The sequence below is a fragment of the Streptomyces sp. NPDC045899 genome (assembly GCF_056431485.1).
On sequence record NZ_JBWKKP010000006.1, the window covers coordinates 329,750 to 373,560 of the forward strand.

Genomic DNA, 43,811 nt, shown 5'->3' on the forward strand with positions numbered 1-43,811 from the left:
GGCGACACCGACGAATATCCCAGCCGACCCGCACCACCCTGGGGGCAAGGGCGGCGCTGGCCGCGGGGGCACTCGTGCCGACGATCGCCTCGGCGGGGTCAGCTCACGCAGCTGCTCCGCCAGCGGCGATCTGCACCTCGGACGAGCCGGAACTCGCCGACAAGCTGGCCGAAGACATCAACTCCGCACTGGACGCCACCTCCGCGACCACTGCCATCAGCCTCCATGACCGCACCACGAACACCACCTGCACATTCGATGCGGACCGGAAGTTCGACTCCGCGAGCACGGTCAAGGTGACCGTGCTCGCCACGCTGCTGTGGGACGCGCAGAAGGATGATCGCGCCCTGACGCAGGAAGAGCAGGACCGTGCCACCGCCATGATCACGAAGTCTGACAACGATGCCACCACCGCGCTGTGGAAGCAGCTCGGGACGGGCAAGATCAACGGATTCCTGCAGGCCGCCGGAATGACCAACACCACGCTCGACAGCGAGGGTCACTGGGGCCTCACCCAGATCACCGCGAACGACGAGGAAAAGCTCCTCCAGCTGGTGACCCACGCGAACCCGGTGGTCAGCGAGGACTCCCGCGCCTACATCCTGAAACTGACAGGGGAGGTCATCCCCTCGCAGCGCTGGGGAACTCCGGCCGGTGCGCCGAGCGACGCACAGGTGCATGTGAAGAACGGCTGGCTGGAGCGGGCCACAAACGGCTGGCGTGTGCACAGCCTCGGCGCTTTCACCGGTGGCGATCACGACTACACGGTCACGGTGCTCTCGCAGGACAACGCCACCATGGACGACGGCATCGCCACCATCGAAGGCATCGCCCGGGCGGTCCACAAGAATCTCAACGCGCCCGCGTCCAGCGCTCAGCCATAGCCTGGACTCTGCCGGGGATCTTGCAGCTCCGCCGGCCTGCCGCTGACGGCCCACCAGGACTGCGACCCGGGTTATGCCGACGACACCGGGTTCACTGCCACGGGCGACATCCGGGACGCAGTTCTCTATCACGAGCACCTCGTGCTCTATCGGGAGTAGAAGCCGTCGTAGCAAAGCCTGCCGCGGTCGCCCTGGCCATCGAGGGCGGATCCGCTCCACCGTCAGCGGACGGCGAAGTCCCGAGTCAGCAGTGAGCATCACCGAGAATCGAGGACACCTTCCATTCCCATGGCAGGACAACGACTTGACGGAAAGGTCGCGCTGATCACTGGCGCGACCGGCGGCCTCGGCACGGCGCCGAGGCGCACCACATCTCCCTGAGCTACCTGCACCTCCTCTTCCAGCAGAAAGAGGAGACACCCGCCGCCGTCATCTGCCGCCGACGACTGGAACGTGCACGCCGAGACCTCACTGACCCAGCCCTGAGCAACACGCCCATCTACGCCCTTGCAGTGCAGGGGGAATTCCCCTGTGGTGCAGACTTCAGCCGGGCCTTCCGCAGAGCCTACGGAGTGGGCCCACGTGAGTTCCGCCGACGGTATGAAGAAGACCTCCCCCGACTGGTCTTCGCAAGCACACGAGGCAGAGTCGTATCGCCCCAGGCGTGCCGACGAGCGACGGTTGCCGGGTACTGACAGATGTGCTCTCCGTGCAGGCGGCGGTGAGCTGGGAATTCCCGTGCTGCATCGAGGCGGAAGGATCGGACGATGAACCGTCGTGCACCTCGGTTTGCCCCACGTCCGTCGTCCTCGGGACTGCTCAGGCTGTCACCGAAGGACGGCGCTCACGCTGTGTTCCTTGAGGATCTCCAGGAGCAGGTCGAACAGTGCAACCTCGTGCTCTCCGGAGGGCACACGCTCGCGTGGCCGCGCTCTGGCCTGGGCTGAGAAATCCCAGTGCAAGATGAACGGCGTGGTGGCATCCCAGCCGCCTCTCAGGCAGTCGTTCAGAGCGTCAAGGTTCCAGCCGGAATATCCGCCGGAGCCATTGATGGCTTCACCCATCGCGCCGTAGAAGCTGTCTCGGTCAGCGATGTGCCGACGGCCCAAGGTGAACACCTCCGCCTGCAGGGGCGTCGGCTATCCCCTGGCGTTGGTAGGGGTATCGCCGAGGTGAGCCCAGAAGGGGCCACGGGATGATCTTGCTCGATGAGTGAGCAGAGTTCCGGTGTGCGGTGGGGCAGGGTGGCCCGTGTCTTGAGCGTCGGCGGGAGGCTCGGCGCCAGGGGGGACCGAGGTTGTTGTCGTGGGATGAGGCAGCGAAGCGAGCCGCTGACGACCTGAGCGGCGGGGGCCGACGAGAACCGGCCGCCGGTCTCTCGGAGGCTGTCCCGTGATGAGGCTGCCGAACGCGCCGCCGACTACCTGGAAGGTCGGGGCCCCGGTCGGCCCGGAAGGGCCGGTGGCGCGACCTTCCTGCCCGCAGGGGCGTTGAGGGGAGACACGCAACTCCTTCCGGCCCCGCCGGAACTCGTGTGGTGACGGCCTCCTTTGCTTGACGCCCGGCGACAGGGGGCCGCCGTCGTCAGCGTGCCGCCGCGGCCTCGGCTCCGGTGCATGGCTCGGGAACCGCTCCGCTGGCATGGAGGGCGGCGAAGTCGGCGTGCGCCTGCTCGACGGCTTCGGGATATGCCTCGTGCTTGGCGTGTCCGGCCAGTGCCCGGTAGATGCTGGCGACGGAGGGGTTCTGGCCCTTGCGCCTGCCGGTGGGGATGATCAGGTCCGGCTGGATCTGCTCGACCGACTCGCCGCCCGAGCGGCGGCGGAGCGCGGTGTGGAGCATGTCGTCGGTGATGACCGGCGGCCGGCCGCCGTGCTTGCCCTTGCGGGCCGCGGTGTCGAGCCCCTCCAGCGTCGACTCGCGGATGTTCTCCCGTTCGGTCTCCGCCATCGCGGCGAAGAACGCGAACAGCAGTTTGCCCGGCCCGGTGGCGTCGTAGATGCCGGGCAGGGCCCCGGCGAGCATCTCCAGCACCAGGCCGTGATGCCGTGCCCCGCGAGCGCGTCGAGCTGGGAGTCGAGTTCCTGGCCGAGGGTCGAGCAGCGGGCGTAGCCGATGCGGATGTCCGCGCTCGGCAGGTCCGGGTCGATCGGTGCCGGGGGCGGGGTGCCCGGGCGCCACGGCTGACCCGGGCCGCGGTCGGTGGGGGTGGACACCCGCAGTGCCTTCTTCAGCCGGGGCACCATGGTGAAGCGGCGGGTGTGGTAGGCGGAGGCGACGGCGCCGCCGCGCGAGCGGCACGGTGAGCCGGGCTGTGCGTCACACTTCGGACAGGTGTGCTGTTCGACGTCGTCGGCGTCCGACCGGCCGGTTGGGGAGGGCTGCTGAGGGACTGTCATGGGCCCGGGTTTTCGCACAATGCAAGTCTCAGAAAGGGGTCCGTCCCGCTTTTTGAGTGAGAACGGGTTCTGAGAGTGAGTCCGGGATCGCGGGGGTTTCGCGGGCTGTGATCGATCTTGCTCGCGCAAAGGACTGTATGAGAAACGCCGTCCGAGACGGTCATCATGCACAGCGAAGGCGGAAGTCCCCGATCGCGCGGATCGGGGACTTCGACAAGGGCCGCCGGAGGGATCCTGTTGCGGCCCCGGGGTGCCGGTGCCGTCTACGCGGCGGAGGTGAGTTCGGCGCGGCCGAACAACAGCGCGTGGCCGGTGGGGAGCTGGTGGAGGATGCGGGTGATGAGGTCAGGGCCGGCGTGGGCGGCGACGGCCGCGAAGACGGAGCCGGTGTCCCAGCGGGTGGTGGCCAGGGAGGCGCCGGAGCGGGCGGCGAGGTCCTTGACGAAGGCCCAGCCGGTCAGCGGCTGGGTGTCGGGGATCTGTGCGGTCAGGACACGTGCGGCTTCCAGGGGCAGGCAGGCGGCAAGGTCGACGCGTTCGTCGCCGGTCAGTTGGCGTCCCAGCCCCGCGAGAACCAGGCGGACGGCTTCCTCGGCTCTCTCGCGGGTGGGGTAGGCGCCTTCGTAGCGGACCTTCTCCAGCATCTGCTCATACGCCGTCGAGTACGGCTGCTGGTGCTCAGCCGGTACGCGCACGTCGGTGATCACTGCAGTGTATGCCTTTCGTAGAACGGTGCGGGTGTGTGGCACCGAGATAGGGGTCAGGTGGGCTGGGGGCGGCCGAAGAGGAGGTCGTAGCCAGCGGGGAGCTGGAGCAGGATCTGCCCCAGCAGGTCCTCGTCGGCCGTGTCGGCGACTGTGGACAACACGGCGCTGATGTCCCAGGTCGCGGTCTGCTCGGTGGCGCCATCGATCCAGGCCGCGGTCGCCCGCACGAACCGCTCCGGGGGCAGCGGTTCGGCGCTCTGCAGCGGGTTGAGGAGGATCAGGGCGAATTCCTCCGGAAGACGGGCCGCGAGCTGGGCGCGAACCTCGCCGACCAGATGCGCGCCGAGCAGGGCGAGCACCACACGGGCCGCGCGCTCGGCTTCCTCCACAGTGCCGTACTCGCCGCGCTCCTTCACGTGGTCGAGGAACGCTTCGCGTCGCAGGGTCATCTCGCCGCCACCCCTTCTTGTTCTTCGGCCTGCCCACGGGGTGCGGAGGACGGGGGTGAGGGGGAGATCAGGTGCCCGTCCTCCCCACCTGTCCGGCCGGTGTCAGCCGGAGATCTCCCTGTGGCCGGTCCCGACGCCGATGGAGATCTTGCGGGGCTTGGCACGCTCGGCGATCGGGATGCGCAGGGTCAGCACGCCCGCGTCGTAGTCGGCCTTGATGTGCTCGGTGTCGAGGGTGTCGGCGAGCACGATCTGGCGGGAGAAGACGCCCAGCGGCCGCTCGGACAGCTCCATCTGCACGTCGTCGGCCTTCGCCACCGGCCGGCGCTCCGCCTTGACCGTCAGCATGTTCCGCTCGACGTCGATGTCGATCGCGTCCGCGCTGACGCCGGGAAGGTCGAAGGCCACCACGTACTCGTCACCCTCGCGGTAGGCGTCCATCGCCATCGCCGACGGCTTCGACCAGGTGCCCGGGCCCATCAATTGCTGCGCCAGCCGGTCCAGCTCACGGAAGGGGTCAGTGCGCATCAACATCGTGAAAACACCTCCAGCAGGTTCAGGCAGTTACTGCCAATGCGCCTCACTGACACCGTTGTAACATGTCATCCAATGGATGACAAACACGATGTCGTCTACACAATGACAACCCGAGGGAGGTGCCCGTGACCGCACCCGATGAGCCGGTCTCCACTGACGCCGACGCCCACAGCCCGGCGTCGTTCCTCGCTGCCGCAGCGGCCCTGAAAGCCATAGACGACGCCCTGCGCGACGCCCAGCACGAGACCCCCGACACCCTCGGCGTCGGGCCGGCCCCGGAGCAGGCCCTCGCCTCGCTGATGCTGCTGCGGCAGGTACGTGAGCGGCTCGCCGGATGGGAGACCGGCCTGATCGAAACGGCCCGGGACGCAGGCGCCAGCTGGGCCGACCTCGCCTCTCCCCTGGGTGTCGCCAGTCGCCAGGCCGCCGAGCGCCGCTACCTGCGCGGCCGCCCCGGTCCGGCCGGGACCACCGGCGAACAGCGCGTGACGGCCACCCGTCAGGCCCGGGCCGCCGACCGCAACACCGCCACCTGGGCCCGCCGCAATGCGGCCGACCTGCGCCGCCTCGCCGGCCAGATCACCGCCCTCACCGACCTTCCCCCCGCCGCCCGCCGCCCGCTCAATGAGCTCCACGCGGCCCTCGCCCACAACGACCCCGCCGACCTCATCGTCCCCCTGGCCGCCACCCGCCCCCACCTGGGCGCCGCCCACCCCGACCTCGCCGCCCGGCTCGACACCCTCACTCCCCCCTGACCCCGCCCGGTGCCCCGCAACAGCCCAGTCAGCCTCCGCCCCCGGGCGAACCCCCGATTGCCCTCGAAGTCCGGCGGCAGATCGTCCTCCGGGTTACGCCACCGGTTCGCCCTCGGCGCCCAGATCTCCCGCCGACGCAACGCATCCCGCCAGCTGACCAGCACGCACAGCTGGTAGAGGATGACCAGCTTCCTCGTCCGCGCCTCGTGGGTTCGCGCCGGGGCATCGCTCATGCAAGTGTGTTTGCGGCAGAACTGGACGCATCGGGCATGAAGAAAATCTGTCGCGGTCACAGTAGACATTGGCTCGTCGCAGGGTTATTTTTTCCATGTACCCAGGAAGTCGAGATGGGCACGGCAGAGATGAACTGCCGGACATGCAGGTCAAGCAGGACGCCCCATGGGGCTGCGAGCAGTACCCGCGTTATCCAGCAGTACGACCGTGTAGCCGAAGTAAAGGAGCAGACGCCATCAGGATCGCCCGGGCGAGGAAGAAGTCCGCCCGGGTACCGCAGGCCCCGGATTGGAAGGTGGTCCCCGGTCACGCATCCGCGATCCCCGCAGCCCCGCCCTCCCAGGCGGAACCTGCGGACAAAGAAGGCCGGCGCAGTTCGCCGGTAGATGGTGTTGGAAGCTCGGGGCCCGGGGGGGGGGGGGGGCCCCCCCCCCCCCCCCCCCCCCCCCCCAAAAAAGAAGGGGCTCCCCCCCCCCCTCCCCCCCCCCCCACCCCCCCCCCCCCCCCCCCACCCCCCCCCCCCGACGTGTCCCCTGAAAGAAGAGGTCTATGCCCCCTGCCAGTTCCCGTCCCGTCGACAATCTCGACGATGACGACTACCCCGCCTACACCATGGGCCGGGCCGCCGAGATGCTCGGCACCACCCCCGCCTTCCTCCGCGCCCTCGGCGAACACCTCCTGATCACTCCGCTGCGTTCCGAAGGCGGCCACCGCCGCTACTCCCGCTACCAGCTGCGCATCGCCGCCCGCGCCCGCGAACTCGTCGACCAGGGCACCCCCATCGAAGCCGCCTGCCGCATCGTCATCCTCGAAGACCAGCTCGAAGAAGCCCGGCGTATCAACGAGCACCTGCGCACACAAGGCCGCGAGTCGCAGTCGAAGAACCCAGCCTGAATCAGCACGCCGATCCGGCATGACCGGCCAGCGGACAATGCTGCCGTCACCGGCCGCGCCGCCGTAAGCACCCTCGATCAATCGTCCATGGACTTCATGATGCCGCCCCGGCCGCGGCCTTTCAGGCGGCCTGACCGAAGCCGGCCGCGGCCGGATCCGCCTCGCGCAGCGGGGGGAAGTCCACGTCCAGCTTCGCATCGTACGCCTCGGGCTGGATGCCGAGCTCGTGCGTGCTGTACTCGCCGAACCGGTTGATGTGCTCGGTCACATACGGCGAGATGTGCGCCAGGTCCTCCGGCTCGATCGTCCAGCACTCCTCCAGCAACTGACGGACGATCTCGGCGATGTCCAGGGCGTTGTGAAAGATGACCGCGTTCGTCAGCAGAGCGTTGAATTTCATCGCCTTCTCCTGCTCGACCGGGTCGTCGTCGGCGATGACGCCGCGGTTGCCGAAGCCGACCCCCTGGGAGAACCGGTTGAACGACTCGACTTTGTTCGTCGCCGCGGTAACCGCCTGCGCAGCGGCGCGTCGGAGAGGTAGCGCAGCAGTTGCACGGTACGGATCACGCGGCCGACCTCGCGGAACGCGGCGTACGTGGCGTTCTTCTTGGAGCCCGACCGCAGCCGCTTCAGCAGCGTGGAGGAGGAGATCGCCCCCTCGCGCACCGAGACGGCCACCCGCATCAGGTGCCGGAACTGTGATTCGATCAGGTGCCAGTCGATCACGTTCCTGCCCGGCTCTCCGGACTGGGCGTCGATGTGCACGTACTCGCTCTGCTTGCTGGGCCGGTAGAACGTCGAGTCCTTCCAGCTACGGATGCGGGGCATCAGGTCGAAGCCCAGCAGGTGGGCCAGCGCGAATACCGGGAAGCTCTGGCCCTGGGTGTCGGCGTGCACCGTGGTGGGCTTCACCTCGGACGTGTTCTTCAGCAGGCCCTCGATGATGTAGACCGCCTCCCACACCCCGCACGGGATGAAGTGCGTGAACAGCGCGATGTAGGTGTCGGAGATGTGGTGGTAGGCGATCCGCCCGGTTGCCGTATCTGACGTACTGCCGGGACCACAGCGTCACCGACAGCCACGCCCGTCTGTCCTCGGGGGCGAGCTCATGCCATCTACCAGTGCGGTTCAGATGACCCGTGCGGATGAGACCCACACTCGTTCCGCTCCGGCCATTCACCGCCAAGGCGCGACGACTGCCGACGTGGCCAACGATCCTCAGCAGGCCACCCTGCGAGAAGCAGCTCACGAGCTGCCTCAGCGGTTCACCCATTCCACCCTCTGGTCATGAGTGGCATGGCCTGACCTCTGTGCGTGACGGATGCCGCGACCCCGGCACGCAATCCGGGGGCGCGGCATTGTCAGGAGCCGAGGCTCCGGGACGCCCGTGAGTCAGGGTGAATGAGATGCTTCTGCTGCTTCCGCCTCACCGACGATCTTGTCGAAGGCTTCCCAGGTGGTTGCCTTGTAGGTGTTCGACTGGGCTGCCAGATCGACGTCCAGGGTGAGTGTGCTTTTGCTGATGGAGCCGTGGACAGGCCTGTCCATTCCGTCCGGTTCCGCGTCGATGGAGATGCTGTTGCCGTCCTGCCGACCGTTGAAGGGGTGGGGAGTTCGCTGCATGTCCCCGCTGTCCGAGGAGGACACACTCGTCCACGTTCCGGACAGGACCCCGTTGGGGTCGGTCCGCCACTCGAGCAAATCGAAGTAGTGCTCGCCCACGCTGTTGCGGTAGAGGGCGTAGAAGAGGAAGTGCTTGCCGGCAGATGTACTCGTGCTGGCTGACGATGCAGGCTGATTCTCGTCGGAGGAGTCTGTGTCGCTGTCCGAGCATGCAGCCGTCAACAGCGTGAGTAACACGCTGAGACAAGCGGCAACAAGAACCCGGCCATAAGGGGCTGAGGGGGCCTGTCGCCGTGGGCTCTCCGCCTCACCACTCATCAGTGTTCGTCTCCCGTCGTCCTGGGTTTCCAGCAAGGAAGCTAACAGCGGGATACCCCGCAGTGGGCGGAGTCCGCGGCACAAGCTCAGACAACCAACTCAACCCTGGAAACAGGCTCTGAGGCGCCCGGACCTGCCTGTCAGGCTGAACAAATGGACCGTGACGACGAGCAACTGCTGCGTCGCCGGGTCTACGGCACCGACGACGACCACCCGGCCCGCGGCCCGGCCGGCGCTACGCCGAACTGGTCGGCGGCCCGCTGCTCGACATCACCGGCGTCACGCCGAACGAGGTCGACACCGGCGTCGCGGCGGCCACCGAGCTGGAGCAGTTCGGCGCCGGAGGCCGGGCGATGCACGACCCGCGCTTCCGGTGACCCGGACCGCTGGGAGTGGACCGGTGACACTCCCTGGCCGGCCCCGGCCCCGGCCCCGGCCCCGGCCCCGGCCCTGGCCCACTCGCCCACCAGCCCTGCCCGGGGCATGCTGGGAGGCGTGAGCAGTGCACCGATCGTCGTACACCGGCCCTCCCTCTCGGGCGGCCGGAGAGTCACCGTGCACAGCCACGGCCAGGACAAGATTCTTGGCACCGCCTACAGCGATCACGACCTGGTCGTGTTCCTTGAGGGCTCCGGTGTCGCCGACCCCGAGGCCATCTTGGACGACCCGGAGTGGGTGGAGTGGCGCGGCGGCCACCCTCACGAGTTCCACGCCGCCTGACATCCGAGAGAGGCGATGGCGCCGGGCGCGGCGGGTGCACTTGCCGCCGGTCAGCCGATCAGCTTGTGCAGCACGGGAACGCTGCCTCCAGCGCCCACCTCCCGCGCGGCTGTTGTCGAGACGTGATCGAAGGCTCTTGGCCGCTCGGAAGGCCCTGTGCTCGACTGGCACGCATGCCTGATCAGCCCACGAAACGTGAGCGCGGTGCGGTCGGCCGTCCTTACGCCGGCGTCGTCGTGCTGGTGCTCGGTGTGCTTGCCGGGCTCCTGCCCACCGCCACGCCGCCCGCTTTCGCCGCGCCCGGCCCTACCCCCGAACTCGTCGCACCGCGGATCTATCACGTGAAGCCGCCCGGCGGCAGGAAGCGACCGGACCGCGACAAGAGGCTCCACATCAGTTACGACGGAGACCGCGGCGGGAAGCAGGGGCCCCAGACGGGGCGCCTGACGATGGACGTCAGTCACGCGAAGGACATACTGCGCCTGAAGAAGTTCGGCCACCGCTGCACCAGCACCGGTGGCCTGACCGTGGTGTGCAGAGTCGGGGCGCGCTACGACAGCTGGACGGACTGGGCCGGGGCGCTTCCCTACGCTGCCTCGGGTAGCGAACCCGGTGACACAGGGGAACTGCGCATGCGGTACCAGGCCCCGGACGGCAGCGTGTCCACCACGACGACGCGGGTGGTCGTCGGTGGACCGATCCTGGAGGTCCGTCGGCCCGAAGTCATCGACGGTGTGCGCCCCGGCGCTGACACGGAAATGGATCTGACCGTCCGCAACTCCGGCGAGACCCCGGCCCGCGGGGTCGCCCTGCAGTTCACGGTCGACAGCGAGCTGCCGCTGAAGCAGAAGTTCGCCAACTGCCGCTACAGCGGCGGCGATTCACAGCAGACCGCCTACTGCACCTTCCCCGACCTGCGCCTGCGGCCTGGACAGACCGCAGTTTTCACCCCCGGCCTGCGGATGCGGGCCCCGAAGGTCCTCAACCACGCCGATCTGCACCAGTCCGCCTGGCCAATAGACCTCGGCCCCTACGAGGACGTCCACGTGCCCACCGGGGGCAGGCCCGGCCACGGCCCGGAACTTGAGCCGCAATTGCGTTCGGGCGGCAAGGGGCAGTGGAGTGACGAGGCCGACGTGTGGACCGAGGTGCGTACAGACATCCCGGCCAACTACGCGGCTATCGGCGACCGGGTGCGGGGAGCCGCAGGCGACACGCGGGAGGTGAAGGTCGGCGCCCGCAACGACGGCCCCGGGGATCTCGGCGACGGCGGCACTTTCGACCTGGTCTTCACTCTGCCGAAGGGATCCGAGGTACTCGAGGAGCCGATGGAGGAGATCGACGAGAGCTCCTACGAACCCCTATGCCGCCGCGAGCAGGACACTTATACCTGCCCGCTGTCAGTGCATCAACCTGGCGAAGCCAAAACCCTCCCGTTCACGCTCCGGCTCGGCACAGGCGCCGCCGGCACAGTGCGGCTCAAGGAACGCAGCCCCGGCGAACACCCCGAGGATCCCGACCGATCCGACAACACAGCACGCGTCACCGTGGACCCCGCAGTACACACGGCCTCCGCCTCGCACGGTCATCCTCTCGCCTGGGCCATCGGCTCCGGCGCGGCCATCCTTGTGGCGGCCGGCGGAATGCTGCTGCTACGCCGAAGGCGCCGGAACCGCTGACAGCGCCAGCTGCGCTTCGCGCATCCGACCAGGGAGCAGGCGAGGGGTCGGTCTGCAGCGACTGCCTCAGAATGGGCAAGGAGAGGTTCGGCGAGCTGATGGGCATGGAGACCTCCCTACGTGTCCAGGACGCCACCGGCGCGGCCATACCTGAGAACGATCTCTTCTCCGGACTGCGCTGATCCGTCTGCCCGTCTGCCCGTCTGCCCGTCTGCCCGTCTGCCCGTCTGCCCGTCTGCCCGTCTGCCCGCCCGCCCGTCTGCCCGTCTGCCCGCCCGCCCGCTCGCGCCCGACCGACCGGAGAAGCGCATCGACCGCACGTGACCGAGCGGTTCACACACCAGAAGGCTTGTCCTGGCGAGTTCCGCTCCGGCAGCTCGCGTCCAGGCCTCGCCAGCGGCGCCGAGGTGTGCGCACTTCCGACCCGGACACCGCGCTCGTCCCCGAACCTCCTGGAGAGTCGCACAGGTGGGATATCTGAGGCTGCTGACTCGGAAGGTACGCGAAAGCCCGGTTCACCAGCCCGGCGGTCTGCTTCCGATCAGGACGGGCCGCGGTGGAAGCGACACGAAGCTGGTGGCTCCGATGTCCGACACGCCGTGCGGCAACGGGAGAAGCAGCAGGTCACAAGAGAAGGGAGCCAGCCTTTTGCTGTGCGTTCAGCCGGTAGCGTCTGGCTTCGTGGTTGCTGAGGCAACACTCCTCGTTTGCGGCCGACACTGTCCGAGGCCGAACATCTCCAGCTCAGGACCGTCCTGGCCCTCTACCCCGAGCTCGAGGCCCTGACCCCGGCACATCCGCCGCTCGTTCGGGTCCTGGGCGCTCGTGACCTCGAACTACGAGCACCGGGTACGCGGACGTTTCGAGCGGACGGGGTTGCCGGTGCCGGGCGTCATCGTGGATGCGGCTGCTGTTGAGGAGGGCAAGCCTTCTGCTGTTCCGTATCTGCGGGCCGCTGCGCGGCTGGGTGCCGAGCCGGGAGACTGCCTGGTCATCGAGGACGCACCGTCTGGAGCGGCGTCCGGCCTGCGAGCCGGGATGGAGGTGTGGGGAGTGAACGCCGCTGTCGCGGTGGAGGGCGTGCACCGCCACTTCGAAAGCCTGCGTGAGGCGGTTCCGCACATCCTCGCCTTCGCGTCCGGACCACACCGGAGCCCGGCAGCGTGTCGCGGTCGGCCGATAGGGTGATTCCCGCAGCCTGCTCTCCCAGAGGATCTCTTCAGCATGGACTACCTGGACGGCACGGGGCGCCGCCGACTGCTCGGCTCGGCACTCGCGCTGGCCACCGCCGGGTGGCTGACATCGTGCACCGCAAACGAATCGGGCCGGGCCGGCGGATCCAAGCGCGATGGCTCCCAAAGGGCTGAGGACCCGGTGGCGTACTTGCGCACTTCGTGGTCGACCGATCCCTTCGCCCGCTGCTCCTACTCTTACCTCGCGCCCAGCACCCTGGGGACCAGGGCGCGCACTCAGCTGGCCGCGCCAGTGGCCGGCCGGTTGTACTTCGCCGGCGAAGCGACGTCCTCCACAGCACCCTCCACCGCACACGGCGCCCTGGAGAGCGGACGCCGCGCGGCCTCCGAAGTGATCAACGACGCTGAGGGTGGGGAGCACATCGTGGTCATCGGTTCAGGGTTCGCCGGACTCGGCTGTGCCCGCGCCCTTTCCGAGGAAAGTCTTCGGGTGACGGTCCTTGAAGGCCGTGACCGGGTCGGCGGCCGCGTCTGGACGCGACATATCGCAGGAGTACCGGCCGAGATGGGCGCCTCGTGGATTCACGGTTCCTCAGGCAACGTGATGACCAAGGTGCTCAAAGAGACCGGCGACCCCGGCTACGCGTTCGACTACGACAACTCCAGGGGCGAGGACAGGAACGCGATGCGGGAACTCGCCCGCTATGAGAAGAGGCTGGACAACGTCGAAGACCCGGACACGGCCACCGTCGCCTCGGTGATGCCGCGTCGGCCATCGGCCGCATTGCGCAACGCACTGAACATCAACTATCCCCTGGAATTCGCAGCCGAGCCCCACCAGCTTTCGGTGACCGCAACCCTCGAAGGGCGAGAACTCAAGGGTCCTGACCTGCTGCTCCCGAGGGGCTACGATCGGCTGCTCGCCGAGGTCCGGGGCGACATCCCAGTCCGTACGCACCAGGTCGTCACCGGCGTACGGTACGGCGGGGACGGGGTCACGGTCACCTTGAAGGACGGCGACACGGTGCGCGCCGACCGCGCTGTGATCACAGTCCCGATCGGCGTGCTCAAGACCGGGACCATCGACTTCGATCCAGAACTGCCGAACGCCAAACAAGAAGCCATCAAGGCGCTGGGAGCCGGCCTTCTGGACAAGCTGTGGCTCGCATTCTCCGAGCCCTTCTGGGACAAGGACGTCGACGTCATCGAATGGCTCGACCCGGACAACCCTGGGCTGTGGTCCTGGTGGGTCAACGGATACAAAGCCTTCGGCAAACCCGTCCTGCTCGGCTTCAATGGCGGCGACCACGCCCATGAACTCGCCGAGGCACCCGACGATGAGATCGTCGACAGCGCGATGAGAGCACTGCGCCGCATGCACCCCTGAGCGGCCCGCGCCGCCGAATCCCAGCGTGGCATCCCCGGCCCGGCGAGTGAGGCCGTAGACCTCGGTGCCGATGTGGTGGCCTGGGACGAGTCCGGAGCCAAGGTCGTCGTCCAGGGCAAGCAGTACGCCCAACCCGGTCGGATCCAAAGAGGTCCGGACGTTCAATGGCACCGCTTCAATGGCACCGCTTCGAGAAGGCCCGGCGATATCTGCAGCGCTGCGACCTCCCGCCCTCGACCCGCTCGTAGCGGTTGTTCTCCGGCCGGAGCGGCGGCCTGCGGCGCGTCAGGGGGACAGCCGCGCGGATGACATCGGGGGTGCGCCGGGTGATGTTGAGTTCCCGGTACACGGCCGACAGGTGTACCTCGGCGGTCTTCGTGGTGTCGTACAACTGCTGCGCGATCCGGCGTCAGCTGCGAGTGGCGCGGCCGGGAACCGACGGCGCGCGGTTCGGTGCGGGCGCGTTCTGCCAAGGGGGGTGCTGCCGCACCGGAAGGCGAAGTCAAGGCCCTGCGCCAGGAAAGGGCGCGCTGTGGCACGGCGTTGGGGCGGCGCAGCGCGGATCCCAGGTCGGTCAGGGCCTTGGCGTGCTCGAGGCGCGCGGGGCAGGAGCGTAGGGTTTCCACGGCCTGGTGCTTCTCTGCACTTCGTCAAGTCAGGTGAAGGGCGCCGGGCAGGGGATGCGGAACCTCAGGGCGACGTGGCTGCGTTCTGCGCTGCGGCGATCTTGTCGAGGAGACGCATGAGCAGATCGGCGAGCAGCACGACTTCCGCGGCCTCGGTGGGGTCTGCGAAGTCGACGCGGCGATGGCTCGCTCGCGGGGTTCTTGACGGTCCCGAAGGCGCCCTTGAACAGCTCCGTGAGGGCAACAGCTTCCCCGGGGTCTGCGGTTGGGTCCCAGAGCGGCCCTCCGTGATCGTTCGGATCATTCGCATTCTTGGGAGGTCGGAAGGCGTCGGTCATGAGGGTCTTCCCGATAACGCTGTTGGACAGTCCCGCCAGCTCTCGGACGCGGACCTCGACTTTCTTCATGGCCATGAAGGCGGCGGCTTCGAAGTCGCCGCGGAGGAATTGCGGGCGGGCCTTGGCTTCGAGCACGGGGACCAGCTGGATGTCGAGGCGCTGGACGGCCTGGACCCAGAGCAGTCCATGGTCGAGGGCTTGGTGGCCTTGTCGGCTGATGACGAAGGCGCCCACGGAGTCCTGGTCTGGGTTCCAGACGATTCAGGTCCAAGCTGTCCCGGCGGCAGAAGGCCGTCAACCGCGCCCACGCGAAGATCCGCGCTCGCGGCGAACGGGCCATCACTACCCTCAAAACCTGGAGAATCCTGGTCAAGCTGCGCTGCTGCCCGCGCCGAGCCACCGCAATCGTGCGGGCCATCCTCGTCCTGCACCACGTCGAGTCACCGCGTTACGAAGGATGAAACGGATCACTGGACGCCGGCTCGTCTGCGATCGATGTGCCGGCGCGGTCGCCGGTGCCCGGCAGGTCCTTGGCGAGCCGGCCTGCGAGGCGCTCACCGGGCATCGACCGGGTGAGGACGCAGAGTGTGAGCAGAGCGAGCGCCGGCAGCACGGCGACGATGATTCCCATCGGCAAGGCGTCGGTGGCGCCACCCGCGCCGGCCAGCGGAGCAAGTGCCCCGCCGATCATGAACTGGCTGAAGCCGAGCAGTGCGGCGGCCGACCCGGCGTGTTCGCCGTGGTCGGCCAGGGCCTGGGCCGCGGCGTTCGGCATGACGAGGCCCACGCTGGAGACCAGGACGAACAGGCCGATCAGGAGCGCGGGCAGGGGTGCCCGTGTCAGCACCGCGGCCAGAACCGTGGTGCCACCGGCTGTCGCGCCCAGCAGACCGGCGAGCAGCAGCACGCGGGCGCCGGCCCGGGCCACCAGCCGGCCGCTGATCTGGGCGGCCGCAATGAGTCCGGCGGCGTTGACGGCGAACACGGCGCTGTACTGCTGCGGTGACAGGCCGTGGATTTCCTGCAGGACGAACGGCGAGCCGGAGATGTAGGCGAACATCGCCGCGAAGACCAGGCCGTTGGCCAGGACGTACCCGGTGAAGACCCGGTCGCTGAGCAGCTGCCCGACGACAGCCGGCAGCGGCTGGCGTGACGCGGAGGACCGGGTCTCCGGCAGTCCTGCGGCGGAGGCCGCCAGCATCACGGCGCCGAGTACGGCCAGGGCCACGAAGATTCCAGGCCAGGCCGTGACGCGCAGTAGCTGGCCGCCGAGGACCGGCGCGAACACCGGCGCCAGGCCGGTGATCAAGGTCAGTGCGGAGAAGAGACGTGCGGTGCGGGTTCCGGAGGTGCGGTCGCGGACCATGGCGTTGGCGATGACGATGCCGAACGCCCCGCCGATGCCCTGGACCAGGCGTAGGCCGACGAAGGTCCGGACGTCGGGCGCCACCGCGCAGAGCGCGCTGGCGATCGTGTAGAGGGCGAGGCCCGCCAGCAACGGACGCCGCCGGCCGTAGGTGTCGCTCAGCGGCCCGGCGATCAGCTGCCCGATGGCCAGCCCGGCCAGGCAGGCGGTGATGGTGAGCTGGGTGGCCGCGGCGCTGGCGCGCAGGTCGCCGGCGAGGGCCGGCAGTCCGGGCAGGTAGCCGTCGATGGACAGTGGTCCCAGGGCCACGAGCGCTGCGAGCAGGACGATGAATCGGGTTTGCCGGCTGGCGGCGTCGTTGCTCATGGCTCAGTACGCCACGGTGATGCGGCGGCGGATCGCGGTGCCGCTCTCGATCGTGTCGGCCAAGGCGATCGCGTAGTCGGCGTACGAGATGCGGCTGTTGCCGTCGTCGTCGGTGAGCAGGGTGTCCCCGGCGCTGCGGTAGGCCCCGGTCCGCTCGCCCGCTCCGATGACTGCGGCGGGCGACACGTACGTCCAGTCGAGGTCGTGCACGCCGCGGTAGAGGTCGAGCGCTTCGGACTGGGCCTCGGCGTTGGCCTTCCACAGCGCGGGGAAGTCCGGGTCGTCCATGACCCGGCCGCCGGTCGGCGTGCGTAGGCTACCGGCACCGCCGATGGTGACCAGGCGGGTGACGCCGGCTCGGCGGAGTCCGTCGATCAGCGCACGGGCGGCACCGACGATCGTGGCGCGGTCGTTCTCCTGGCCGATCCGGGGGCCGACGGCCGACAGTACGGCGTCGTGGGAGGCGGCGAGGCCGGCGACCGCCGCGGGGTCGGTGACGTCACCGGTGGTCACGGTCAGGGCCTTGTGCTCGAGTCCGTCGATGTGGCCGGCTCGGGTGACCGCGGTGACGGTGTGGCCGCGACGCAGTAGTTCCTCGGTGGCGGGCCTACCGATGTTGCCGCTGGCACCGAACAGGACGATCTTCATGTGTTGCTCCTTGTTTCTGATGGTCAGAGGACGGGCTGGCCGTCGGCGATGATGGCCGCGGTGATGCCGCGCTCGTCGGCGGCGTGCTGGAAGCGCTGCTCGATGTCGGGTTGTTCGGTGTAGAACGGCGGGTTGTGGAACAGGCCGTAGTGCATGGCGCAGACGGTGCCGGCGCCGAGTGCGACGGTGGCCTCGACGCCCTGCTCAGGGGTCATGGTCGCCGGGACGTTGGCCGCGTAGCCCTTGAAGTGGGCGATGACGCCGTTGACCGGGACGAACGCGACGTCGAACGGGCCGTGGTCGCGGGCGATCTGCCACCAGCTGCCGTGCCACTGGGTGTCCTGATGCGGCGCGACTGGCCCAGGTCCTGGGCGACGGGGGTGATGCCCGCCTCGCGCAGCGCCGCCGCGCTGGGGGTGTGGCAGCCGATCGTGCCGGTGGCCGCGGTCCGGGCGATCAGGTCGTGGTCGTAGTGGTCGGGGTGCAGGTGGGTGATGAGGGCGTGGGTGCCGGGCGGGGTGTCGACCGGGTCGACCGGCCAGTGCGGCGGCCCCATCACCGGCGCCAGCGGAGCGATGTTTTCGAGCGGGTCGATCAGCAGGCGGGTGTCGCCGAGACGGATCTCGACGCCGGCCCAGGCCAGCCGACGCACGGAAAGGGTGGGGGTCATGGGCAGCGACGCTAGACCGGCGTTGTTGAGAAAGTCAACAAGAGAGTTTTGAATCTCAACGTCACGAGGTAAGGTGGTGGCATGCGCACCTACGGGCAGTACTGCGGCATCGCGAAAGCACTGGACACCATCGGCGACCGGTGGACCCTGCTGATCGTCCGTGAACTGCTCGCCCTGGGTCCGTGCCGGCACACCGACCTGCGCAACGGGCTGCCCGGGATCGCCAGCAACCTGCTGGTCGACCGGCTCCGCGAACTCGAGGAAGCCGGCCTGATCCACCGCGAGGCCGCCCCGCCGCCGGTGGCCACCACCCTGTTCTCCCTCACCGAGCGTGGCCGCGCGCTGGAGCCGGTGCTGCAGGAGCTGAGCCGGTGGGGCGTGCCGCTGTTGCGTGAGCCGGGCGGCAACGACACCTTCCGCACCCACTGGCTGGACATGCCCGCCCGGGCGCTGACCGACCACCGCCCCGACCAGCCGGCAATCGCCCTGCAACTGCACGCCGACGGCAACGAAGACCTGGTCATCGAAGTCAAGGACGGCTCGGTGCACACACACGCCGGCCGGGTCGACCACCCCACCGCGTCACTGACCGGACCGCCGCACCTGCTGGCCGCCACCCTGCTCGGCGACCTCGATCTGAGCGCCGCAGTACAACAAGGCCTGCGGCTCAGCGGCGAACACGAGGCAGTAAAGCGCATCCTGCCCCGCTGAACGACCGGCCGCTCGCGAGACTGCGACCTCAAGCTCTACCGAGTCTGCGCCGGTCTCGGGCGCGTGTTTCACGGCGTTGGTGACCAGCTCGGAGACGATCAGCAGTGCGTCGTACAGGATGTCCTCGTCCACGGACCACCCGGTCAGAACGGTGCGGGCCATGTGTGCTGTGCTGCGGCGACCGAGCTGGCCTTGTGCTCGATCTGGCAGACGTGGCTGTCTGCAGTGTCGGGAACTGATGTCAGCGGAGCACGGCCGGCCATCTGGATCACGTCCTCACGGATGGGGATGTCCGTTTCTTACGTCTCGAGCACATCGCGCCCGCCGCGCGGCGACATGAGGGTTCGCCCCTCACTCCCACCCCGCCCTCTTCGCCCCTCTTTGCAGGTGTCGGGTGTCTGGTGTTTCGGATACGGCTCGGGCCTCAGGGCTGGTGCCTGGCCAGTCCGGGCCGACCCCGGCCCATTCACGGTTCGGTCGGCTCACCAGGTGGCGGCGGATCAATCTCGGGCCGAAGCCGTGAGTTCCCGCGGTGGCGAACGTCATCGGCTGCGGAGACAGCCTCACGCCGACCGGACGGCCCGGGCAGTGGAGGGCCAGGGCCCGGGGTGGCAGCATCGCGTCTGCCGTACTGCACCGGGTCCGGGTCGGTGTTCCGCTCGGCGCAGGCTGTATCAGGGCTCCTGCGCCGAGCGGAGGCACTCGGGGTTCAGGAGGATGCCGGGGTGTGAGTCTTGCCGCGGGCTCGTACGGCGAGGAGAGCGAGTCCGCATGCCGCCCAGATCAGCAGCACGGTCAGGGGCTTGCCTGCGCCCGCCCCGTCGAAGAAGGTGACCGACCGCAACAGGGTCGCGCCCGCGCCAGGGGGAAGCAGCTGGCCCAGGTCCCCCCAAGGGGTCGGCAGCATTTCCGGGGCCGCCGCGGCGCCGGAGAACGGGTTGCCTATGAGCAGCATGGTGAGAGCCCCCAGTGCCATCCCGGCGTGACCCAGTGCATGGCCCAGGCCCGCCACGGTCGCGGAGATCGCCAGGATCATCAGGGCCACCACGGATGCTTCCCCGAGGTAGGCACCGTTGAGGGCGCCGATCCAGCCGTGGGCCAGAGCGGTGGTGGCAAGGCCGGCCACGGCGGCGAAGGCCAGCGCGGCGACGGCGCGGCTGCGGCGCTGCCGCAGTTTCAGGGTGAACAGAATGCCGCCGAGCAGACTGGTCAGGACCACCGGCAGGACGCTCGAGGCAAACGCGGCACCGTGCGGGTCCTTGGTCGGGGCGGGCCGCACGTCCTCGACCGGAACGCTGCTGCCGCTCTTCTCGCCGAGATCGGCGGCGACATCACGAAACGCCGAGCTGATGGCGGCGCTGGCCGCCGAGGCCACGAGCACCTTCATCTGCCCCTTCCCGCCGACGACCACGGCGGCGTACGCCTCACGGTCGAGCAGGGCCGCACGGGCCCTCGCCTCGTCCTTGCGGTGGGCGATGTCGAATCCGCCCGGCTTGGACTGTTCGATGTGCTTCTGCAGTGCCGCGGCGGCCGGACCGTCACCGGCCACGACGACGGGTACCTCGTTGGGGCCCATACGAGCCGCGGGCCAGGCGAACGCGATGAGCACCAGCAACTGCACCACGGCCAGAACGACAGCCAGAACGATGGGCAGCGGCGCCTTCCCGGCGCGAGGAGCGTCGCCGCCCCCAGCCGTAGAGACGCCCGTGGTGGCCTCGCCCTCGGTGGCCAGCCCACCTGGCATTGCCGGATTCATGGATCCTCCAGGAAACGATCTGGGCGGCCACGGGGCCAGCCCGTGAAGGATGCTCGGGCCTCCAGCCCGGGACCATCCTGCGTCGGCACAAGCGCATCTCCACGCGGCAGCGTGTAGTGCTGTGCGTCATGACGAGAAAAGGCTAAGAGCGCGTTTTCAGCCATCCTGAGTAATCGCTACCCCAATGCGTCAGGGCGCCGGAATCCCGAAACGGCACATGCTCTGGAGAGGGGGCACATGCGGCGGCGGGCCGAGCCGAGTGCACAGCGGCCCACCCCCGGCGCCTACTGGTGTGCTCATCGCCAGTGAGGCCGCCGACGCCGAACCCGCGCAGGCTGTGCCGTTGTCCGAACACGGCCGCAGGAGGGCTCTTGCTTCCCACCCGCGCGTTTCCCCGCCCGGGCCGGCAGCCCCCGTCTCGCCGACCCCCAAACCTTGGGGTGCTTCCCCAAGGCGGGTGATCGTCACGCGCCGGTAGACCTGAAGCAGAGCAGCCGGGCGGGTCCGCCTCTGCCCTGCACCGCAACGCTGAAGCCCACCAGTATGCCCGCGGAGAAGTCGCCCTGGCCCACACGTGGGGTGCACCCCACGTGCTCAGCCGCGCCCTGCGGGCCGCTGCCTGCATGACGCCAGGACCCGAGGGAGTCCGCCTGCTCGAAGAAGCGGTGGCCGCAGCCCAGGAGCCAGTCGGCAGACTGGAGCACGCCTGAGCGCTGACCGAGCTCGGCAGCATCCTGCGCGACACCGATCGCGTCGGCGCCCGCCCCCGACTCGCCACTGGTCTCGAACTCGCCTACCAGTGGGGCCCTCACGCCCAGCGCAACACGCGTCGCCGCCCTGGCCGCCGAAGGGCTGAGTGACCGCCAGATTGCGCAGCATCTGTTCGTCACTGCCAAAACCGTGGAAGTACATCTCCCGGCGGCCTACCGAAAACTCGGCATATCCCGCCGCACCCAGCTCTCTCAGTCCTTTCCCGAGAGCACCCCCGCATGAGGAAATCCGTCTGTCCCACCCAACGGACAGCTCACCCGGGGGCCAGCCGCCGCCCTGCACAGTCGGCTCGAACAAAGGCCGCCGGAAACCATGATGGACAACCGCAAGCTGCAGCTTTCCGTCTCGCGTCGGCAGGACGCCCCCGGGCCTTGCGGGTGCTCCTGTGACGGGCCTTCGAGGTGGTGGTGCGCCATCCCAGGCCCAGTGTCTCCATGCGGCAGCAACCGCCCCATGGTCGTCGCGGTCCACGACACTGGCGGGGCTTGGACCCCGTCAGCTGTCGGTGTCCCCGGGGAGGCGCAACGAGGGACGACGTTGTCGATGCGTTCACCCGGGGACGGGTCGTCGAGCGGGCTGGTCCTGGACATCACCTCGGGTCTGCGCGGGTGCCGCGGCCCTGCCGTCGCGCTACTTGCCTTCCCACGCGGCCACCAGCTGCGGCAGGTTGTCGCCACCCACGATGAGGGCCAGGTGATCGCGGTAGTCACGGCTGTTGACAGTCAGGCCGTCGCGGACCCGCGGTACCTGGATGTTGGCGGCCTCGAAGGTCCAGCACGATGGTGTGCAGGGCTCGGTTGGCCTGGCGGTCGCCTCCCCGATTGAACCGGTGCCTGTTCGTACGGCCCGATGACGCCGGGATCGGCGCGGCGGCACACAGGTGCGCGAAGGACGCTTCCGACCGCAGGCGGTCGGGGTTGTCTCCCGCCGTGGTCAGCAGCTGGCCCGAGGTTTCCGGGCCGACGCCCGGTAGGGCGACCATCCGTGGTGCGGCCTGCGTGACCAACGGGCAAAGGTCTGATGCTGGAGCTTCTCGCGGACTGCCGCGGGGGCTGTCACGATGAGGTTGCGGATCTGGTTGATGGTCTGGGTGCGGGCCCTGACGGCTGAGCTGCGGGCCACTCGCAGGGTGCGGATGGCCTCCACGACCCCGTTGCGGGGGTGTGCCGGATGCCCCGGCCGGACAGGACAGCGGTGGCGGCGTAGGCGTCGACAGGTCGGATTTGCCGTTATCCCGGCGGGCCTTGCGGTCAGGGCGGTCGACCTCAACAACGGTGACGCTGTTGGCGGTAGGGAAGCGTGCGACCCCGGCGCCGTGGGCGCCAGTGCCTCCCAGCCCCACGGTGAGCAGTTCGCCGTGCAAGTACAGTCAGTCCAGCAGATGCTGGTAGCCGTCCGGGGTGGTGGGGAATGCCTCAGTGGCCAGGTGCCGGCCGATCGTGTCGATCACCGCGGCTTGGTGGCATCGGTGTGAGTGTCGATGCCGCCGATGACCGCTGTCTCGTCTGCTGCCCTGCTCGTGGTAGGTGTCCTTCTATCTGAAGGGTGTGAGAAGGCACGTGCCGGTCGGGCAGACGGACAAGACGGTGATGGGACAGAAGCCGGTTACTCCTGGGGTCAGACCGCCGAGCGGAGCCACAGCAAGCATCACTGTCAGTCCTGAGCCGGCATCACCCGGGTCACCTTGCCCTTCAGGTTGGCTTCCAGATAGCCGGTGACGTGGTCGTCGGCAAGATAGACGGCCAGCCCCAGCGGGGTGCCGAACGTGTCGTCGGCGGGGCGGACCAGGACGTAACGCGTGGTCGGGCGCTTGACGTTCAGGTCCTTCTCCGCCCGCTTCAGCAGGTCAGGAAGGACGTCCCAGTCGAAGTCGTCCAGGCTGAACGGGCGGTCGCCGCCGACGATCGCGCTGCTGATGATGCCCTTCTGGACGCCCTGGCCCGGGCGGTATGTGTAGCTGTCGTACTTGGTGTCACTGCCCTTGACCATGATCTTCGCGGACACGTAGTCCGGATAGACGGTGAGGTCGCACGCCCGGTCCGTGCCGGTCGTGGCCTTGATCTCCTTCACCGCTGTCCGGATGCCGTCCGGGGTCAGCAGATCGGTCTTCGCGTCGGCCTTGGGCGTCGACACCGAACGGGATGCTGTGGGCGATGCGGGAGTTGGGTCATTCGTCTTGGCCGGGGATGAGGCGCGTGGATTGGCCGCCGCTCCGCGGTCCTTGTCGCCTCCGTCCGGCAGCAGGGTCCACACCAGGACTCCTGCCAGCACGGTCGCCACGGCGGACGAGGCGATCACGACCCGGTTCTTCGCATGGCCGCCCGGTCGCGGGGGCGTCGGCCGCGTGGAGCCCACCGAGTAGGGAGTCGGCGACTCGACTGAAGCGGGCACGGCGTCCTGCGGAGCCGACGGTCCGAAGTCGATCGGCGGCCTGAAGCCCGACGGTGGTCCGAATCCGGCCAGTGCAACCGGTGTGGAGGGTGTGGTCGTCGGCCCCGTTGGAGGCGTCAGCCGGTACGAGGTGGTTCCGCTGGCGCCGCGCGCTCCTGGAGTGCTCGGAGCAGCCGTGTCCCGGCCCTCAGCCGCTTCTGCGAGCATGCGGTCAGCAGTCTCCGTGTCCGCCCGGCCCAGTGGATCCTTGACGAGCACGGCGTTAAGGAAGCCGGTCAGCGGTCCGGACCGGAGGGGCGGCGGAACCTCCTCGCTCAGGACGGCCGCCAGCGTTGCGAGAGTGGTTCCCCGGCGCAGCGGGTGGTGCCCCTCGACAGCGACGTACAGCATCATCGCCAGCGACCACAGGTCGGAGCCCGGGCCGCCCTCGTGGCCGGAGATACGCTCGGGTGCCATGTAGTCGGGCGTGCCGATGACGGCCCCGGTCGCGGTCAGGACGGTCGACTCCCTGATGGCTGCGATGCCGAAGTCGGTGAGGACGGGACGTCCGTCGGGCCTCATCAGGACGTTGGCGGGCTTCACGTCGCGGTGCTGGATGCCGACGTCGTGTGCGGCGCGCAACGCGGCCAGCACCTCGCGGCCGAGCCGGGCGGCCTCGAGGGGCGCCAACGGCCCCTTCCCGAGTCGTTCGTGGAGCGATCCGCCGGGCACCAACTCCATGACGAGCCACGGGTAGGCGTGCTCCCCGCCGTCCACCACGTGGTGGATGGTCACCACGTTGGGGTGGTCGACTCGGGCGAGCGCCCGTGCCTCGCGCAGTACCCGGGCCCGGAGCATGGCCGCGCCCTGCGGGTCGTATTCGGCAAGATCCGGATCGGGCGGCCGTACTTCCTTGAGTGCCACGGCCCGGTGCAGGACCAGATCGCGTGCCCGCCACACCATGCCCATGCCGCCGCCACCGAGCCGCCCCTCCAGCTCGAAGCGCCCATCTATGACCCGTCTGCCGGATTGACCGTCGCTCATGGCTGGGAGACTACGAGATGCCGGTGACACTGCCCCACGCAGGTGGCTCCAACGCCTCCGACCGGGGCATTCTACACCGGCGTGCGTGGGCCGGCGTGGAGGAGCTCGATGAAGGCGCCGGTCGTTCAACCAGAGGCTGTCCTGGCGCAATGCGCGCTACGCCTCGCGATCGGCGGGGTACTGCAGTCCGTCGAGCGCCCCGTGAAGCGGTCCGGACGAAGGAAGACCGTCCGGGGCCCGGTCCCGCCGAGCAGCGATGCGGCCGGGGCGGCTGAGGGGACTTCGATCTGGTACCGGAGCGCGGGCCGTCGGCGCCTTCCAGCCGGGCACCGGCCAACTGGGGGCTGGTCGAGGAGCAGGTCTACAGCATGCTGCTGGTGATCTACGACCCACGGCGGTCCGGGGGTGCAACAGCCACATGCCCGTCAAAACCGCCCGTAGGCCCAGCATCTGCTCACCGCCGTACGGGCCTACTCCGGTCACAGCCTCGCCACCTACGCCAAGACGGTAGCGGAGCGGGCCGCCGTGCCCGGACATGGTCACATGGCTTTCCGGCGCGAGAAGGTCGCCCGGTGGGAAGGGGGCGTCGAGCCGGGCGTGCCAATAGCCGACTGGCTGCTGTTGTTCCCACCCTCGCAGCATCCCGTTCCAACATCGCCGGAGCCGGGTCCAGCGCCCGCACGTTGTTCGCACACACCAACCGGACCGCGCCCGGCAGATCTACCCTGCTCATCCCACGCTCCAGATGATTGCATCAGATGCAACATCGTGGGGTTGGATGCCCCGCCTCAGGTCAGAAAGCCGCAACCTCACCGGATCGAGCGACAACCGCGTCCACGAGCTCGCCCAAGGGGTCAGGGGTACGAGCGGAATGATGCGTTCGGCCCAACTCCGCCTACTTCGAGTCCCATGCCTCGGCCAGAGGGACCATATGGTCGATGTCCAGGGCGCGGGCCGCCGTCTGGTCCGCGTCGGCGTAGTAGCTGCGCCACGCGCCGGAGATGCTGCACCTCGGTCCCACCGTCGGCGGGACAGTCGCCTCGGCAATCAGCACCTCCGCGCGGGTGTTGCAGCCGTCTCGGTCCGCGTCTACCCAGTGCCGGAATTTGCCGCGCTCGTAGCCCGTGCGCTCCTCGGCCGCCACTGGGGGGTCGGCGATGGCCTGTGTGAGTGTCGTCGTCACGGTGTCGCCGGGCTCCGCCGCAGCGGGCACAGTCGGCAAGACGAAGGCCGCAGCAGCCGCACCGACGATGAATGCTTTGAAGTTCATGCGGCCAGTAGTAGCGGCGCCCATCTGAAGATCACTTGACGAGACCGACCTATGATCCGGCCGTGAACATTCCGGACAGACTCATAGAACTCCGGTCGTGGTTCCGTCCCGCTAAGGAGCGGGACGGAACCACCGGCAGAGTCCGGGCCTACCGCATCAGCCGATCAGCCTGCAGTTGATCAAAGCCCTCCCACCGAGCTTGCGGTCGCACGCCCAGATTCGGATGTCCTTCTTGTTGGCGAACCTCCACGAATCGAACTCGTTCACCTTACTTGCATACCGATCCTGGTTGTGCCAGGCGCCGTCCTTCCACGAGGAGTACGACAGCGCGAGAACCGCTTCCAGGTTGTTTCCACGGATGAGGTCCTTAGCGCCAGCGTTGGAGAACGAACCACCGTAGATCGGCTCACCGGTCGGCGTCCTTCCGGTTACGTGATACTCGTAGGTGCCGCTGATCTCCGCGTTGTTGGTCGTGCTCTTCCCGTAGAAGGGGTACGGGGGCGCAGCTTGTGCGGGGGTGGCGCCCACCAGGGTGGTCGTCGCCAGAGCTATGCCGGTGAGTAACAGACGTGCACGCATGTGTGTTCTCCTTCGTTGCTTCGTGGGTGACTGAACTGTTGAGCGGCTGGCTGCGGCCTCTGGCCGACCTCGCAGCATGACGCCGGGAATGGCTGCGCCTCTGTGACCGAGGGCCAGAACCGACCGGGCCCCACTTGGGATCCCGTCCGGGTCGTCGTGTTGCAATTACAGCTTCGGTCGATGGTGTGGTCGCGTCGACTCATTTCGGTCTCGTCCGAAGTGAGGCCATCGGGAAGAATCACCGGAGTGGCTCTGCGTATACACTTCACCGCCGAAGATCTGGCCCGTACCCGTCTGGCCTTGGGTCCTCGTCCGTTGCTTGAGCTGGATATCGGGATCCGGCTGTTGCAGGAGAGGTCGCATCCTGTGCAGTTTGACCCCTGGCGAGATCGCGCGGCCAGGCAGCTCCACCCACGTTTCCGCCCTCTGCTCGAGTTGACTCCGCCGACTGGTGCAGGTTTGGACTTCCTCAGCCTGGTCAGCGAAGGAAGCCCGGCCGATCTTGTGGAGCAGTTGCGTTCCACTCCGGCAAAGCGTGTACGCAAGGATCTGCAGGAATGGGCCGGGCAAGGCGTCGCGCGGCTGTCGCCGGACACATACCGGGCCAGCCAGGAACCTCAGTTCGTCCAACAGTTGGCTGCTTTGGTTGAGGAGGCTCATGAGCGCTTGATCGCACCGTATTGGCCACAGATCGACCGGCTTGCTCACGCGGACCGGGCTCTTCGTCTGAGGCATTTGAGCGAACATGGAGTAGGGCGCCTCCTGCGTGAACTCAACCCGCGCAGGATCATCTGGCAGCCCCCCGTGCTGCACGTCACCATGGCCTCCGGGCGCAGCGGCGATGTTTACCTCGACGGCCGCGGGTTGCTGCTCATCCCAACGCTGTTCGGCTCGCACTACCCAGCCCTTGAAGACAGTGCGGAACCTCAGCCGTGGATCACTTTCCCTATCCGCTCAGACCATCGGCTCTCCGTAGAGTCGGCCACCGTCACCGCAGCGGCGCTGGCGGAACCGTCCCAATCTCTGACCGCGTTGCTTGGCCGCACCCGGGCCACTGTGATGCGCGTGATCGCTGACTATCCCGGCAGTACCACTACACAGGTCGCCGAAATCGCCCGTATCTCCTTGTCCAGTGCCAGTGAACACGCCACCATCCTGCGCAACGCTGGCCTCACGGCTCTGCTCCGCGACGGCAAGAATGCCCGCCACGCCGCCACGCCAGCGGGACTCGCCTTACTCTCCGCTTCTGCCAGGTAGCATCCCGATCCGTACAGGTCAGAGGGGTAGAGCGGATGATTCGGCGGCGCGGTGGTATTCGGCGTTGCTGCGCTGGGCTTCTTCGAGCTGGTCTTCGAGGATGACGGTGCGGCAGGCGGCCTCGGTCGGGGTCCTGTGGTCGGCTTCGGGCTGAGACAGCGAAAGCCTCTCCCCGCGGGGCATGGGCCGGCGCCGTCGTGGTGCCGCAACGGACACCTCGACCGCCGAGGGCCTGGAACTGGCCTGGACCGGACCCGAAGGGCAGCCCCGCAAGGTCGTCCTCGTATGGTCTGAACGTCACGGTGGCCTCCGGGATCCACCGGGCCACAGGCCCGACCCCGCGGCCCTGCCTGGTCGCGATTCCGGTCAAGGGGTGACCTGCCACCGAGGGTCACTCAGTGGCCTTCTTATCAGTCCCTCCGCCGAGGTATTCGGGACACGCCCGTCCGGTGCTGCCCCGTCAAGTCCGGGTCGACGAAACAGCTCACACCATGCCGCAGCAGATCAGCCACGGCGCCATGGTCCCCGGCGCACGCATAGAGCACCGTCATCCGCGCCAGCGAGGCCAACCCGCCACGGATGCGACTGATCTCGCTCATCGATAGTGAGATCCAGTTACTGTTGTGCGACAGCGGTCGGCAGATCCGTGTTGTGCGCGATGCAGGCCACCAAATCAGCCCTTGTCCCTGGTATGCCACGAACCAGGATTGAAGATCAAGACGCACAACTGGAGTAATAACTTCATAAATCAGTTTGCGTAATTCCTGCGTGTCTCGTTCCGGGCTCTCAGTAGTCACAAGTTTCACTTGTGCGCGTCAGAGAGTCATCACGACTGCGGAAGAGTGATCACGAAGTCGCCCGACGACTCCTTGTGGGAGACACCGCCGCATCCTTAGGCATTCTCGGCATGTCAGCGGTACCATCACAGGATGCCGAAATCCCGAAGGCTGGCATCCATTCGGCCACGTCGGCGCCCACGGGCAAGTGGAAGGTGCGCACCACTTTCTTCGCGAAGGGCGGCTCAGATACGCCCCAACCGTTGCCCTTCGCCACGAGCGGCCAAGGCCTTTCACTTCCTGCATGTCATGTTGTTCGCAGGCTCTGCCGCGCCAGGTGGACGCGTGGACGTGACGGCCAAGTCCCGTAGCGCGGTGACGGGCTTACGCAGTCCGTAGGCGACCACCGTCGCCGTTCCGTCGGCATGGGTCCAAGTCAGCAGCGCGCGTCCCTCGGCCACGTTGCCCTTCAGTGTCGTCGGTTCGCCGATGAGCGGCAGACGGCCGACGACCTTGACAGCGAGATCGGCAACCTCGGTCCAGAAGTAGTCGTCCTGCCATGGTCCGTCGGGAGGGAGGCCGAGGGCGGAGGCCGCCGCGGTCCTGCCCTGGGCGACGGCGTTGGACCAGAAGGGCGCGCGCCGGTCGGGCCGTGTGCCGTCGCTGCGGAGGTAGGTGACGTCGCCGGCGGCGAACACGCCGGGCACGGTGGTGGCGCAGGCATCGTCGATTCCGACGCCGAGGCGGCTGGCGAGGCCCGTCCCGGCCAGCCAGTCCACACAGGGCACCTCTCCGGCGCAGCTCACCACCAGGTCTGCGGTGAGCTCGGTGCCGTCAGGAAGCGCCACGCCGTTCACGGGGTCGCCGATCAGGGCGGCGAAGCCGGTCGCCTGTACGAAGTGGATGCCGTATGGCCCCGGCGGGGTCGCTGGTCAGGTCGCCGACCACAGTCAGCTCGTTCTCGCCCAGGCCAGGCGGCGTCGGCCAGCCGTTCGGACGGTGGCGCGTTCGAGGGCTGATCGAACAGTGTCGGCGGTCAGCACGGGATCGAGGGCGGTGACGAGTCTGGTGAGTTCGGCGAGTGGATCGCCGTTTGTGTCCGGGCACTTCGCGCAACGGGGGTCGCCGTGGCGGTCCCGGCTGACGACGCGCCGCTGCTGATGGCAGCCCGCGCAGACGGCGGGCTTGTCGAAGCGGGGCGAGCATCCCCACCGGCCGCCGGTGCGGCTGCCCACGTAGGGGCGTCCGCGGCCGCACTCACCGCAGCGGGGAAGCGCGATGTCCTGGGCGCCTGCTTCGCGAAGAGCCATCAGCAACCGCGCGACGCAGAACGGTGCCGGAGGCCGTCCGGTCCGCAGCAGCGACGGATCGTCATGCAGGGCCTGAGCGAGGCGTCGACGACCGGCTCGTTCACGCATCACCGTGCAGACGATCTCGCGAACGCGGTCGGCGGCCAGGTGCCGCTCGACGTTCCCGACCAGCCGCACGGCCATGCCGACCGGGTCGGCCAGAACCTCCTCCGCGTACCCGTTCAACGGTCCACCGGTGCGATCCGGGCCCGCTTGGGCCGCAGGTCACCGACTCCCTCGGCGGCGGATGCCCCGCCTGCCGCCGCCTTCTTCGGCTTCTTCACGGCGCCGGCCGTTGCGATCGGCTCGATGAGGTCGTCCATCGTGCAGTCCAGGATGTCCGGCGACCCGGTGGGGGTATCGGCGGACCGGTAGTGGGTGACGGAGCGGTGAGGAGATCGGGGAGAATCTCATCCGGTTTCTCCTTCCGTACCGCGGTGATCGTGATGGTCGGGCTGTGTGGCGGCGAACTCATACAAGTTCTCTTGCCAGCGCCGATGCAGGTTGTCCATGTCCGGCAGAACGGAGTCGGTGACGAAGATCGCTGAGGAGCGTCCCTGGTACGTATAGAGGAGCGCCGCAGCGGGAGCGCCGAGCGACACGAGGGGATCGACAGCCTGGACGGGGACGCCGCGCCACTGTAGGGGATGGCGCAGCACGACGTTCGAGCAGAAGAATGCTCCGCGTTCGGGCCTCAGGAATTCATGGATTCGCCGGTACGCCAGTCGCGGCGGGACTTTTTGGGCAAGGCGCCGGAAAGCCTCGCGGTGGGGTGCGGACTTCAGTAGGGCCGTGGCCTTGACGGTCGCTGCCAGGTATCGCGGTGCAGGTGCTTCTCCACCCGGAAGGATCATGCGCCCGCCCAGGACGTGGTTGCCGGGGGATGCGACATCAGCAGGTGAGCGGATGTTGATGGGCGCAGTCAAGGGCAAGTCGGAGTGAGAGGCGTGCGGGGCGTGGACCGCCGTCCACGCCGCGAAGGTCCTGGCCACGGACGCGACGTAGGCGTCATTGCAGGTGCCCCCATATGCGCGGCCCGCGGTACGCAACGTGTCCGTGGGAACCGCGGCCCAGTTCAGTGTCCGCTTGTCGGAGTAGTGGTACTTCGGATGGGGCCACAAGTCGCTCTTGGCCGTGGTACGGGCCAGGAACACTGCTGCTGCCGTCTGCTGCCACAGAGAAGGGACCGGCGGAGCGACCAGAGCACGCACCACAGCGGAAGACTCATCGGGAGGGATCGGATGGGCGCCGAATAGGGTATCGAGGGTGTGCGCCACGCCGGCGCCGTCCTGAACTCCGTGATGGACGCGATACACGATGGCATAGCGGTCTGGAGTATGTCCGTGCAGAAGCCTGATCTCCCAGCGCGGACCGCCCCGAGGGAAAGGCGACTCCATGAATTCCCGCACAGCGTCGTGTGGGGTCTGGTCCGGGGACAACTGCTGACTGCGGATGTGATCGGCCAGATGTGGAGATCGCTGAACCCAGCGGGCCCCTAAACCGTCCCCCGCCAAGACGACCGACAGCGCAGGCAGCAACTCCAGACGTTCGGCGATATGAGCCCGGAGATCTTCTGCACGCGGAGGTGCTCCGGAAAGCTGCAGAATGGCACCTACTGTCAGTGCCGACTGCTCGTGACAGACCACGTCCATCGCGGATGGCTGGTGTCCCAGTACGGCCATGTGATGCCTCTCTTCACCCAAACTCAACGGGATCGGGCCAAGATTGTGGAGGCAGGTGCCCGGCCCAGACCGATGGGCCGCATGCGACCGCCCTCCCCGTCAGCCGCACGTCGAAGATCTGTGCCCTGCCGTCGGGTCGATCAATCCTCCGCCGTCTCGCCATGGCCGAAGCCGGCCGTTGAGCGGGACTCATAGGACACGCCTTAAGACCCTGCCCCTGTCTTCCGTCATTCGTATGCATGCGGCGTCGATTACGCGGGGGCTCGCCTATGCCGTCGCGACTGTTGTCACCAGACCGTCGTTTCGGTGTCCAGGACGCCGGCCACCACTGTGGTGAACGCCTCTTGCCGGTCGAAGGCGTCGCGGTGGTACCAGATGACGGTTGCTTCCCCCGCCGGAGGGATCCACAGGACGGGATCGGGGTACTCCTCAGTCAGAACCACTCCATGGCCCGGGAAGTCACTCGCGAACCCCTCGACCAGTTCCTCGAGGTAGGCCAGGGTCTCATCCTCGTTGTCGATCTCGTCCGCGATCGACTCAATGCACACATGCTTCAGGACGGATGTCATCTGCAGAGTTATCGTCAAGACCTGTGGATGGGGTGATCGTCGTCAGTCTAGTTCGGATGGGTTGATGGCGACGATTTCGACCTCGAAGGCCGTCGGTGTTCTCCAGGTAGGCGGCGTAGGTCTTTTGGCCGTCGGCGTGCGGGTGGCGGTCGGGGAACGTCAGGTTCCAGCCGTGCCGTGGGCCTCGGATACCAGTGTGTCCACGGTGGGAGAGTCCTCGACGTGGAACGCCAGATGGTTTAGCCCGGGCCGGCACCGGTCGTGCTTGTCGGCGGTGAGGGCAGTGGACTGTTCGAAGACCAGGTAGGTCGCTCCGAGCCGCCAGCTGCGGCCGTTGCTCCAGCTCTGGAACAGGGTGTAGCCGAGGTTTTCCAGGAGCCATCCGAAGGAGGCGACGGCCTGATCGAAGTCGGGCACCCAGATCTCGTGGCGCGGTGTGGCCGTTGCCGATGGGCACGTTCGCACCGCGGCGTGCGGACTGTCGCCAGCGTTCGTGGATACGGTCACCGGCCTGGTCCAGGAGCGCGGCGGCGACGACCGGCAGGAGCAGTGCGTCGCTGGCGCAGATCTGTATCAGCAGGTCACCGCCGCGTGCCCGTCGGGCGATCCGCTCGCGGGAGAATCGTGGCAGGTCGGTCGCGCCGGGCAGCGAAGCCCCGGCCGTGCGCACCAGCCGGGGGCCCACGCCGACGGTCACGGTGAGGTCGCCCGGCGGGAGGCCCAGCAGTCGCGGGTCGGTCCCGGCGGCGAGCGTGCGGATGGCCTTGCCGAGGTCGGCCAGTAACGGGCCGGGAGCCATGGTGGTACCGAGGTCGGCCACCACGGCCAGCAGGTTGCGCTGGGCCGGCTGGGGGAGCGTGATGCCTGCCTGATGCCGTCCCGTCGCCGCAACCGGTGTCGGCGTGGCCGCCGCGGCAGGGGCGTGCCGGCCTGGCCGGGCGGAGTCCGATGTGCACCCGGCGGTCACACCCGCGGCCACCATGATGGCGGTGGCATCGAGGAACGCGCGGCGAGACGGAGGGTGATCGGCTCGATGCATGGGGTGCAGGGTGTCACACTCGAATCGTGCGCGTCGGTCAATCTCACCAATTACGGCGTGGAGTTGGGCGTTCTGCCAGACTCGGATCATGCCTCGATTAGCTCTTCGCGCGTTGGCGGCGGTACTGGGCACGCTGACACTGGTGGTCGGCTGCGGCGGCGGTGGCGATGGCGGATCGGGCAAAGGCCGGCGGCCGACCGGTGCGCGGGTGACGATCCGCGTGCCTGGCGATGCCCCGACGATCTCGGATGCGGTGTCCTTGGCCCGGCCCGGTGACCTGGTGCGGGTCGCTCCCGGTGTGTACCACGAGTCGGTGAAGATCGAGACGGCTCGCATCACTCTTCGCGGCGCGTCCCGGGACAAGGTCGTCATCGACGGGCGGTTGCGGCAGCCGAACGGTGTCGTCGTCGCGGCGCCCGGGGTGGCCGTGGAGAACCTGACCGTGGAGAACAACACGCAGAACGGGGTGCTGGTCACTGGTTCGGCGGCGGCGGCCGCCGGGCTGCCGGGGCAGAGCGGCGGGTACGACACCGGCGATGAGCCCGTCACCTTCCTGAAGTCGTTCCTGGTCTCGCATGTGACCGCGACCCGCAACGGGCTGTACGGCATCTACGCGTTCTCCGCGCAGAACGGTGTCATCGAGCATTCGTACACCTCGGGTGGGGCCGACTCGGGGATCTATGTCGGGCAGTGCAAGCCGTGTCACATCGTGGTGCGGGACAACGTCGCCGAACTCAACGCGGTCGGTTTCGAAAGCACCAACGCCAGCGGCGACATGTACGTGGTCCGCAACCGTCTTGTCGGTAACCGGGTCGGTCTGACCACCAACTCCGACCACCAGGAGAAGCTGCTCCCGCAGCGGGGCGCCGTCTTCGCGGGCAATCTGATCGCCGCCAACCAGCACAGGGCCACCCCGGAGCAGGCCGACGGCGGGTGGGGCACCGGCATCGGCATCGACGGCGGCAGCGACAACCGGTTCATCCGCAACCGCGTCGTCGACAACAGCAACGCCGGGCTGGTGATCACCGCAACCGCCGACATCCCTTCGGTCGGCAACCGGATCGAGGGCAACACGTTCACCGGCAACGGCGTCGACATCGGCTGGACGTTCCCCACCGCCACGCGGGGACGGGGCAACTGCCTGCGCGGCAACGATCTGCGCACCACGGTGCCCGCCCGGCTCGCGACAACCGCGTCCTGCCCGCTGCCGGCCAAGTCGCCCTCGCCGGACGGCAGGTGGACGATGCCGACGGCACCCCGTGGCATCCCGTTCACCGAGGTCGCGGCACCTGGTCCACAGCCTCGGTTCCCCAACGCCACCACTACGGGCGCCACCGCTGTCCCGGCCGTTCCGGCCCCGCCGGACACGACAGACATCCCGCTGCCGCCGGCCTCCCTGCTCGCCGCGGACGCGCGGGTGCGGGCGTCCTGAACTGCGGCTACCGGGCCGGGGTGGTTCCGGGTACCGGCCTGACCGGAACGTACTTGTGGGTGTCGAAATCGATGACCACCGGCTGCGACCCGGAACCCACGCTGACGCGCACCCGGTACATGGTGCCGTCCGAACCGACCCAGTAGCGCACGCTGCCCGCCTTACCGGAGCGGTCACGGGAGGACGGCCCGGTCATGACGTCCACCCGATGCCCGACCACGTGGTCTCGTCCCCACCAGGCGGCGCCGTTCTGCGGCAGCAGTTGGGCGTTCTCCGGCCGGTCGCTGCCGAGACCGAGTGCGATGGCCAGCGAGCTGTCCAGCGAGCTGCCGGAGGACTGGATCGGACGGCCGTACCAGCCAGAGCGGGGCGGCGACACGGGTGGGTGCGCCGGGGCGTTCGTCATCGGGTGGACGAACACCGCGCGGGCCGTCCACTCGATCAGCCCGTCGCTGGATGTGTCGCGTCCGCTGCCACGCACCACGCCGTAACCGAGCTTGCGTTGGTAGTCGACGGACCCGGTGACGGTCAGGCCACCGGCAGTGCCCGGCACGGTGATCGTCACCGCGCGGCCGTGCGCCTCGTAGTTACGGAACCGCGTCATCGCCAGCCGGTTCACCTCATCCGGCGTCAGTGCGCGCGGACCGCCGGGGCCAGAGCCGCCGCCTACGGCCGGGAACGTGGCCACCGCGGCGGCCGCAACGCCGATGACGGCTGCCGCCCAGCGGGGCCGCAGCCATCGGCGCCTGCCAGCCGCACGGCCTGGTAGAGATTGCCGGCTTTTCACGCTCCGCACGCGGCTCGATGCTGCCACTCTTCTGATTCACCCTCTCGATCACCACACTGTGCTCGATCGCCGCGCGGTCGCGGCGGCACTCGGCAGTCCGGTGGCAGACGACGCCAAGACCGGCTCTCGTGGGCCGGCCGAGACGTGATCTGCCTGACCGCGCCATACGGATCGCGGGCAGGCAGGTCACCATTGTTCGGTTGGTTCAGTGCTTCTGGGCGCGATGCCTCCGGCTCATGAACGCGATGACCAGGCCCGTACCCACCAGCAGACCGACGAGGGCGATCACCTGTGGCAGCCCGGACATACCGGTGTTCGCCAGCGAACCCTTCCTCCCACCGGCCGGGGCTTGGTTGGCAGGTGGCGCGGGTGACGGCGGCGTAGAGCCCGGTGGCAGGGCCGGTGGTGAGGTCGGGGTCGGGGTCGGGGTCGGGGTCGCGGTGTCGGTCGGGGTCGGGGTCGGGTTCGCGGTGTCGGTCGGGGTCGGGGTCGGCGTCGGGGTTGCCTTCGGGATGTACACCCCGGCGTCGATCGTGTGATCCACCTCGCCCGGCTGGTCCGGCGCCGTGACAGGCGCGGAGCCGTTGCACAACCGCCCGGTGGTCGGCGGCGTCACATTGGAGTCATGCGCACGGTTGTCGCCGGCTCGCGGGAGCGTGAACCGCAGCTCGCTCGCCGGGGGCTGTTCGGGCACCTTGCTGGTGTCCGCGGTGCACACGTCGAACTGCACCGTGTATTTCGCACCCGGCGTGAGCTCGTACTCGGCGCCGGCACCACCGAAGTAGTACTCACCGGCGGCGTCGGTCCTGGTCGTGGCGACCTGTTTGCCCTCCGCGTCCAGCAGGTTGACCGTCGCCCCCGGGAGCAGCACGTGCCCCGGGTCCTGGATCCCGTTGTGGTCGCCGTCGAACCACACGACGTTGCCGATCTGGATCGGCGCGTTCGCCGCCGCGTACGCGATGTCACCGAGCCCACCGGCCTTGCCGAACCCGCCTTGTTCCCGGCTGACGAACTGGAATCCGTTGGCCTTCGGCTCGTTGCCCGGGCCCTGACCGGTCGTGACGTCGTGGTACCCGGTCCCTGAGGTCGCGACGTCGACGACCGGGTCGAACTCCGTGCTGGCGACCCACTGCTGCTGCGGGATATAGGCCACCGACCCCAGCGCGGTCTCCTGGTGCGCGTTGGCGTAGAAGTCGCCCGGGAAGTATTCGGCGACATCGGCGGGCTGGCCGCCGTTGTTGGCGGGGGTGGCGTGATTGGGGCAGCTCCCGGTGCCTTCCCACTGGTATTCACCGGTGGGAGTGGCGCAGACCATGCTGATGTCACCACCGGACATGCCGTTTTCCGGGGTGTCGTTCCCCGGGCGGGGGTCCAGCCCTCCCCAACTGAGCACGTCCATGAACCGGTCGCGGAAGCCCAGGATCATCGAGCCGTCGCGGGCGAAGGTGAGGGAGGCCAGCTCCGGCTGCGGATCGATGAAGACGCTGCCGCTCTTCCGGTCGTCCCACGTGTCCAGGCTGGTGTTCCACGGGTTCCAGTGGGTGGCCTTGTCGCCGGAACCGAAGACGCTGCCGCGCTTGTCGGTGAGTGCGTGGGTCAGCACCGTGGAGAACCGCTTGCCGTCGTAGGTGTAGACGACGGCTTTCAGGTCCCCGCGCTGTTGTGTGCTCTCCGCGCTGCACACGCCGCCCACGTACAGCGTGTTGTTGTGGACCTGGAGACCGAACGGCCGCCAGTCGCCGGGGCTCGCGCACCCCGGGTCCGGGATCGGCACCGTCGCCTCGGGCTCCGAGGCGGTGGCCCCTGTCGCGTCGAAGCTCACCAGGCTGCGGGTCCGCAGGTTCACCGCGTACAGCGTGGAGCCGTCCTCCGACAGGGTCAGGCCACCGATGCTCTCCTTGCCCGGTGCGTCGGTGAACCCGGGATCCTTGATCACGTTGGCGGTGTCGTGCGGCGTCACCGCGGCGTCCGGCACCTGCGCGAACAGCTCCGGCGCACCCGAGCCGTTGACCGGCACCGTATAGACCGCACCGGCGCCTTTCGGCCCGTACGGGGCGTACCGGCGGGCGAACGCGCTCTGGAACAGCCGGCTCCGGTCCTTGTCGTACGCCAACCCGAACGTCGTGCCCACCTGGTCCTGCGTGGCCAGCGTGTCCGGGCACGACACATCGGTGGGACACGTGCCCCGGGTCTTCGTCCCGAACGCCACCAACGCCCGGTTGTCCGTCCCGTTGGCGCCGTTGTGGACCGGTACGAAATACCGTGAGTCCGGCAGCGCGTAGTCGGCCGGGTCCCATACCCCCGTCACCACCGAGGCGTTCTTCCCGTCCGACACATCCACGAACGACGTGAAGCTGTGGAAGTGGTTCTCCGCCGTTGACGCAGGTGCCCCCCGCAGATAGTCGCTGTACGCTGCCGGGATGCTGACGTCGACGCGGTATTGCCCGCCGCTCAGCGCCGTCGACTGCGACACCACGACTTTCCCGGTGGCATCCGTGACGCCGGTGACGACGTGCCCAGCGGGGTCGGAGATCTCCACCTTCATGCCCCGCTGGGGCACGTCCATCGTCGTGTTGATCACGCCGGTGCCGAAGAAGTCGCGCAGCACCTCGACCGTCAGCGTGCCATCGGCGATCGAAGCGGCGGCCGGTCCAGCCGTCGCTCCCACGGCGCCGCCTGCCAGCAAGAGAACAGATAACCCTATGCGCGCCAGCGCCCCCGCAAGCCTGCGGGCCGACCGGCGTGACCCTCTGCCGACTCGGTTCATGGCATCACACTCCACACTTCTCTTGTCGTGGAAACGAAGCCCCCGCTTCGCGCCGCATGTCCCCTTCGTGGCCCCAGACGCGGACGCCAGTCGTGAATGCCACGGAAAAGAAAAAGGGTCCACTGCTGTTGCGTGGACCGCTTTGCGATGATCGTTCGAGAGTATTGCGGGCACGTTGTAAGCGCCGCGGGCCAGAAAAAGCGAACGTGCGTTCAGGGCCTCGGGCAGGACCGCCCCGGATGGCGTCTTTTCGCAACTCAATCACGGCACCCTCGCCCCCACCGCCAACCTCACCGACCGCCATCGCGAGCAGCGCGCGATATCTTATCCGCTGAAGTCTCGCGGTCACCAGCAGAACGCCTGATATCCATCGGGATTCGCAATGGTCCCCGAGCGCCCGGAGAATGGCGATCGGAAGAATGTGCGACAGCGACGTCATGGCCGGTTCCGGTCCCGCCGGGTGCGTTTACGCCTGCGGGCGTCATATTCATTATGCGAAAGAGCGTTCGGAAGGCGCTCCGAGCCAGGGCGCGGGAAGGACAGTGCGGGCGAAGGGCTTTCCGGGTCTCCGTATAAAGCGGCATGGCGTTCGTACGGTGGCGCGCTCCTGTCGTTTCGTGGGGGTGTAGTTGAGGTGGGGGAGAGGTGTGTGCTGGGGGCATCCGGGGTGGGTTGAGACTGTGTGCGCGCGGTTCCGCGTGGTGGTATGCCCGCTGGTCTGGAGGTGTCTCGTTTTCGTTGAGAGTGTCTCGGTGTTCCTCAGGTAGCACCTCCTCCTAAGGGGACGGTACGTGTTTTCCCTGGTCACAGCCTCGTGTGTGGTGGGGCCGGGCGGGGACAGACCGGGGGCTACCGCTTGGGTGTGTGCTCAGCTGGCGGTGGGCCGGTGGTGGGTTTCGGCGAGGTGATCCAGGCGGATCGCGTCGAGGCTGGTTTTGGTGACCCGTTCGGTGCCGTCGAGAATTGCGGTGATCACGGCTTGTCGGATCAGGCGGGTCAGGCTCCCGATCCGGCCCGCGGTCCTCTGGTGGAGGTAGGCGGCGTGGCGCGAGAGTATGCCCGTCCGGTGCGTACGGAGATCGAGCGCTGCTTCCACTCCCGCGATCAGTTCACGGAACGGTTCGCGTTTCCCGAGGCGCGCCGGGAATGCCCCGCATTCCACGAGGGAAGCCCGTGCGGCGAGTTGTGCCCCGCGTACCCCGGAGAACAGAGCGGTGGCGGTGACGTCGATGCCCGCGTACACGAACGTCACCCGGATGCGTTCGGTGAGGTCTTTGAGCAGTCGGCGGTTTCCGCGCCGGTGGTGGTGCGGGGGGTTGAGCCCCAGTGGATCTCCTCGATGAGTACCAGGCGTACGCCGACACGGTTGTAGGTGTGGCAGACGGCGTCGGTGATCTGGGCCTGCGTCATGCGAGCGGTGACGGGGATTCCGAGGTAGCGGGCGAACTCTGTCGCGAGGGCTTTCGCGGTCGCCCCGGGCGGCACCAGTACATACGCGACCGGCACCGGTGCATGCGTGGCGGCGGCCGGTGGCGGGTGCTGTGTGGTGTGGGCGAGGTGGCAGGTCCGCCCGACGTGGAGGAGGGCGGTGGTCTTCCCGGCAGCGGCCGGCCCGGTGACGATCAGCGAAGGACGAGCAGTGCAGAACTCCCCGTCCGCCCCCAGCGGCCGCGGCCGCGCACCCCCGCTGTCCGCCCACACCAGCTCCGCCATGACTGGATCCAGCAGCGCATCCGCCACTGCCACCACTTCCGGGAAGATCACGGCATCGCGCCCCACCATCCGCCACCGCTTCAGATCAACCCCCGCATTCCCACCGGCGACCCGGTGCAGGCGCTGCGGCCAGATCTCCTCCCGCTCCCACCCGTACGCCCCCTCCCACCACCGGGCCACCACCGCGTAAGCCAGCCCGAACACCTCATCCGCCCCGACCCCTTGCCCGCACCGCACGCCGCGCCACACCCCACCACCGCCGCTGCGCGGCACCTACCTCCGGAACGCCCCGCACATCCAGATACTCGAGCGGCTGGTCAGCATCCGCGTCCAGAGCCCACCGCCCGTGCTGCACACACACCCGCTCCCACCGCGCCGCGTACCGCACCACACGACCCGGGACACCCGCACGCCGCGCCGTGCACAGCATGCACCCGAACGCCACCGGCTCCACCACCGCACTCCCGTCCCGCCCCACCACCCGCCCCCGACCGTCCTTACCGTCGAGCTTGGGATCCCCCCGACCCCACGACGGCAACGCCCGCCCCAACGACTGGTCCCCGACCCCGCACAACACCCCCAGCGACTGCCCGGCCGCCGCGTCCAGCAGCACCTCCCCATCCGCCCGCACGGCCCCGCCCTCATGCCGAGCCCGGTGGTTCACCGCCTGCCAACGCGACAGGAACGCCTGCTCCTCCATCCCGTAGCAGGCAGCGACCCGGCACAGAAAGGAGAACGTCGTCTCCTTGGCGAGCGGAGCCAGCCGCAGCACCCCACCGCCAGAGCTCACCGAGACCTCCTGGCGGCACCCACAGCCCACTCAACCCCGAGCCCTCGTAGTGCGGCGAGCTGTTCCTGGGTGAGCTTGTCCCGCCGTGCGCGGGTGTTGGATACCCATACGCCCAGCTTCACGGCCACCGGTTCCATCTCGCCGTTGACCGCGATCTCTTCGCTATGACCCCTCGGCACCGGCCGGTCCGCACCCTCCCGCTCCACCCACTGGGCGAGGGCTGTCAGGCCGCGCCGGAACGCCTGCTGCGCCTTGGTCGGGCCCTTTGTCCTACGTGTGACTGCCGGGGCGGGAGACAGCGCCTCAATCGGCTTGATGCCCAGCTTGGATAGTCGTTCCCGCTGTTCGGTGGACAGCTGCGCCCAGGTGTGAGGTTCGCGTTGCCGTGTGAGCCATCGTCCGATGTCGTCGCCGTCCACCAGCACGCCGGGCTGGATGTCGGGCAGCACGCCGTCGGGTTCGTCGGCGGTGAGGTCGGCGAGGACCTTGTAGTGGCGTTGCCAGTCGAGCGGCCATGGGCAGTTCCAGTCCGGGTCGATCGCGGTCAGCTGCTCCGCGCGCTCCGCTGCCCGTTCCGGGTCCCTGCCCAGGCCGTTTTTCCGTCCCTTGCGGCGGAGGTTGGCCAGGTGCTGCCCGATGGGCATCATCGCCTCACCCTCGCCCCAGAGGGCGTCCTGGCGGGGTGCGAGGTGTCCGGTGGCCCGGTGGTAGGAGCGCAGCATGGCGAGTTTGTTCTCCCATGCCTCTTCGCCGGGTTCCCACACCATTCCGGCTTCGTCGAGGAGTTCCTTGCGGTGGGAGTCGAGTTCTCCGGAGCGCAGCGCTTTTCGCTGTTGGTGCACCCACCTGCCCAGGGGAAACTCCTCGGTCGCTCCTGCGGTGGTCTCAGTCTCGTAGGGGACGGCGTGCAGGCCGGTGATCTCGTTCTCCGTGCGCCAGCGCCGTAGAGCCTGGTAGCCCTCCAGCCACACCAGGGACTGGGGCCGGATGACGCGGCAGCGGGTCAGCGCCGCGATGTCGGCGGCGTCCCGGGGGGCGGCGAAGTTGACCACGATCGATGTGACACGATCCGCCTCCCGCTGCGCCTCACTATCGGGCTCCGCACCTTCACCGCCGTCTGCCTCTGCACCGCCGCGATCAGGGCGGATATGGAGACGTCGGCGGTCCTCATCGCGGGTCAGGGCCCGGGAGGCGAGCTGCTCGACCATGCGTTCCGAGTGGGAGCGCAGCGCCTGGAGGATGTCGACCAAGGGCTGGTAGCTGGCGGAGGCGACCATGTCCTTGGGGTCCTCGCCGGGTGCGAGGAAGACGGGGATGATGATCCTCGCGGTTTTCACGGTGCCGTCGGGGTTGGGACGCAGGGCGCGGCCGATGTTCTGCACGATGTCGACCTGGGAGCTGCGGGAGCCGACGATGCACACCGCCTCCACCCCGCGCAGCCCGGTGATGTCCACCCCAACACCGAGGGCTCGAACGGAGGCGAGAAACGCCCGGTGCACGCGCCGGTTATTGGCGTTGATGCCATTGGCGAACTGGTGGATGACCTCACGCCGGTGGGCGATGGGGTGGTCGCCGCTCAGCCAGTCGGCCCACACCCGGTCTGCAGGCACATGACGGCCGTCCTCCAGCTCGTACAGCTCGGCATCGATAGAAGAGACAGGCAGCTCCTCCGCATGGGCGAGAGCGGCCGCGGATGCCTCAGCGGTGAACAGCTCGGCCGCGGTCGCCGGCATCTGCTCGGCGAACGCCTCGGCTTCCTCGACCCGCTGGTGGAAGGTCATGACGGTGCGCAGGTTGTACTGCGCGGCATGCTCCAGCAGCGCGGCCTGGAGCAGCGCGAGCCGCCGGCCGCGCAGCGCGTCCTCGGACAGACCCAGGATCGGGTCGGGGTCACGGATCTCCAGCACGTCGATCTCGAACCCCGCCAAGATCGAGCGTTCCACCGCCTCCGCCAGCCCGAGGTCGAAAATCCTGGGACCGTAGGTGCTGGAGTCGGCCTCCATCGACGCGATCACCAGCTCCTGGCCGTCCCGGCCCCGCTGAGGCCGCGGAGAAGCCAGAATCCTCGGAGTGGCGGTCAAGTAGAGCCGGAAGTCGATGGGAATACGGGCGTTGTCGTGGATCGCGCCCCAGGGCCGGCCGATGTCTCCGGCGGTCATGTGCCCCTCGTCCAGAATCCCGAGGTCGAACCCGTCCATCTGCTGCCCATACAGGCCCTCCCCGCCCGCCAGAGCAGCCTCCAGCGGCCCGCGAACCGTCCGCTGACCCAACGGGCACTCAGGATCAAGGCGATCCACCAGCGAGGCGTACGTCGCGAACACGACCACGGGCCCCTTCCCAGCCCACAGGGCGAGCCGGATCGGATTGGTGGTGGCACGCACCCCAAGCTGCTCCATAACCTCATCCTTGTCCACCGAGCAGACAGCGACCATGGGCCCCCGGTGCCCAACCCGGCGCCAGGACTGAGCGCTCTGCACGATCAGCTCCAGCGTGGGCACCATGACGAGAATCCGCCCGCCCGGGAAGCACTCCAACGCAGACGCGGCGGCCGTGATCGTCTTACCGGAACCGGTCGCGGACACCCCTGTGGCGCGCACCCCCTCCGGTGGCACAGATGACCTTGCAGGAAATCCCATCCACTTACGGAAAGCCGCCTTCTGATCGACCTGGTGCTCCTTGAGTGGAATCGCAAACATTTCCTTGCCCTCCCGATGCCTGATTCCGGCGGGTCCCCAGACGGCCGTATGCGGATGCGACTGCCCCGGCCTCCAGGTCGTACGCTTCAGCCGCAGGCACGTCCTGGGCGGCCAGGAGCGCGAACAGCTTCAACCGAGCGTTGGTATGAACGGCCTGGCACTGCGTCAACCGATCTGTGCAGGGTCCGTTCCGGTAGATTTGGGTTGACTGGCCATCTGCCGCCGTTCCTCTCGAATTGAGGCTTCCGGGTGTCTCGTGTTTTCGCCAAAGGTACATGGTGCATCCAACTTGATGCACCCACTACACTGGAACCTGACACGATCGAGCGACCCCCACCCCCATTACTAGCCAGCCTGCGTGATTTGACGTCAGGACCCTTGGGGGCGAAGCCGGAAGGGGTAGATGGGTGGGGGAGCGCAGCGGACCCGCCCGTCACGGGCGCGAAGCACCCGTGACACCATCATGAATGCCTCCTATAGGCATAGTTGACCGCCTACCAGCCCCGGGGCTGGCCGCGCAGCGGCCGCCCCGCTCGGGCCCGCAACGCGGGCCGGTTTCTCTGGCCTCCTGGAGCGAAGCGGAAGGAGGCCGCCCACGCGAAGCGTGGGCAACTGCCCGGCGAAGCCGGGCAGTTCACTTCCTGCGGGCGCAGCCCGCAG

At 68.4% G+C, this 43,811-nt stretch carries 37 protein-coding genes and 11 pseudogenes (1 of these 48 cut by a window edge); 15 read left to right on the forward strand and 33 right to left on the reverse strand.

The window, feature by feature from the left end:
• The 3 genes and pseudogenes from AC07FT_RS12275 to AC07FT_RS12285 form a co-directional block, all read left to right on the forward strand.
• Nucleotides 1–884, forward strand: the 3' portion of a protein-coding gene (locus tag AC07FT_RS12275) for a serine hydrolase (RefSeq protein ID WP_479176232.1). The gene continues 4 nt to the left of window position 1, outside the view; the window shows 884 of its 888 coding nt (coding positions 5–888); its start codon lies off the left edge, out of view; the stop codon is at nt 882–884.
• 72 nt (nt 885–956) lie between these two features.
• Nucleotides 957–1,043: pseudogene (locus AC07FT_RS12280) on the forward strand (Atu4866 domain-containing protein); the annotation flags it as partial.
• Between the two features lie 227 nt (nt 1,044–1,270).
• Complete coding sequence (locus AC07FT_RS12285) at nt 1,271–1,579, forward strand: helix-turn-helix domain-containing protein (protein ID WP_479176234.1); 309 nt, start codon at nt 1,271–1,273, stop codon at nt 1,577–1,579.
• Between the two features lie 132 nt (nt 1,580–1,711).
• Here the strand turns inward: AC07FT_RS12285 and AC07FT_RS12290 are convergent, their stop codons facing one another.
• From AC07FT_RS12290 to AC07FT_RS12315, 6 genes and pseudogenes are all read right to left on the reverse strand, one after another.
• On the reverse strand, nt 1,712–1,993 hold the full coding sequence (locus AC07FT_RS12290) for a barstar family protein (protein WP_479176136.1): 282 nt from the start codon (nt 1,991–1,993) through the stop codon (nt 1,712–1,714).
• A 475-nt stretch (nt 1,994–2,468) separates the two neighbouring features.
• On the reverse strand, nt 2,469–2,909 hold the full coding sequence (locus tag AC07FT_RS12295) for a recombinase family protein (RefSeq protein WP_479176236.1): 441 nt from the start codon (nt 2,907–2,909) through the stop codon (nt 2,469–2,471).
• Nucleotides 2,910–3,151: 242 nt separating this feature from the next.
• Nucleotides 3,152–3,283 (reverse strand): annotated as a pseudogene (locus tag AC07FT_RS12300) (zinc finger domain-containing protein); the annotation flags it as partial.
• Nucleotides 3,284–3,546: 263 nt separating this feature from the next.
• Nucleotides 3,547–3,990, reverse strand: coding sequence for a DUF2267 domain-containing protein (locus AC07FT_RS12305; protein ID WP_361976484.1), 444 nt, complete (start codon nt 3,988–3,990; stop codon nt 3,547–3,549).
• A 53-nt stretch (nt 3,991–4,043) separates the two neighbouring features.
• Nucleotides 4,044–4,439 carry a DUF2267 domain-containing protein gene (locus AC07FT_RS12310; RefSeq protein ID WP_479176138.1) on the reverse strand — a complete coding sequence of 132 codons (396 nt, stop codon included), beginning with the start codon at nt 4,437–4,439 and terminating at the stop codon, nt 4,044–4,046.
• A 102-nt stretch (nt 4,440–4,541) separates the two neighbouring features.
• The gene (locus tag AC07FT_RS12315) at nt 4,542–4,973 is read right to left on the reverse strand and encodes an Hsp20/alpha crystallin family protein (RefSeq protein WP_479176140.1); all 432 of its coding nucleotides are present in this window, start codon (nt 4,971–4,973) and stop codon (nt 4,542–4,544) included.
• Between the two features lie 128 nt (nt 4,974–5,101).
• Between AC07FT_RS12315 and AC07FT_RS12320 the strand changes: the two genes are divergently transcribed.
• Together AC07FT_RS12320 and AC07FT_RS12325 are read left to right on the forward strand one after the other, a co-directional pair.
• Complete coding sequence (locus AC07FT_RS12320) at nt 5,102–5,731, forward strand: type III effector protein (protein ID WP_479176142.1); 630 nt, start codon at nt 5,102–5,104, stop codon at nt 5,729–5,731.
• Between the two features lie 783 nt (nt 5,732–6,514).
• Nucleotides 6,515–6,859: a helix-turn-helix domain-containing protein gene (locus AC07FT_RS12325; RefSeq protein WP_479176144.1), complete on the forward strand. Its 345-nt coding sequence runs from the start codon at nt 6,515–6,517 to the stop codon at nt 6,857–6,859.
• Between the two features lie 121 nt (nt 6,860–6,980).
• Here AC07FT_RS12325 and AC07FT_RS12330 read toward each other — a convergent pair.
• The 3 genes and pseudogenes from AC07FT_RS12330 to AC07FT_RS12340 all read right to left on the reverse strand — a co-directional run bounded on the left by AC07FT_RS12330 (nt 6,981) and on the right by AC07FT_RS12340 (nt 9,285).
• Nucleotides 6,981–7,885, reverse strand: a pseudogene (locus tag AC07FT_RS12330) (Tn3 family transposase).
• A gap of 366 nt (nt 7,886–8,251) precedes the next feature.
• Nucleotides 8,252–8,581, reverse strand: a complete 330-nt coding sequence (locus tag AC07FT_RS12335; protein ID WP_479176146.1) for a hypothetical protein — start codon at nt 8,579–8,581, stop codon at nt 8,252–8,254.
• 410 nt (nt 8,582–8,991) lie between these two features.
• A complete protein-coding gene (locus tag AC07FT_RS12340) occupies nt 8,992–9,285 on the reverse strand; it encodes a hypothetical protein (protein WP_479176148.1) in 294 nt (97 codons plus the stop codon).
• A gap of 10 nt (nt 9,286–9,295) precedes the next feature.
• On the opposite strand from AC07FT_RS12340, the gene AC07FT_RS12345 reads away from it, so the two are divergent.
• From AC07FT_RS12345 to AC07FT_RS12365, 5 genes and pseudogenes are all read left to right on the forward strand, one after another.
• The gene (locus AC07FT_RS12345) at nt 9,296–9,520 is read left to right on the forward strand and encodes a hypothetical protein (protein ID WP_471206471.1); all 225 of its coding nucleotides are present in this window, start codon (nt 9,296–9,298) and stop codon (nt 9,518–9,520) included.
• A 173-nt stretch (nt 9,521–9,693) separates the two neighbouring features.
• Nucleotides 9,694–11,199, forward strand: coding sequence for a hypothetical protein (locus AC07FT_RS12350; protein WP_479176150.1), 1,506 nt, complete (start codon nt 9,694–9,696; stop codon nt 11,197–11,199).
• Nucleotides 11,200–11,264: 65 nt separating this feature from the next.
• Nucleotides 11,265–11,381 (forward strand): annotated as a pseudogene (locus AC07FT_RS12355) (PIG-L family deacetylase); the annotation flags it as partial.
• A 628-nt stretch (nt 11,382–12,009) separates the two neighbouring features.
• Nucleotides 12,010–12,387: pseudogene (locus AC07FT_RS12360) on the forward strand (HAD family hydrolase); the annotation flags it as partial.
• A gap of 36 nt (nt 12,388–12,423) precedes the next feature.
• Nucleotides 12,424–13,779 carry a flavin monoamine oxidase family protein gene (locus AC07FT_RS12365; RefSeq protein WP_479176152.1) on the forward strand — a complete coding sequence of 452 codons (1,356 nt, stop codon included), beginning with the start codon at nt 12,424–12,426 and terminating at the stop codon, nt 13,777–13,779.
• Between the two features lie 175 nt (nt 13,780–13,954).
• Here the strand turns inward: AC07FT_RS12365 and AC07FT_RS12370 are convergent, their stop codons facing one another.
• Together AC07FT_RS12370 and AC07FT_RS12375 are read right to left on the reverse strand one after the other, a co-directional pair.
• Nucleotides 13,955–14,170: a hypothetical protein gene (locus tag AC07FT_RS12370; protein WP_479176154.1), complete on the reverse strand. Its 216-nt coding sequence runs from the start codon at nt 14,168–14,170 to the stop codon at nt 13,955–13,957.
• Between the two features lie 264 nt (nt 14,171–14,434).
• Nucleotides 14,435–14,977, reverse strand: a complete 543-nt coding sequence (locus AC07FT_RS12375; protein WP_479176156.1) for a TIGR02391 family protein — start codon at nt 14,975–14,977, stop codon at nt 14,435–14,437.
• 23 nt (nt 14,978–15,000) lie between these two features.
• Here AC07FT_RS12375 and AC07FT_RS12380 point away from each other — a divergent pair.
• A pseudogene (locus AC07FT_RS12380) lies at nt 15,001–15,204 on the forward strand (transposase family protein); the annotation flags it as partial.
• On the opposite strand, the gene AC07FT_RS12385 reads toward AC07FT_RS12380, so the two are convergent.
• Genes AC07FT_RS12385 through AC07FT_RS12400 form a run of 4 tightly spaced genes read right to left on the reverse strand, consistent with a single transcriptional unit; the run spans nt 15,192 to nt 17,793 of the window.
• The gene (locus AC07FT_RS12385; protein ID WP_479176158.1) at nt 15,192–16,475 is read right to left on the reverse strand and encodes a multidrug effflux MFS transporter; all 1,284 of its coding nucleotides are present in this window, start codon (nt 16,473–16,475) and stop codon (nt 15,192–15,194) included. The pseudogene AC07FT_RS12380 and the gene AC07FT_RS12385 overlap by 13 nt on opposite strands.
• A gap of 3 nt (nt 16,476–16,478) precedes the next feature.
• Nucleotides 16,479–17,123: an NAD(P)-dependent oxidoreductase gene (locus tag AC07FT_RS12390; RefSeq protein WP_479176160.1), complete on the reverse strand. Its 645-nt coding sequence runs from the start codon at nt 17,121–17,123 to the stop codon at nt 16,479–16,481.
• A gap of 23 nt (nt 17,124–17,146) precedes the next feature.
• The gene (locus AC07FT_RS12395) at nt 17,147–17,338 is read right to left on the reverse strand and encodes a hypothetical protein (protein ID WP_479176162.1); all 192 of its coding nucleotides are present in this window, start codon (nt 17,336–17,338) and stop codon (nt 17,147–17,149) included.
• Complete coding sequence (locus AC07FT_RS12400) at nt 17,335–17,793, reverse strand: MBL fold metallo-hydrolase (protein ID WP_479176164.1); 459 nt, start codon at nt 17,791–17,793, stop codon at nt 17,335–17,337. The genes AC07FT_RS12395 and AC07FT_RS12400 overlap by 4 nt, the downstream gene beginning before the upstream one ends.
• 81 nt (nt 17,794–17,874) lie before the next feature.
• On the opposite strand from AC07FT_RS12400, the gene AC07FT_RS12405 reads away from it, so the two are divergent.
• The gene (locus AC07FT_RS12405; protein ID WP_479176166.1) at nt 17,875–18,504 is read left to right on the forward strand and encodes a winged helix-turn-helix transcriptional regulator; all 630 of its coding nucleotides are present in this window, start codon (nt 17,875–17,877) and stop codon (nt 18,502–18,504) included.
• Between the two features lie 709 nt (nt 18,505–19,213).
• Here the strand turns inward: AC07FT_RS12405 and AC07FT_RS12410 are convergent.
• On the reverse strand, nt 19,214–20,260 hold the full coding sequence (locus AC07FT_RS12410) for an ABC transporter permease (protein ID WP_479176168.1): 1,047 nt from the start codon (nt 20,258–20,260) through the stop codon (nt 19,214–19,216).
• A 777-nt stretch (nt 20,261–21,037) separates the two neighbouring features.
• Between AC07FT_RS12410 and AC07FT_RS12415 the strand changes: the two genes are divergently transcribed.
• Nucleotides 21,038–21,253 carry a helix-turn-helix domain-containing protein gene (locus AC07FT_RS12415; RefSeq protein WP_479176238.1) on the forward strand — a complete coding sequence of 72 codons (216 nt, stop codon included), beginning with the start codon at nt 21,038–21,040 and terminating at the stop codon, nt 21,251–21,253.
• A 550-nt stretch (nt 21,254–21,803) separates the two neighbouring features.
• Here the strand turns inward: AC07FT_RS12415 and AC07FT_RS12420 are convergent.
• From AC07FT_RS12420 to AC07FT_RS12435, 4 genes and pseudogenes are all read right to left on the reverse strand, one after another.
• Nucleotides 21,804–22,522 (reverse strand): annotated as a pseudogene (locus AC07FT_RS12420) (IS110 family transposase); the annotation flags it as partial.
• Between the two features lie 162 nt (nt 22,523–22,684).
• On the reverse strand, nt 22,685–24,445 hold the full coding sequence (locus AC07FT_RS12425; RefSeq protein ID WP_479176170.1) for a serine/threonine-protein kinase: 1,761 nt from the start codon (nt 24,443–24,445) through the stop codon (nt 22,685–22,687).
• A gap of 895 nt (nt 24,446–25,340) precedes the next feature.
• Nucleotides 25,341–25,715, reverse strand: a complete 375-nt coding sequence (locus AC07FT_RS12430; RefSeq protein ID WP_479176172.1) for a hypothetical protein — start codon at nt 25,713–25,715, stop codon at nt 25,341–25,343.
• Between the two features lie 156 nt (nt 25,716–25,871).
• Complete coding sequence (locus AC07FT_RS12435; RefSeq protein ID WP_479176174.1) at nt 25,872–26,294, reverse strand: hypothetical protein; 423 nt, start codon at nt 26,292–26,294, stop codon at nt 25,872–25,874.
• A gap of 246 nt (nt 26,295–26,540) precedes the next feature.
• Here AC07FT_RS12435 and AC07FT_RS12440 point away from each other — a divergent pair, with 246 nt between their 5' ends.
• The gene (locus tag AC07FT_RS12440; RefSeq protein WP_479176176.1) at nt 26,541–27,551 is read left to right on the forward strand and encodes a winged helix-turn-helix domain-containing protein; all 1,011 of its coding nucleotides are present in this window, start codon (nt 26,541–26,543) and stop codon (nt 27,549–27,551) included.
• 18 nt (nt 27,552–27,569) lie between these two features.
• Here the strand turns inward: AC07FT_RS12440 and AC07FT_RS12445 are convergent.
• The 8 genes and pseudogenes from AC07FT_RS12445 to AC07FT_RS12480 all read right to left on the reverse strand — a co-directional run.
• Nucleotides 27,570–27,692 (reverse strand): annotated as a pseudogene (locus AC07FT_RS12445) (MerR family transcriptional regulator); the annotation flags it as partial.
• A 928-nt stretch (nt 27,693–28,620) separates the two neighbouring features.
• Complete coding sequence (locus AC07FT_RS12450; protein ID WP_479176240.1) at nt 28,621–29,232, reverse strand: FAD-dependent oxidoreductase; 612 nt, start codon at nt 29,230–29,232, stop codon at nt 28,621–28,623.
• A gap of 45 nt (nt 29,233–29,277) precedes the next feature.
• Complete coding sequence (locus tag AC07FT_RS12455; protein WP_479176178.1) at nt 29,278–29,862, reverse strand: hypothetical protein; 585 nt, start codon at nt 29,860–29,862, stop codon at nt 29,278–29,280.
• A complete protein-coding gene (locus tag AC07FT_RS12460) occupies nt 29,859–29,999 on the reverse strand; it encodes a hypothetical protein (protein ID WP_471206424.1) in 141 nt (46 codons plus the stop codon). Before AC07FT_RS12460 ends, AC07FT_RS12455 begins: the two co-directional genes overlap by 4 nt.
• An 87-nt stretch (nt 30,000–30,086) precedes the next feature.
• On the reverse strand, nt 30,087–31,358 hold the full coding sequence (locus AC07FT_RS12465; protein WP_479176180.1) for a wax ester/triacylglycerol synthase domain-containing protein: 1,272 nt from the start codon (nt 31,356–31,358) through the stop codon (nt 30,087–30,089).
• Nucleotides 31,359–31,645: 287 nt separating this feature from the next.
• The gene (locus AC07FT_RS12470; RefSeq protein WP_479176182.1) at nt 31,646–31,927 is read right to left on the reverse strand and encodes a hypothetical protein; all 282 of its coding nucleotides are present in this window, start codon (nt 31,925–31,927) and stop codon (nt 31,646–31,648) included.
• A gap of 42 nt (nt 31,928–31,969) precedes the next feature.
• A pseudogene (locus AC07FT_RS12475) lies at nt 31,970–32,392 on the reverse strand (VOC family protein).
• A pseudogene (locus AC07FT_RS12480) lies at nt 32,349–32,966 on the reverse strand (Dyp-type peroxidase domain-containing protein); the annotation flags it as partial. The pseudogenes AC07FT_RS12480 and AC07FT_RS12475, both read right to left, overlap by 44 nt.
• An 88-nt stretch (nt 32,967–33,054) precedes the next feature.
• Between AC07FT_RS12480 and AC07FT_RS12485 the strand changes: the two are divergent.
• The gene (locus tag AC07FT_RS12485; protein WP_479176184.1) at nt 33,055–34,398 is read left to right on the forward strand and encodes a right-handed parallel beta-helix repeat-containing protein; all 1,344 of its coding nucleotides are present in this window, start codon (nt 33,055–33,057) and stop codon (nt 34,396–34,398) included.
• Between the two features lie 7 nt (nt 34,399–34,405).
• Here AC07FT_RS12485 and AC07FT_RS12490 read toward each other — a convergent pair whose 3' ends face one another.
• From AC07FT_RS12490 to AC07FT_RS12510, 5 genes and pseudogenes are all read right to left on the reverse strand, one after another.
• On the reverse strand, nt 34,406–35,002 hold the full coding sequence (locus AC07FT_RS12490) for a hypothetical protein (protein WP_479176186.1): 597 nt from the start codon (nt 35,000–35,002) through the stop codon (nt 34,406–34,408).
• A gap of 388 nt (nt 35,003–35,390) precedes the next feature.
• The gene (locus AC07FT_RS12495) at nt 35,391–37,952 is read right to left on the reverse strand and encodes an SdrD B-like domain-containing protein (protein WP_479176188.1); all 2,562 of its coding nucleotides are present in this window, start codon (nt 37,950–37,952) and stop codon (nt 35,391–35,393) included.
• A gap of 868 nt (nt 37,953–38,820) precedes the next feature.
• Nucleotides 38,821–39,593, reverse strand: a pseudogene (locus tag AC07FT_RS12500) (TniB family NTP-binding protein); the annotation flags it as partial.
• Nucleotides 39,594–39,870: 277 nt separating this feature from the next.
• Nucleotides 39,871–40,455 carry a TniQ family protein gene (locus AC07FT_RS12505; RefSeq protein WP_479176190.1) on the reverse strand — a complete coding sequence of 195 codons (585 nt, stop codon included), beginning with the start codon at nt 40,453–40,455 and terminating at the stop codon, nt 39,871–39,873.
• On the reverse strand, nt 40,452–43,151 hold the full coding sequence (locus AC07FT_RS12510) for a helicase associated domain-containing protein (protein ID WP_479176192.1): 2,700 nt from the start codon (nt 43,149–43,151) through the stop codon (nt 40,452–40,454). The genes AC07FT_RS12505 and AC07FT_RS12510 overlap by 4 nt, the downstream gene beginning before the upstream one ends.
• Between the last annotated feature and the right edge of the window lie 660 nt (nt 43,152–43,811).

Excerpts from the sequence above, each read along its gene's own strand:
- AC07FT_RS12405 (WP_479176166.1), top strand. The coding sequence starts at position 17,875 with ATGCGCACCTACGGGCAGTACTGCGGCATCGCGAAAGCACTGGACACC.
- AC07FT_RS12315 (WP_479176140.1), bottom strand. The coding sequence starts at position 4,973 with ATGTTGATGCGCACTGACCCCTTCCGTGAGCTGGACCGGCTGGCGCAG.
- AC07FT_RS12430 (WP_479176172.1), bottom strand. The coding sequence starts at position 25,715 with ATGAACTTCAAAGCATTCATCGTCGGTGCGGCTGCTGCGGCCTTCGTC.
- AC07FT_RS12470 (WP_479176182.1), bottom strand. The coding sequence starts at position 31,927 with ATGACATCCGTCCTGAAGCATGTGTGCATTGAGTCGATCGCGGACGAG.
- AC07FT_RS12465 (WP_479176180.1), bottom strand. The coding sequence starts at position 31,358 with ATGGCCGTACTGGGACACCAGCCATCCGCGATGGACGTGGTCTGTCAC.
- AC07FT_RS12410 (WP_479176168.1), bottom strand. The coding sequence starts at position 20,260 with ATGAATCCGGCAATGCCAGGTGGGCTGGCCACCGAGGGCGAGGCCACC.
- AC07FT_RS12385 (WP_479176158.1), bottom strand. The coding sequence starts at position 16,475 with ATGAGCAACGACGCCGCCAGCCGGCAAACCCGATTCATCGTCCTGCTC.
- AC07FT_RS12460 (WP_471206424.1), bottom strand. The coding sequence starts at position 29,999 with ATGGACGACCTCATCGAGCCGATCGCAACGGCCGGCGCCGTGAAGAAG.
- AC07FT_RS12425 (WP_479176170.1), bottom strand. The coding sequence starts at position 24,445 with ATGAGCGACGGTCAATCCGGCAGACGGGTCATAGATGGGCGCTTCGAG.
- AC07FT_RS12340 (WP_479176148.1), bottom strand. The coding sequence starts at position 9,285 with ATGCCCCGGGCAGGGCTGGTGGGCGAGTGGGCCAGGGCCGGGGCCGGG.
- AC07FT_RS12295 (WP_479176236.1), bottom strand. The coding sequence starts at position 2,909 with ATGCTCGCCGGGGCCCTGCCCGGCATCTACGACGCCACCGGGCCGGGC.
- AC07FT_RS12495 (WP_479176188.1), bottom strand. The coding sequence starts at position 37,952 with ATGAACCGAGTCGGCAGAGGGTCACGCCGGTCGGCCCGCAGGCTTGCG.
- AC07FT_RS12390 (WP_479176160.1), bottom strand. The coding sequence starts at position 17,123 with ATGAAGATCGTCCTGTTCGGTGCCAGCGGCAACATCGGTAGGCCCGCC.
- AC07FT_RS12490 (WP_479176186.1), bottom strand. The coding sequence starts at position 35,002 with ATGACGCGGTTCCGTAACTACGAGGCGCACGGCCGCGCGGTGACGATC.
- AC07FT_RS12310 (WP_479176138.1), bottom strand. The coding sequence starts at position 4,439 with ATGACCCTGCGACGCGAAGCGTTCCTCGACCACGTGAAGGAGCGCGGC.
- AC07FT_RS12400 (WP_479176164.1), bottom strand. The coding sequence starts at position 17,793 with ATGACCCCCACCCTTTCCGTGCGTCGGCTGGCCTGGGCCGGCGTCGAG.
- AC07FT_RS12510 (WP_479176192.1), bottom strand. The coding sequence starts at position 43,151 with ATGTTTGCGATTCCACTCAAGGAGCACCAGGTCGATCAGAAGGCGGCT.
- AC07FT_RS12485 (WP_479176184.1), top strand. The coding sequence starts at position 33,055 with ATGCCTCGATTAGCTCTTCGCGCGTTGGCGGCGGTACTGGGCACGCTG.
- AC07FT_RS12435 (WP_479176174.1), bottom strand. The coding sequence starts at position 26,294 with ATGCGTGCACGTCTGTTACTCACCGGCATAGCTCTGGCGACGACCACC.
- AC07FT_RS12365 (WP_479176152.1), top strand. The coding sequence starts at position 12,424 with ATGGACTACCTGGACGGCACGGGGCGCCGCCGACTGCTCGGCTCGGCA.
- AC07FT_RS12325 (WP_479176144.1), top strand. The coding sequence starts at position 6,515 with ATGCCCCCTGCCAGTTCCCGTCCCGTCGACAATCTCGACGATGACGAC.
- AC07FT_RS12395 (WP_479176162.1), bottom strand. The coding sequence starts at position 17,338 with ATGACCCCTGAGCAGGGCGTCGAGGCCACCGTCGCACTCGGCGCCGGC.
- AC07FT_RS12350 (WP_479176150.1), top strand. The coding sequence starts at position 9,694 with ATGCCTGATCAGCCCACGAAACGTGAGCGCGGTGCGGTCGGCCGTCCT.